This is a genomic window from Citrobacter sp. Cpo126, assembly GCF_030332445.1.
Lineage (GTDB): Bacteria > Pseudomonadota > Gammaproteobacteria > Enterobacterales > Enterobacteriaceae > Citrobacter > Citrobacter portucalensis.
Window position 1 is genome coordinate 1 of the sequence record NZ_JAOWHT010000014.1, and the last position, 57,671, is coordinate 57,671.

General features: G+C 51.9%; 53 protein-coding genes and 1 rRNA gene (1 of these 54 running past the window's edge). 25 read left to right on the forward strand and 29 right to left on the reverse strand.

Features of this window, described 5'->3' with window-relative positions; all coding sequences use genetic code 11:
• A 5S ribosomal RNA gene (rrf, locus tag OGY17_RS23300) occupies positions 1 to 82 on the forward strand; the annotation flags it as partial.
• Between the two features lie 118 nt (positions 83 to 200).
• On the opposite strand, the gene OGY17_RS00085 is transcribed toward rrf, so the two are convergent.
• The 7 genes from OGY17_RS00085 to OGY17_RS00115 form a co-directional block, all read right to left on the reverse strand.
• The gene (locus OGY17_RS00085) at positions 201 to 959 is read right to left on the reverse strand and encodes an amino acid ABC transporter ATP-binding protein (protein ID WP_286606208.1); all 759 of its coding nucleotides are present in this window, start codon (positions 957 to 959) and stop codon (positions 201 to 203) included.
• A gap of 7 nt (positions 960 to 966) precedes the next feature.
• A complete protein-coding gene (locus OGY17_RS00090; protein WP_020996364.1) occupies positions 967 to 2,070 on the reverse strand; it encodes an amino acid ABC transporter permease in 1,104 nt (367 codons plus the stop codon).
• Positions 2,071 to 2,079: 9 nt separating this feature from the next.
• Complete coding sequence (locus OGY17_RS00095; RefSeq protein WP_008785977.1) at positions 2,080 to 3,261, reverse strand: amino acid ABC transporter permease; 1,182 nt, start codon at positions 3,259 to 3,261, stop codon at positions 2,080 to 2,082.
• 69 nt (positions 3,262 to 3,330) lie between these two features.
• Positions 3,331 to 4,356 carry an amino acid ABC transporter substrate-binding protein gene (locus OGY17_RS00100; protein WP_008785976.1) on the reverse strand — a complete coding sequence of 342 codons (1,026 nt, stop codon included), beginning with the start codon at positions 4,354 to 4,356 and terminating at the stop codon, positions 3,331 to 3,333.
• A 460-nt stretch (positions 4,357 to 4,816) separates the two neighbouring features.
• On the reverse strand, positions 4,817 to 5,038 hold the full coding sequence (locus OGY17_RS00105; RefSeq protein ID WP_003025292.1) for a lipoprotein: 222 nt from the start codon (positions 5,036 to 5,038) through the stop codon (positions 4,817 to 4,819).
• Positions 5,039 to 5,308: 270 nt separating this feature from the next.
• Complete coding sequence (locus tag OGY17_RS00110) at positions 5,309 to 8,422, reverse strand: efflux RND transporter permease subunit (RefSeq protein ID WP_008785975.1); 3,114 nt, start codon at positions 8,420 to 8,422, stop codon at positions 5,309 to 5,311.
• An 11-nt stretch (positions 8,423 to 8,433) separates the two neighbouring features.
• Positions 8,434 to 9,594 carry an efflux RND transporter periplasmic adaptor subunit gene (locus OGY17_RS00115; RefSeq protein ID WP_008785974.1) on the reverse strand — a complete coding sequence of 387 codons (1,161 nt, stop codon included), beginning with the start codon at positions 9,592 to 9,594 and terminating at the stop codon, positions 8,434 to 8,436.
• A gap of 413 nt (positions 9,595 to 10,007) precedes the next feature.
• On the opposite strand from OGY17_RS00115, the gene envR reads away from it, so the two are divergent.
• Positions 10,008 to 10,664 carry an acrEF/envCD operon transcriptional regulator gene (envR, locus tag OGY17_RS00120; RefSeq protein ID WP_008785973.1) on the forward strand — a complete coding sequence of 219 codons (657 nt, stop codon included), beginning with the start codon at positions 10,008 to 10,010 and terminating at the stop codon, positions 10,662 to 10,664.
• A 46-nt stretch (positions 10,665 to 10,710) separates the two neighbouring features.
• On the opposite strand, the gene OGY17_RS00125 is transcribed toward envR, so the two are convergent.
• The 13 genes from OGY17_RS00125 to acuI form a co-directional block, all read right to left on the reverse strand.
• The gene (locus OGY17_RS00125; RefSeq protein ID WP_003025279.1) at positions 10,711 to 10,875 is read right to left on the reverse strand and encodes a DUF2556 family protein; all 165 of its coding nucleotides are present in this window, start codon (positions 10,873 to 10,875) and stop codon (positions 10,711 to 10,713) included.
• An 82-nt stretch (positions 10,876 to 10,957) separates the two neighbouring features.
• A complete protein-coding gene (yhdJ, locus tag OGY17_RS00130; protein WP_008785971.1) occupies positions 10,958 to 11,842 on the reverse strand; it encodes an adenine-specific DNA-methyltransferase in 885 nt (294 codons plus the stop codon).
• 88 nt (positions 11,843 to 11,930) lie between these two features.
• Positions 11,931 to 12,227, reverse strand: coding sequence for a DNA-binding transcriptional regulator Fis (gene fis / locus OGY17_RS00135; protein ID WP_000462905.1), 297 nt, complete (start codon positions 12,225 to 12,227; stop codon positions 11,931 to 11,933).
• Between the two features lie 25 nt (positions 12,228 to 12,252).
• Positions 12,253 to 13,218: a tRNA dihydrouridine synthase DusB gene (gene dusB / locus OGY17_RS00140; RefSeq protein WP_008785970.1), complete on the reverse strand. Its 966-nt coding sequence runs from the start codon at positions 13,216 to 13,218 to the stop codon at positions 12,253 to 12,255.
• A 298-nt stretch (positions 13,219 to 13,516) separates the two neighbouring features.
• A complete protein-coding gene (locus OGY17_RS00145; protein WP_234412026.1) occupies positions 13,517 to 14,251 on the reverse strand; it encodes a carbonic anhydrase in 735 nt (244 codons plus the stop codon).
• 170 nt (positions 14,252 to 14,421) lie between these two features.
• Positions 14,422 to 15,303: a 50S ribosomal protein L11 methyltransferase gene (gene prmA, locus OGY17_RS00150; protein WP_008785968.1), complete on the reverse strand. Its 882-nt coding sequence runs from the start codon at positions 15,301 to 15,303 to the stop codon at positions 14,422 to 14,424.
• A gap of 11 nt (positions 15,304 to 15,314) precedes the next feature.
• A complete protein-coding gene (gene panF / locus OGY17_RS00155; RefSeq protein WP_020996361.1) occupies positions 15,315 to 16,766 on the reverse strand; it encodes a sodium/pantothenate symporter in 1,452 nt (483 codons plus the stop codon).
• Complete coding sequence (locus OGY17_RS00160) at positions 16,756 to 16,998, reverse strand: YhdT family protein (RefSeq protein WP_003828839.1); 243 nt, start codon at positions 16,996 to 16,998, stop codon at positions 16,756 to 16,758. Before OGY17_RS00160 ends, panF begins: the two co-directional genes overlap by 11 nt.
• A 107-nt stretch (positions 16,999 to 17,105) precedes the next feature.
• Positions 17,106 to 18,455 carry an acetyl-CoA carboxylase biotin carboxylase subunit gene (accC, locus tag OGY17_RS00165; RefSeq protein WP_003828838.1) on the reverse strand — a complete coding sequence of 450 codons (1,350 nt, stop codon included), beginning with the start codon at positions 18,453 to 18,455 and terminating at the stop codon, positions 17,106 to 17,108.
• A gap of 10 nt (positions 18,456 to 18,465) precedes the next feature.
• Positions 18,466 to 18,936, reverse strand: a complete 471-nt coding sequence (gene accB, locus OGY17_RS00170) for an acetyl-CoA carboxylase biotin carboxyl carrier protein (protein WP_003025210.1) — start codon at positions 18,934 to 18,936, stop codon at positions 18,466 to 18,468.
• 392 nt (positions 18,937 to 19,328) lie between these two features.
• Positions 19,329 to 19,928: a protein-methionine-sulfoxide reductase heme-binding subunit MsrQ gene (gene msrQ, locus OGY17_RS00175; protein WP_008785965.1), complete on the reverse strand. Its 600-nt coding sequence runs from the start codon at positions 19,926 to 19,928 to the stop codon at positions 19,329 to 19,331.
• Positions 19,929 to 20,933: a protein-methionine-sulfoxide reductase catalytic subunit MsrP gene (gene msrP, locus OGY17_RS00180; protein WP_008785964.1), complete on the reverse strand. Its 1,005-nt coding sequence runs from the start codon at positions 20,931 to 20,933 to the stop codon at positions 19,929 to 19,931. It lies immediately after the preceding gene.
• 119 nt (positions 20,934 to 21,052) lie between these two features.
• Positions 21,053 to 22,027: an acrylyl-CoA reductase (NADPH) gene (acuI, locus tag OGY17_RS00185; RefSeq protein ID WP_008785963.1), complete on the reverse strand. Its 975-nt coding sequence runs from the start codon at positions 22,025 to 22,027 to the stop codon at positions 21,053 to 21,055.
• A gap of 225 nt (positions 22,028 to 22,252) precedes the next feature.
• Here acuI and csrD point away from each other — a divergent pair, with 225 nt between their 5' ends.
• The 8 genes from csrD to tldD all read left to right on the forward strand — a co-directional run bounded on the left by csrD (position 22,253) and on the right by tldD (position 34,702).
• A complete protein-coding gene (csrD, locus tag OGY17_RS00190) occupies positions 22,253 to 24,193 on the forward strand; it encodes an RNase E specificity factor CsrD (RefSeq protein ID WP_008785962.1) in 1,941 nt (646 codons plus the stop codon).
• A gap of 306 nt (positions 24,194 to 24,499) precedes the next feature.
• Positions 24,500 to 25,543 carry a rod shape-determining protein MreB gene (gene mreB, locus OGY17_RS00195; protein ID WP_000913396.1) on the forward strand — a complete coding sequence of 348 codons (1,044 nt, stop codon included), beginning with the start codon at positions 24,500 to 24,502 and terminating at the stop codon, positions 25,541 to 25,543.
• 66 nt (positions 25,544 to 25,609) lie between these two features.
• Positions 25,610 to 26,632: a rod shape-determining protein MreC gene (gene mreC / locus OGY17_RS00200; RefSeq protein ID WP_008785960.1), complete on the forward strand. Its 1,023-nt coding sequence runs from the start codon at positions 25,610 to 25,612 to the stop codon at positions 26,630 to 26,632.
• Positions 26,633 to 27,121: a rod shape-determining protein MreD gene (gene mreD / locus OGY17_RS00205; RefSeq protein WP_003025196.1), complete on the forward strand. Its 489-nt coding sequence runs from the start codon at positions 26,633 to 26,635 to the stop codon at positions 27,119 to 27,121.
• Positions 27,122 to 27,128: 7 nt separating this feature from the next.
• A complete protein-coding gene (locus OGY17_RS00210) occupies positions 27,129 to 27,722 on the forward strand; it encodes a Maf family protein (protein WP_008785959.1) in 594 nt (197 codons plus the stop codon).
• The gene (gene rng, locus OGY17_RS00215) at positions 27,712 to 29,181 is read left to right on the forward strand and encodes a ribonuclease G (protein ID WP_003025190.1); all 1,470 of its coding nucleotides are present in this window, start codon (positions 27,712 to 27,714) and stop codon (positions 29,179 to 29,181) included. Before OGY17_RS00210 ends, rng begins: the two co-directional genes overlap by 11 nt.
• A gap of 111 nt (positions 29,182 to 29,292) precedes the next feature.
• Positions 29,293 to 33,093: an AsmA2 domain-containing protein YhdP gene (yhdP, locus tag OGY17_RS00220; protein WP_020996360.1), complete on the forward strand. Its 3,801-nt coding sequence runs from the start codon at positions 29,293 to 29,295 to the stop codon at positions 33,091 to 33,093.
• 163 nt (positions 33,094 to 33,256) lie between these two features.
• Complete coding sequence (gene tldD, locus OGY17_RS00225; protein WP_003025183.1) at positions 33,257 to 34,702, forward strand: metalloprotease TldD; 1,446 nt, start codon at positions 33,257 to 33,259, stop codon at positions 34,700 to 34,702.
• An 86-nt stretch (positions 34,703 to 34,788) separates the two neighbouring features.
• Here tldD and aaeR read toward each other — a convergent pair whose 3' ends face one another.
• Entirely contained in the window at positions 34,789 to 35,718 is a 930-nt protein-coding gene (gene aaeR / locus OGY17_RS00230; RefSeq protein WP_008785957.1) for an HTH-type transcriptional activator AaeR, read from the reverse strand.
• Positions 35,719 to 35,902: 184 nt separating this feature from the next.
• On the opposite strand from aaeR, the gene aaeX reads away from it, so the two are divergent.
• The 4 genes from aaeX (at position 35,903) to OGY17_RS00250 (ending at position 39,417) form a co-directional block, all read left to right on the forward strand.
• The gene (aaeX, locus tag OGY17_RS00235; RefSeq protein WP_003828816.1) at positions 35,903 to 36,106 is read left to right on the forward strand and encodes a p-hydroxybenzoic acid efflux pump operon protein AaeX; all 204 of its coding nucleotides are present in this window, start codon (positions 35,903 to 35,905) and stop codon (positions 36,104 to 36,106) included.
• A 7-nt stretch (positions 36,107 to 36,113) separates the two neighbouring features.
• Positions 36,114 to 37,046 (forward strand): p-hydroxybenzoic acid efflux pump subunit AaeA, encoded by a 933-nt coding sequence (gene aaeA, locus OGY17_RS00240; RefSeq protein WP_057067981.1) that lies wholly within the window; start codon positions 36,114 to 36,116, stop codon positions 37,044 to 37,046.
• Between the two features lie 5 nt (positions 37,047 to 37,051).
• Complete coding sequence (gene aaeB / locus OGY17_RS00245) at positions 37,052 to 39,019, forward strand: p-hydroxybenzoic acid efflux pump subunit AaeB (protein WP_008785956.1); 1,968 nt, start codon at positions 37,052 to 37,054, stop codon at positions 39,017 to 39,019.
• A 119-nt stretch (positions 39,020 to 39,138) separates the two neighbouring features.
• Complete coding sequence (locus OGY17_RS00250; protein WP_008785955.1) at positions 39,139 to 39,417, forward strand: barstar family protein; 279 nt, start codon at positions 39,139 to 39,141, stop codon at positions 39,415 to 39,417.
• Positions 39,418 to 39,474: 57 nt separating this feature from the next.
• Here the strand turns inward: OGY17_RS00250 and yhcN are convergent, their stop codons facing one another.
• Together yhcN and argR are read right to left on the reverse strand one after the other, a co-directional pair.
• Complete coding sequence (gene yhcN, locus OGY17_RS00255) at positions 39,475 to 39,741, reverse strand: peroxide/acid stress response protein YhcN (RefSeq protein WP_003828812.1); 267 nt, start codon at positions 39,739 to 39,741, stop codon at positions 39,475 to 39,477.
• Positions 39,742 to 40,118: 377 nt separating this feature from the next.
• Positions 40,119 to 40,589, reverse strand: a complete 471-nt coding sequence (gene argR, locus OGY17_RS00260) for a transcriptional regulator ArgR (protein WP_003025162.1) — start codon at positions 40,587 to 40,589, stop codon at positions 40,119 to 40,121.
• Positions 40,590 to 41,025: 436 nt separating this feature from the next.
• Here argR and mdh point away from each other — a divergent pair, with 436 nt between their 5' ends.
• Positions 41,026 to 41,961 (forward strand): malate dehydrogenase, encoded by a 936-nt coding sequence (mdh, locus tag OGY17_RS00265; RefSeq protein WP_008785953.1) that lies wholly within the window; start codon positions 41,026 to 41,028, stop codon positions 41,959 to 41,961.
• 147 nt (positions 41,962 to 42,108) lie between these two features.
• Here mdh and degS read toward each other — a convergent pair whose 3' ends face one another.
• From degS to zapG, 3 genes are all read right to left on the reverse strand, one after another.
• Positions 42,109 to 43,176 carry an outer membrane-stress sensor serine endopeptidase DegS gene (gene degS, locus OGY17_RS00270; RefSeq protein WP_032945146.1) on the reverse strand — a complete coding sequence of 356 codons (1,068 nt, stop codon included), beginning with the start codon at positions 43,174 to 43,176 and terminating at the stop codon, positions 42,109 to 42,111.
• Positions 43,177 to 43,265: 89 nt separating this feature from the next.
• Positions 43,266 to 44,633: a serine endoprotease DegQ gene (gene degQ / locus OGY17_RS00275; protein ID WP_008785951.1), complete on the reverse strand. Its 1,368-nt coding sequence runs from the start codon at positions 44,631 to 44,633 to the stop codon at positions 43,266 to 43,268.
• 168 nt (positions 44,634 to 44,801) lie between these two features.
• A complete protein-coding gene (gene zapG / locus OGY17_RS00280; RefSeq protein WP_003025147.1) occupies positions 44,802 to 45,200 on the reverse strand; it encodes a Z-ring associated protein ZapG in 399 nt (132 codons plus the stop codon).
• A 192-nt stretch (positions 45,201 to 45,392) separates the two neighbouring features.
• On the opposite strand from zapG, the gene zapE reads away from it, so the two are divergent.
• The 5 genes from zapE to sspB all read left to right on the forward strand — a co-directional run bounded on the left by zapE (position 45,393) and on the right by sspB (position 49,039).
• Positions 45,393 to 46,520 carry a cell division protein ZapE gene (zapE, locus tag OGY17_RS00285; RefSeq protein ID WP_032945144.1) on the forward strand — a complete coding sequence of 376 codons (1,128 nt, stop codon included), beginning with the start codon at positions 45,393 to 45,395 and terminating at the stop codon, positions 46,518 to 46,520.
• A gap of 218 nt (positions 46,521 to 46,738) precedes the next feature.
• Positions 46,739 to 47,167 carry a 50S ribosomal protein L13 gene (rplM, locus tag OGY17_RS00290; RefSeq protein WP_003025141.1) on the forward strand — a complete coding sequence of 143 codons (429 nt, stop codon included), beginning with the start codon at positions 46,739 to 46,741 and terminating at the stop codon, positions 47,165 to 47,167.
• 15 nt (positions 47,168 to 47,182) lie between these two features.
• A complete protein-coding gene (gene rpsI, locus OGY17_RS00295) occupies positions 47,183 to 47,575 on the forward strand; it encodes a 30S ribosomal protein S9 (protein ID WP_003025138.1) in 393 nt (130 codons plus the stop codon).
• A gap of 316 nt (positions 47,576 to 47,891) precedes the next feature.
• Positions 47,892 to 48,530, forward strand: coding sequence for a stringent starvation protein SspA (sspA, locus tag OGY17_RS00300; protein ID WP_003025132.1), 639 nt, complete (start codon positions 47,892 to 47,894; stop codon positions 48,528 to 48,530).
• A 5-nt stretch (positions 48,531 to 48,535) separates the two neighbouring features.
• The gene (gene sspB, locus OGY17_RS00305; RefSeq protein ID WP_032945142.1) at positions 48,536 to 49,039 is read left to right on the forward strand and encodes a ClpXP protease specificity-enhancing factor; all 504 of its coding nucleotides are present in this window, start codon (positions 48,536 to 48,538) and stop codon (positions 49,037 to 49,039) included.
• A 55-nt stretch (positions 49,040 to 49,094) separates the two neighbouring features.
• On the opposite strand, the gene dcuC is transcribed toward sspB, so the two are convergent.
• On the reverse strand, positions 49,095 to 50,462 hold the full coding sequence (gene dcuC / locus OGY17_RS00310; protein WP_032945140.1) for an anaerobic C4-dicarboxylate transporter DcuC: 1,368 nt from the start codon (positions 50,460 to 50,462) through the stop codon (positions 49,095 to 49,097).
• 359 nt (positions 50,463 to 50,821) lie between these two features.
• Between dcuC and nanR the strand changes: the two genes are divergently transcribed.
• The 5 genes from nanR to nanQ all read left to right on the forward strand — a co-directional run bounded on the left by nanR (position 50,822) and on the right by nanQ (position 55,678).
• Positions 50,822 to 51,613, forward strand: a complete 792-nt coding sequence (gene nanR / locus OGY17_RS00315; protein ID WP_032945138.1) for a transcriptional regulator NanR — start codon at positions 50,822 to 50,824, stop codon at positions 51,611 to 51,613.
• Positions 51,614 to 51,747: 134 nt separating this feature from the next.
• Complete coding sequence (gene nanA / locus OGY17_RS00320; protein ID WP_032945137.1) at positions 51,748 to 52,641, forward strand: N-acetylneuraminate lyase; 894 nt, start codon at positions 51,748 to 51,750, stop codon at positions 52,639 to 52,641.
• A gap of 109 nt (positions 52,642 to 52,750) precedes the next feature.
• On the forward strand, positions 52,751 to 54,241 hold the full coding sequence (locus tag OGY17_RS00325) for an MFS transporter (protein WP_032945135.1): 1,491 nt from the start codon (positions 52,751 to 52,753) through the stop codon (positions 54,239 to 54,241).
• Between the two features lie 97 nt (positions 54,242 to 54,338).
• Entirely contained in the window at positions 54,339 to 55,208 is an 870-nt protein-coding gene (gene nanK / locus OGY17_RS00330) for an N-acetylmannosamine kinase (RefSeq protein WP_032945133.1), read from the forward strand.
• 2 nt (positions 55,209 to 55,210) lie between these two features.
• The gene (gene nanQ / locus OGY17_RS00335; RefSeq protein ID WP_032945519.1) at positions 55,211 to 55,678 is read left to right on the forward strand and encodes an N-acetylneuraminate anomerase; all 468 of its coding nucleotides are present in this window, start codon (positions 55,211 to 55,213) and stop codon (positions 55,676 to 55,678) included.
• A 58-nt stretch (positions 55,679 to 55,736) separates the two neighbouring features.
• Here nanQ and OGY17_RS00340 read toward each other — a convergent pair whose 3' ends face one another.
• Complete coding sequence (locus OGY17_RS00340; protein WP_032945132.1) at positions 55,737 to 57,017, reverse strand: cytosine deaminase; 1,281 nt, start codon at positions 57,015 to 57,017, stop codon at positions 55,737 to 55,739.
• Positions 57,007 to 57,671, reverse strand: the 3' portion of a protein-coding gene (codB, locus tag OGY17_RS00345) for a cytosine permease (protein ID WP_032945130.1). 586 nt of this gene lie beyond the right edge of the window; the window shows 665 of its 1,251 coding nt (coding positions 587-1,251); its start codon lies off the right edge, out of view; its stop codon occupies positions 57,007 to 57,009. Before codB ends, OGY17_RS00340 begins: the two co-directional genes overlap by 11 nt.

Genomic DNA, 57,671 nt, shown 5'->3' on the forward strand with positions numbered 1-57,671 from the left:
CCATGCCGAACTCAGAAGTGAAACGCCGTAGCGCCGATGGTAGTGTGGGGTCTCCCCATGCGAGAGTAGGGAACTGCCAGACATCAAATAAAAGCGAAAGGCTCAGTCGAAAGACTGGGCCTTTTGTTTTATCTGTTGTTTGTCGGCGAGCGCTCTCCTGAGGAGGACAAATCCACCGGAACTTTATCCGGCATATATATTTAATGAATAACCTGCGATAAAAACGCGCGAGTGCGTTCCGATTTGGGGTGAGCAAAAAACTCATCCGGTGGTGCCTGTTCCACAATCTCGCCAAGATCCATAAAGATCACCCGGTCAGCGACTGTGCGGGCAAAGCCCATTTCATGGGTTACACATAGCATGGTCATGCCCGATTGCGCCAGACCTATCATGGTATCCAGCACTTCTTTTACCATTTCAGGATCCAACGCTGATGTGGGTTCATCAAATAACATGATTTTGGGTTTCATACACAGTGAGCGTGCAATGGCTACGCGCTGTTGTTGTCCACCAGAAATTTGCCCGGGATATTTATGTGCATGTTCGGCAATGCGGACCCGCTCAAGGTAGTGCATTGCCAGTAATCCAGCCTCTTTTTTCGGCATCTTTTGCACCCAGATAGGTGCCAGCGTGCAGTTTTGCAAAACAGTTAAATGAGGAAAGAGATTAAAGTGCTGAAAGACCATGCCAACTTCTTGTCGGACGCGCTCAATATTGCGGATGTCTTCATTGAGCTCAATCCCATCCACTACAATGCGTCCTTGCTGATGTTCTTCCAGATGGTTAATACAGCGGATAGTTGTCGATTTACCCGAACCGGAAGGCCCGCATAATACGATGCGCTCTCCCTGTTTTACCTTCAGGTTGATGTTTTTCAGGACATGAAACTGTCCGTACCATTTGTTGACGTTTTCCAGCGTAATCATCGCGTCGGTAGACGGCATTAATAATTGGCTCATAAATTCCTCAGTGCGGTGTACGCCCGGTGTTAAAACGTTTTTCCAGATGTTGGCTGTAACGCGACATACTGAAACAGAAGATCCAGTAAATCAGTGCAGCGAAAACATATCCTTCTGTCGACATACCCAGCCACGCAGGGTCCACAGTTGCCTGCTGTACGCTACTGAAGAGATCAAACAGACCGATGATGATGACCAGGCTGGTATCCTTGAACAGGGCGATAATCGTGTTAACCAGACCAGGGATAACCAGCTTGAGGGCTTGCGGAAGAATGACCAGCCCCTGGGTTTTCCAGTAACCTAGCGCCAGTGATTCCGCGGCCTCATACTGACCTTTCGGTAGGGCCTGTAACCCTCCGCGAACCACTTCTGCGACATAGGCCGACTGGAAAAGAATAACGCCGACCAGCGCCCGGATAAGCTTGTCGATACTGGTTCCTTCGGACATAAACAGAGGAAGCATGACCGAGGACATAAACAGAACGGTAATCAACGGTACACCGCGCCAGAACTCAATGAAAATGACGGATAAAACCCGCACGACTGGCATATGGGAACGACGTCCCAACGCCAGTAAAATACCCCATGGAAGCGCGCCTGCAATCCCCACGGATGCAATAATAAGCGTCAGTGTTAATCCGCCCCACTGCCGGGTTTCTACGCGTTCAAGTCCGAAAAAACCACCGTACATCAGCCACCAGACGACAATCGGATATATGACTGCCCAGATAGCGATATAACGGCCACGGTGGGGAATGGTTTTCCAGAACATCGGAACAATAGAAGCCAGACCAATTATCAGGGCCAGATTTACGCGCCAACGCTGATCGTGTGGATAAAGCCCATACATGAATTGCCCGAAGCGTTCATGGATGAACACCCAGCAGGCTCCCGCTTTGGTACAGTCTGCCCGGGTAGAACCGACCCAGTTGGCCTGAAAGAATACCCAGTTCAACAGTGGTGGAAGAAATGACCAAATCAGCCATACGCATAGCAGGGTGAGCAGGCTATTTGACCAACTGGAGAACAGGTTTTTACGCACCCAGAGTAGACTGCGGCTTGCCGGATTGCTGTGCTGGCGCGAGGGGTGAGACAGCAGTGCTTTTGTCATCATGGCTCCTTAGCGCTCAATCAGTGCGATACGGCGGTTATAAATATTCATCAGCAAAGAAATACTTAGACTGATGATCAGGTATACCGACATGGTGATGGCGATCGTTTCAATGGCTTGCCCTGTTTGATTGAGTACCGTGCCGGCAAACAGTGAAACCATGTCCGGGTAGCCAATTGCGGCTGCAAGAGAAGAGTTCTTGACGATATTCAGGTACTGGCTGGTCAGTGGGGGAATGATGACGCGTAGCGCCTGTGGGATGATTACCTGGCGTAGCGTCACCGGATTTGGCAGACCCAGCGAGCGTGCGGCTTCATGTTGGCCGTAAGGAACGGCCTGAATGCCCGCCCGAATAATTTCTGCAATAAATGCCGAGGTATATACCGAAAGCGCCAGAGTCAGTGCCGCCAGTTCAGGAATAAGCACCATACCGCCACGGAAGTTAAAACCACGGAGCGCGGGAATATCCCAGTGAAGCGCAGCGCCAAACATCCACTGTGAAATCACCGGTAAAAGTACGATCAACGCCAGAGCTGTGGGCCAGGTCCGACGTAGCTGACCGGTTTTGGTCTGATGCATTCTGTTGAAGCGAAATAATCCGATGGTGACGACGAGAGCGATAACGACAGCGGTACAAAAGGCAAAAAAACCTTCTCCCATTTGCGGGGCCGGAATATAGAGCCCCCGGTTACTCAGGAACATCAAATCCAGCGCGTTAACGGCCTGGCGTGGGCCGGGCAGATTACGTAATACGGCGAAATACCAGAAGAAGATCTGCAGCAGCGGCGGTATATTGCGGAACGTTTCGATGTAGATCGTCGAGAGCTTTCGCAATAACCAGTTATCTGACAGGCGTGCCAACCCGAGAAAGAAACCGAGAATTGATGCGAAAACAATGCACAGTGCTGAAACTAACAGAGTATTGAGCAGGCCGACCACAAAGACACGACCATACGTATCGCCTTGCTCGTAATCGATCAGATGCTGGACAATGCCAAATCCGGCGCTGCGATCGAGAAAAGAAAACCCCGAGGTAATACCGCTATTGTTCAGGTTATTTATCGTGTTATGAATGAGATAGACCGCAATGCTGATAACCGCAATGACGGCGAGTATTTGAAATAACCAGGCGCGGACCGCAGGGTTAGAAAAGGATAACGATCCTTTTACGGTTGAGCGGCGATGGAACATAAGAAAACCTCAGTAACTATGACTCTGGGCTGAGCGCCGCAGTTGCGGCGCCCGTTACATCACTACGCATTAGCGCACCGGTGGCGCATACTGAATACCACCGTTATTCCAGAGGTTGTTCTGTCCACGTTTGATCTTCAGCGGACTTTCCGATCCAACGTTACGTTCAAAGATCTCCGAATAGTTACCAACCTGCTTGATAATGTTGTAGGCCCATTTGTTATCAAGCTTCAGATCCTTGCCATAATCCCCTTCTTTACCCAACAGGTGTGCCATATCCGGTGTTGCTGGATTAGCCGCTTTTTCATCGACGTTTTTCGAGTTAACACCCATTTCTTCCGCATTTAGCATGGCGAACAGCGTCCAGCGAACAATGGAGAACCACTCATCGTCCCCACGACGTACGACAGGTCCCAGAGGTTCTTTAGAAATAACTTCTGGCAGGACGATCCATTCCGCAGGATTGCTCAGCTTGATGCGTAGGGCATACAGCTGAGACTGGTCGGAAGCCAGCGTATCGCAACGTCCAGATTCCAGAGCTTTGGCTGATTCATCCGAACGGTCAAAGGTGACAGGGGTGTACTTCATCTTGTTGGCTTTAAAGTAGTCGGCCACGTTTAGTTCGGTATCGGTTCCCGCCTGAATACAGACCGTTGCACCATCCAGCTCTTTAGCGCTCTTCAGGCCTGCTTTATTGTGGGTAAGAAAGCCAATGCCGTCGTAATACGTTACACCAGTGAAGGACATGCCCATACCGGCATCACGAGAAGAGGTCCACGTGGTATTACGAGAGAGCATGTCGACTTCACCAGACTGTAATGCGGTAAAGCGTTCCTTGGCGGTGAGCGGGGTATATTTTACTTTGCTATCATCGCCAAATACGGCGGAGGCAACGCCACGACATACATCAACATCAATACCCGAGAACTTGCCGCTTGCATCGGCGTAAGAAAAGCCAGGCAAGCCGTCGCTGATCCCACATTGCACAAACCCTTTTTTCTTTACGGCATCAAGTGTTGCGCCGGCATGTGCCTGATTTGCAACAGCAAGCAGCACACCGGCCGCAGCCAGGCTGGCGATTATCATCTTTTTCATAGAGCATCCTGTGTGGAGGAATTATTGTTATGGAAACGTTCTGAAAACGTCTTTTACCTGTCTGTGGCTTTGGCCATACTCTTTTAAGCAAAGGTAGTGCCAGTTTTTTGCGCCTGATTATTCGACGCAATATGCAGAGTGTAGACAGGAAAAAATAAATGCAGCGCCCTGAAGTGGTGCAAAATTGAAACGTAAGCCACATTTCGGCGCAAAAAATTTAAAAATCAGACAGGACGCGTGATAACGATTTCTGGCGTTAATATTAATGACGTGAGAATAATGAAAAGAAAATGTGGTGTTACGAAAAACAGAAAAAATGCTAATTTCAAATCGCGGATGTGTGAGTGAAATCTATAATAATTTTATTACATGTCAGGTTCTATTAAGCAACGTTTTGTCTTATATGTAGATTTTATGCTTATTGCTAAAAGCGCGGTAATAACCGCGCTTTTAATATGATTTATTTGGTCAGGGCGACAATCCCAAGCGTCAGTCCGGCAACGGCTGCAGCACCACCGGCGATGGCTCCGGCTGTTTCCCAGTTATCCTGGGTGGTGCCTTTCATACAGGTATTGGTATGAACCAGGCGTCCCTGATCGTCGTATACAGGTACGCAAGGAGAATCGTGTGCACAGCCAGCCAGGAATGCGGTAAGCAGTGCAACGGATATTAATCTTTTCATGGTGTTACCTCAAAATAAGCGTTTCGCTAATTAAGCAAAGACAAACGCTAAGCCATCTGCGAACTCGGCGATTATTTTACCACTTCTTAAAAAAGGACTGACATGAGGAATAATCTCAATTCATGTGGATTGTAAAAATAATGGATAAAAAGAAAGGCTGCAGGCGAGTTTAGAGGGATAGTTTAAATGAAATAAATGGCTATCTTACTAATAAATAAAGAGGAGCATCGTAGGTGAAAAAGGCGTCCGTAGACGCCTTTATTTTACAAATTAATCGTTGTGCCGACTAAAACGCCGTCTTACGACAACAAAGAAGACGGGGACGAAGAAGATAGCCAACAATGTTGCGGTCAGCATTCCTCCCATAACACCGGTACCGACCGCATTCTGCGCACCACTACCTGCACCGTGACTGATAACCAGAGGCATAACCCCCAGAATAAAGGCCAGGGATGTCATCAGGATAGGACGAAGACGCATGCGCGATGCCTCCAGCGTCGCTTCAATCAACCCCTTGCCTTCTTTATCCATCAGGTCTTTGGCAAACTCGACGATCAGGATGGCGTTCTTAGCCGAGAGGCCGATTGTGGTTAGTAAGCCAACCTGGAAATACACATCGTTATTCATCCCACGCAGTGATGCTGCTAACAATGCGCCCACAACACCGAGCGGTACAACCAGCATCACCGAGAAAGGAATAGACCAGCTTTCATACAATGCGGCAAGGCAAAGGAAGACAACGATTAGCGAGATGGCATACAGCGCAGGAGCCTGGTTACCCGACAGTCGTTCCTGATAGGACATCCCCGTCCAGTCATGACCAATACCGTTTGGCAGTTTTTCCGCCAGGCTTTCCATTAGCGCCATTGCTTCACCGGTACTTCTGCCAGGCGCTGCTTCTCCCAGCAGTTCCATAGAAGGCATACCGTTATAGCGCTCCAGGCGCGGTGAGCCGTAGATCCAGTGTGCGGAACTGAACGTGGAGAACGGAACCATTTCGCCATTGGCGCTACGGACATACAGATTATTGATGTCCTCCGGTAACATACGGAACTTGGCATCGGCTTGTACGTACACTTTTTTCACGCGTCCACGGTCAATGAAGTCATTGACGTAATAGCCGCCCAGCGCAGCTGAGATAGTTTCGTTGATATCAGACAGTGAGACACCAAGCGCTTGCGCTTTCTCCTGATCGACATCCAGCTTGAACTGTGCGGTATCCTCGAGCCCGTTTGGACGCACACGAACCAGCAGGTCAGGGTGTTTGGCAACCATGCCCAGCAGTTGGTTACGTGCCTGGGTTAGCGCAGCATGCCCCAACCCGCCCTGATCAATCAGCTCGAAGTCGAAGCCCGTCGCGGTACCCAGTTCAACGATGGCTGGCATGTTGAAAGGGAACACCAGACCATCACGAATCTGACTAAACGCTCGGGTAGCGCGGGCGATAATTGATTCAACGTTATTTTCGTTACCGCTACGTTCTTCCCAGGGCTTGAGGCTGACGAACGCCATCCCTGAGTTTTGCCCCTGGCCGCTGAAGCTAAAGCCGTTAACCGTAAAGACGCTTTCAACGTTGGCTTTTTCATTGTTCAGGTAGTAGTGGGTGACCTGATCCAGCACCTTCTGGGTGCGTTCTTGCGTGGCGCCTGCAGGAAGTTGAATCATCGTCAGGAAGACGCCCTGATCTTCCTCTGGCAGGAAGGAGGTTGGCAGGCGCATAAACAGCACCGCCATCCCGATGACGATTATCAGGTAGACGACCAGGTAACGCCCAGTTTTACGCACAATACCGCTGACGCTATTGGTGTAATGATTGACGCTGTGATCGAATTTGGCGTTGAACCAGCCAAAGAAACCGCTTCTTTTCTCGTGATGTTCAGCTGATACCGGCTTCAGCAACGTTGCACAAAGTGCGGGAGTCAGGATCAGCGCGACCAGTACTGAAAGCGCCATGGCGGAAACGATGGTGATGGAAAACTGCCGATAGATAGCCCCGGTTGAACCGCCAAAGAAGGCCATCGGGATAAATACCGCAGACAGCACCATGGCGATACCAACCAGTGCTCCCTGTATTTGTGACATGGATTTTTCCGTCGCCTCTTTGGGCGGCAGATGATCCTCCATCATCACGCGTTCCACGTTTTCCACCACCACTATCGCATCATCGACCAATAGACCGATGGCGAGCACCATGCCGAACATCGTCAGGGTGTTTATTGAGTAGCCAAACGCAGCAAGCACGGCAAATGTGCCCAACAATACGACAGGTACGGCGATGGTAGGAATGAGCGTTGCCCGGATGTTTTGCAGGAACAAATACATGACCAGGAACACCAGTACGATCGCTTCAAACAACGTTTTTACTACTTCATGAATGGAGATGGTCACAAACGGCGTCGTGTCGTACGGGTAGACCACCTTCATTCCCTGCGGGAAGAAAGGTTGCAGTTCAACCAGCTTGGCTTTAATCGCGTTCGCGGTATCCAGCGCGTTTGCCCCGGTTGCCAGCTTGATCCCAAGGCCGGATGCAGGCTTACCGTTAATACGCGCCACGACGTTGTAGTTTTCCCCGCCTAACTCGATACGCGCGACGTCTTTCAGGTGAACAACCGAACCATCGCTGTTCACGCGTAAAGTCACTTTGCCGAACTCTTCAGGGTCTTTCAGTCGCGTTTGCGCAATGATAGAAGCGTTAAGCTGCTGGTTAGGTAATGCAGGCGTCCCCCCTAACTGACCTGCGGCAATCTGATCGTTCTGTACCTTCAACTGATTGATCACATCAACCGGCGTGAGCTGATATTTGTTCAATAAGTTTGCATCCAGCCAGATGCGCATGGCGTACTGTGCACCAAACAGCTGCACGTCACCCACGCCATTCAGACGGCTGATTGAGTCTTTAACGTTCGAGGCGACGTAATCGGAAATGTCATCCTGTGTGGTTTGTGGGTTGTCAGAAACAAAACCCGCAACCATCAAAAAGCTACTGCTGGATTTCTCGACGCTGATCCCTTGCTGCTGAACTTCTTGCGGCAGTAGCGGAGTGGCGAGCTGCAGTTTATTTTGCACCTGCACTTGCGCGATATCGGGATCGGTACCGGACTGGAAAGTCAGTGTAATAGTCACACTCCCGGCCGAGTCGCTGGTGGAGGACATATACATCAGGTTATCGATACCATTCATATTCTGTTCGATAACCTGTGTGACTGTATCCTGAACCGTCTGTGCATCTGCACCAGGGTAGGTGGCAGAAATGGCGACCGCAGGAGGCGCAATGGTTGGGTACTGTGCCACGGGCAGTTGCATGATTGCCAGAGCACCCGCCATCATCAGAATGATAGCCAATACCCAGGCAAAGATAGGACGCCTGATAAAAAAGTTAGCCATGTCCGGTTACCTTATTGGGCTTTCGTGGCAGGGGTTTCGGTATCGGCGGTTGCTTTAACCTGAACGCCTGGACGTGCTTTCTGTAAGCCGCTCACGATAACTTTGTCACCCGGTTGCAGGCCTTCGCTGATGAGCCACTTGTCACCAATAGCTTGTGCGGCAACGACTGCGCGAGACTCAACCTGACTCTTGTCGTTAACGACCATTACGGTGGCATCGCCGCGAGGCGTACGCGTTACCCCCTGCTGCGGAACGAGAATGGCATTTGGCTGGACGCCTTCATCAATGCGTGCGCGCACAAACATGCCCGGCAACAGCGTGTGCTGCGGGTTAGGGAACACGGCTCTGAGGGTGATTGATCCGGTGCTTTCATCAACCGTCACATCAGAAAACTGCAAAGAGCCTTTTAGCGGGTATGACTGACCATTTTCCATCACCAGTTCGACAGTACTGCTGGCGCTGTCTTTATGCAGACTCCCTTGTTCAACGGACTGTTTGAGGCGCATAAAGTCGTTACTGGACTGTGTCACGTCGACATAAATGGGATCGAGCTGTTGAACGGTAGCAAGCTCTGTAGCCTGGCCATTCGTGACTAATGCACCTTCGGTGACGTTAGATTTACCGATGCGTCCGCTAATTGGCGATGTCACTTTGGTGTAGGCTAGATTGATACGCGCGCTTTCGACCGCCGCTTTTGCCGCGATCACGGAGGCATCGGCCTGACGAGCATCAGCAATTGCCTGATCGTACTCTTGCTGGCTGATGTACTTGGTGCCAACCAACGGCACATAGCGTTTCACCGTTAAATGCGCGATTGCAGCCGCCGCTTCACTCTTCGCCAGTTCACCTTTGGCGCTGTCATAGTCAGCCTGATAAGTCGCGGGATCGATCTGATAAAGTGACTGTCCGGCTTCAATATCGCTTCCCTCAGTGAAATTCCGTTTAAGCACTATCCCGCTGACCTGGGGACGAACTTCTGCAATTCGGAATGCCGTTGTGCGCCCGGGTAATTCGGTCGTTACGGCTAAAGGAGCCTTTTCGACGACATGGACAGTCACCTGCGGTTCTGCGGGATGAGCTTGTGTTTCTCCCTGATCGTTACAACCGGCGAGTAATGCAGCGGAGACGATGATGAATGAGGGCAGGAGTGAAAACCTGGCATTTTTCGTCATTTCTATTCCTTAAAAAAGCGAACGCTCGTTATTAACCGGGTAACGCAGGGGGCGATAACGTGCACAAGAAAAATAATAGTTGGCTATCCTACAAATTATTAGCTTGCGATGTAAGTAATACTTATTTATAGGCACGATACACGGCACGTAAAAGCAAAAAAAGATTAATCGACAGCTGTTTCATTGTGGTGTTAATAGCAATACTATGATTCGCATAAACACAAATTGAAATAAGCATTTGGTTTGTGAATATATTGTTTGTTGGTATTCGTTTTGTTTATTCGTGTGCAAAGTCCGTAATAATATTTTTTAGAACTCGTTTAAATAAATGCTAAGTGATACATTTGTTCCGTATCGCAAATATTAGATAAGAAAGTTAATCATTCTCTACTCTACCTCAGACAGTCGGAACCATGGCCAGAAAAACGAAAGCTGATGCCCTCAAAACGCGGCAGCACCTGATAGAAACGGCAATTGTACAGTTTGCCGCACGTGGCGTAAGCAATACGACGCTAAACGACATTGCGGATGCCGCCAGCGTGACGCGTGGCGCGCTCTATTGGCATTTCGAAAATAAAACTCAATTGTTTAATGAGCTATGGTTACAACAACCACCTTTACGCGATCTTATTCAGGACAAGCTAATTGGTCGTTGGGGGGATAACCCTTTACAGCGATTGCGAGAAAAGTTTGTGGTGGGGTTACAATATATTGCAGAGAACCCTCGTCAGCAGGCATTAATGCAGATTTTATATCATAAGTGTGAATTTCATAACGATATGATATCTGAGCAGGATATTCGCGATAAAATAGGTATCAGTCATCAAAGCATTCGTGATTCCCTACAAAAGTGTGTCGATGACAATTTGATTGCCACCACTCTTGATTTAGATGTCATCATCATTATTCTGCACGGTAGTTTTAGCGGAATTATAAAAAACTGGTTAATGAATCCAGTGAGTTATGATCTATATGGGCAAGCTCCAGTATTAGTTGATAATGTACTAAAAATGTTAAGCCCAGACGGTAGCGTCATGCAATTAATGCAGAGTGAAAACCAGGTCGGATAGTTTTTACCGCCAGAGGCTGACGGCTGTCGAAGTGTTATCTGAGGTGCTATTCGAGGTCGACGCAGTTGACCAGCTTAAGGGGATTCACTGAGTTCATATTCCGGCACTTGTCGTGCTCTGTTGTCATCAGCTCTATCCATTGGATGAGCAGCGCATCAAAAAGAAAAACGAAGACCGCAAAAACAACCAGCCACCAATACTTGCGAATCATTCCTAAACCCTGTGTATTCATGCCCAAGTGTGCAGGGAATATACACGAAATTTTTAAGCTGAAAAGCAGACTTACAATGCCTTTACTTTGTTGAAAGATCGCCACTCTTTGCCGTCAATCGACTCTTTTTAGACAGGTTTTTTGTCTTACGTTTTTTCACCTTGGCAAGCTCAATTTCTGAAAAATGAGAACCGATACTCAGTCTTCTGAGTCCCATTTTTACGTATTCAGTATTGATCTCAATCCCGACAAACTTGCGACCCAATTCCACGGCGGTAGCTCCGGTGGTGAAGCTGCCGGCAAACGGATCCAGTACCTTGTCATCTGGGTTCGAGGACGCCAGAATTATACGCTCCAGGAGGGCTTTGGGTTTCTGGGTGGGGTGGTTTTCGTATTCGTCCATCAGATAGCGTACGCGTGGGAACTCCCAGACATTGCCCGGCACTTTTTTCTGATTGTAGGGCTGCGGCGGGTTTTTTCTGTAGTCTATTAGCGCGCGTTTAGCGCCAGTTTTGGCTTCAACCAGAATATCGTCACGATTAAATGTGTAGTTTTTCTGATCTTTTACCATCATCAGGATCGGTTCATACATCGAGCCAAAGTAATTTTTGGCCTGTACCCCTGAGCTATCGTATGACCACACGATACGACTCTTGATGGTAAAAAGCGGGCGGCATTTGAGGTCGATGTACGGCATGTTCTCCGTACTGTTCATGATGTACATGGTGCCGTGTGGTTTGAGGATGCGATGGCACTCGTCGATGCACTCAAACAACCACGCCAGAAAGGCCTCTTCGTCCCAGGATTCCACCATCCCGTCAAAGTCTTTCCCGATGTTATAAGGAGGGTCAGCAAAAATGAGTTCAACGCTTTCAGACGGCAGTTTTTTCAGTTCAGTTAGCGCGTCACCCAGGATTATCTTTTTAGATTCATCGCCAAAATAGACAGGTTCACATCTCGCGTTCATCGCCAAAGCCTCCCGTGTGACGTCAATAAAAAAGGCGCTTCCCCATGCCGAGTAGCGCCTTTTAAAACAAACATTTAACTGATTAGTATCAGTTCATGCCGTATTTTTTCAGTTTTTTACGCAGCGTACCACGGTTGATGCCCATCATCAGGGCAGCACGGGTCTGGTTACCGCGGGTGTATTGCATCACCATGTCCAACAGGGGCTGTTCTACTTCAGCCAGTACCAGCTCATAGAGATCATTCACATCCTGACCATTCAATTGAGCAAAATAGTTCTTCAGTGCCTGTTTAACCGAGTCACGCAGGGGCTTTTGAGTTACCTGGTCCTGAGAGTTAACGGTAGAAACGGTCAGTACGTCAGAATTTACGCGTTGTTCGAACATAGTTCTGTCAGCTCTTTATTTCTGTTTACGCAAAATTTTCGAAGTATGCCTCCAACGCCGCCAGCTGTTCGCTGGAATCTTCAATGGCGTTGAATGTGCGCCGAAACTGGTCATCCGGAGCGTGTTCCTGGAGATACCAGGATACGTGTTTACGCGCAATTCGGTACCCTTTTGCCTGACCATAAAAGTCGTGCAGTTCCCGAATGTGCGCACAAAGCAAGCGCTTCACCTCTGCCAGAGGCAGCGGGGGCAGCAGCTCCCCAGTGTCCAGATAATGCTGGATTTCCCGAAAGATCCAGGGTCTTCCCTGAGCTGCACGTCCTATCATCAGGGCATCCGCCCCCGTATAGTCGAGTACAGCTCTGGCTTTATGCGGGTCAGTAATGTCGCCATTCGCGATAATCGGAATGGAAACTTTCTGCTTAACTGCCCGAATACTGTCGTACTCAGCATCTCCATTGAACAAACAGGCGCGGGTGCGTCCATGAATGGTCAGAGCCTGAATGCCACAGTCTTCAGCCAGTTGGGCAATCTCTACGCAGTTACGGTGTTCCGGAGCCCAGCCGGTGCGAATCTTGAGTGTGACAGGAACGTCCACTGCATTGACGACCTCGGTTAGTATCGATTTCACTAAATCCGGGTACTGCAAGAGGGCTGAACCTGCGAGCTTGCGATTCACTTTTTTAGCCGGACACCCCATATTGATATCAATAATCTGGGCGCCGCTTTCCACGTTAATACGTGCGGCATCGGCCATCTCAACAGGGTCGCTACCGGCAATTTGCACCGTGCGAATTCCTGGCTCATCAACGTGCACCATCCGTAAACGAGACTTGTCACTTTCCCAAACCTGCGGGTTAGAAGACATCATCTCGGATACTGTCAATCCTGCTCCCATCTCATAGCACAGCGTCCTGAATGGTCTGTCAGTGATGCCAGCCATAGGTGCTGCGATCAGGCGATTTCTGAGCTGGTATTGTCCGATGCGCATGAGTTAAGAAATGACCATACTGTGACTGCAAGGCGGCGTATATTACGCATTTTTCGCACGAGATGAAAGGCCAAACTTTGACCAATCCACTGAGGTGGATCAATGAATTGCCGTAAATGTGAACGCATGAAAATATTTAATCATATAAATCATCGCATTATAAAAATGTGTCGATTTTATATACACATATAATTTTGCGTAACTTCTCATTTTTTCTTCAGCTGCAGACGGTACTGACAAGATATTCTGCTGAATTAATCAGCAAATTACCTCGTCATTATGTGATCGCTACCTCATTTTAGTACAGGATCTCGGTATCCCCAGAATAGCTGTCCGTAATCTTGCGTTCATTCAACGGCTGCAGTGGGCGATTGTTTGCCGGCCCAACAATGTAGTGGAATTTATCCATCTGTTCGGCAGAAAGAGAAACAGGCGTTTTCAGGATAGTCCAGGTGACGCCTTCGGTGCAGGGAGGCGTTGTTAACGAACCACGGTAGCGCCAGTAGGTTTTATTGTCGGGTAAAAGCTGGTGGATATCGACCGGCGAGAAGATGGCCATGCTGCTGTCCTCCATGGTTGGAAAGGACTCCCACAAATTTTGAATCGCCTGGTTTGGTTCGCCGATATCAAACATAACCGCCACGATAGCGATGTCTCCGGATTGATTTTTGTGGACCAGCTGCAGCTCCAGCGGATAGGTTTTACCGTTGAGGGTATGTTCGCTCGGGGCATGAAAATCAAATTGTTTTAAATAATAAAGCGTTTCATCAATTTCAATAGAATTAGATGCGTAGCTACTCATCGTTGCCTGCAACGTATGGTTAATGCTCCGAAATCTGGTTGGGCCATCGACGTACTGCATGTTCAGCGCGGGGAGACCGAGTTTACTGGTTGTGGTGGTCTGGATGTCTATGGGGGATTGGTTTATGCCTGTCTGGCACGTTGCATACGCTTTGCTGATTTCTCCCCACCGTGCGGGGCCGTTTTCTTCGGTATATCCCCATGGTACGGCCAGCGTGGTCAGTGGCATCATGCATGCTGCCAGCAAAGTTGTTGTAAAACAGTTGAAACGCATACGTTTACTCAACGAGAATCAATATAAAAAATAACAAAATCAATTGATTATTATATCGCTGAGGAAAGTGTCGGTATGCTGGTCAATTGTCTGAAAATGGCGTGGTCAGATAACCACGCCGGAAGGGATTATTTTTTCTGGCCGGTAATGCGACACCACTCTTCTTTCTCGATAACCGGATCGAGCGTAAAGAGATCGGCATAGGCTTCACAGACGCTTTCCGCCTGGCTGGCAAGAATACCAGAAAGCCCCAGCAAACCGCCCTCAACGGGCAGTACGCTGATTAACGGAGCCAGTTCACGTAATGGGCCAGCAAGGATGTTGGCGACCACCACGTCGGCTTTCATCGCCTCTGGCTGGTCTTTCGGTAGATAAAGCTCCAGACGCTCAGAAACACCATTACGCTGGGCGTTATCACGGCTGGCCTGAATCGCTTGCGGGTCGATATCCACGCCAATGGCTTTCGCCGCACCCAGCTTCAGTGCCGCAATGGCAAGAATGCCGGAGCCGCAGCCAAAGTCGATAACCGTTTTACCGTTAAGATCAAGACCGTCCAGCCATTGCAGGCACAGAGAGGTAGTGGGGTGCGTGCCTGTACCAAACGCCAGACCCGGGTCCAGCATCACGTTGACAGCATTCTCATCCGGGACATCGCGCCAGCTTGGGCAAATCCACAGACGTTCACCAAAGCGCATCGGGTGGAAGTTATCCATCCATTCGCGTTCCCAGTCTTTGTCTTCGAGCTGTTCGATTTTATGCGCGAAGCCTTCACCCAGCAGCGGATGCTGTTCCAGGATAGCAACTATTTCTTTCATGTCGGTTTCTGCATCGAACAAGCCGATAACGTCGGTATCACCCCACAGGCGAGTCTCGCCCGGCAGAGGTTCAAATACCGGCGTATCATGCGTATCCTGGAAAGTAATGGAAACGGAGCCCGCTTCCATCAGCGCATCGCTCAACTCTTCAGCGTTGGCACCGGTCGTGTTCAGTTTCAGTTGGATCCATGGCATGGCAAAACTCTTTATTTATCAGTAGTCAATATGGCGGCTTGCGGGACGGCGGAACCGAAACGGTTGCCTATCAGGAAAGCCAGCAAGCTTATCAGTAACGAGGGCACGATTGGGTGGAAGCCCAGGAACTGAACGTTAAAGGTGGCGAGTAGAGCATAAAGCACGCCGCCGACAATCATCGCGCTCAATGCGCCTGACGCGTTTGCCCGCTCCCAATAGAGGCCCAGCACCAGCGGCCACAGGAAGACGGCTTCCAGCCCGCCAAACGCCAGCAGATTCAGCCAGATAATCATCTCTGGCGGTTTCCAGGCGGCCAGCAACAGTAACGCGCCCAGCAGCAGGGTAATCACTGCCGACATGCGTTTCAGCCGGGTTTCGTTTTCCAGCTGTTCCGGGCGAAGGTTCAGGTACAGATCCTTAATGATCGTAGCGGAACTTTGCAGCAATTGGGCATTGATCGTCGACATGATCGCGGCCATGGGCGCGGCGAGAAAAATCCCGGCAGCGACCGGCGGCAGGACTTTGACCATCAGCGTAGGGATTACCAGATCCGGTACCGTCAGGTCAGGGATTACCGCCCGTCCCAGGGCGCCCGCCAGATGCATACCAAACATCAGGATCGCCACCACGATGGTGCCGATGATAATGCCGCGGTGTACCGCTTTACTGTCTTTATAAGAGATACAGCGGACCGCCGTATGTGGCAGGCCAATCACGCCAAAGCATACCAGCACCCAGAATGAGGTCATAAACGTGGGTGACAAAATGTCATCAGCGCCCTGCGGCGAAACCAGTTTAGGATCGATAGTCTGCAGGGTTACCACCGCATTGCTGAGGCCACCGGCAGCATGAACAACGCCGACCAGCAAAACGATAGTACCAATCAGCATCACCATGCCCTGCATGGTGTCGTTCAACACGCTGGCGCGAAAGCCGCCGAACGCCGTGTATAACGCGATGCTGACGCCAAAAATCAGCAGACCGGTTTCGTAGGGGATACCCGCTGCGGTTTCCAGCAAACGTGCGCCGCCAATAAACTGTACGGTCATTGCCCCGACAAACGCGACCAACAGGCTGAGGCTTGCCAGCCATACCAGCAGGCGGCTCTGGTAGCGTGCAAATAGCATATCGTTGAGGGTAACAGCATTATAACGGCGTGCCAGAATGGCGAATTTCTTACCAAGAATCCCCAATGAGAGCCATACGGCGGGCAACTGGATCATCGCTAACAGCACCCATCCCAGTCCGTATTTGTAAGCGGCGCCAGGACCGCCAATAAACGAGCTGGCGCTAATGTAGGTTGCCGTTAGCGTCATCGCTAACACGACGCCGCCCATGGAGCGGCTGCCGAGGAAATATTCATTCAGGAAGGTACCGGTCGATCTCTTGCGCATGGCATAAACTGAGAGACCGAAGACCACCAGAAGATAGGCGACCAGCGGAAAAATAACTTCAAGCTGCATCGTCATCCTCCAACGGAATGTCGCGATAGATAAACTTCACCATCGCCCAGCACAGCACGATAAAAACCAGCGGCGTTAGCAGGCAGGCCATTTCGAACCAGTGCGGTAAGCCGGTAAAACCCAGCGTTGAATCTGGTAAGTAAGCGGCCACTAACCATGTGACCAGATATAAAAGGGTTAGCCACAGCGCCCAGCGCGCCTCTTTATGGGCCTGAACAAAACGAGCGTCCATTTTTTGTCCCTTGTGGATAAAGAAAGCGGGGATTGTACCTTATGGCACGTGCGGGAGGGGAGAAAAACAAAAGGCCGGAATTTCCGGCCTTTTCGGTTAACGCACGCTTACTTTTCCTGAAGTCCGAGTTTTTTCTCCAGGTAGTGGATATTGGTTCCACCGTGCTGGAAGTGCTCGTCATTCATGATACGGATCTGCAGGTCAACGTTGGTTTTGATACCGTCGATGATCAGTTCCTGCAATGCGTTTTTCATACGGGCGATAGCGACGTCGCGGTTTTCGCCATAGCAGATCAGCTTACCGATCATTGAGTCATAGTACGGAGGTACGGTGTAGCCTGCGTAAATATGAGACTCCCAACGCACACCAAAGCCACCCGGCGCGTGGAAACGCGTGATTTTACCCGGGCTTGGCAGGAAGGTGTTCGGGTCTTCGGCGTTGATACGGCATTCTACCGCATGGCCTTTAACCACAACTTCGTCCTGCTTGATGGACAGGGGTTGACCCGCTGCGATGCGCAGCTGCTCTTTGATCAGATCAACGCCGGTGATCATTTCGGTTACCGGGTGTTCAACCTGAATACGGGTGTTCATCTCAATGAAGTAGAACTCGCCGTTTTCGAACAGGAACTCGAAAGTACCCGCCCCGCGATAGCCGATATCAACACACGCTTTGGCACAACGCTCGCCGATGTAGCGACGCAGTTCCGGGGTAATGCCCGGCGCTGGTGCTTCTTCGACAACTTTCTGGTGACGACGCTGCATGGAGCAGTCACGTTCTGCCAGATAAATCGCGTTACCCTGACCGTCAGCCAGCACCTGAATTTCAATGTGGCGTGGGTTTTCCAGGTATTTCTCCATGTAGACCATGTCGTTATTGAAAGCAGCTTTTGCTTCCGCTTTGGTCATGGAGATGGATTGTGCCAGTTCGGCATCGCTGCGCACGACGCGCATACCGCGACCGCCGCCGCCGCCGGAGGCTTTGATGATAACCGGGTAGCCGATGCGTTTAGCATGAGCGCGGTTAGCGTCCATGTCATCGCCCAGCGGGCCGTCAGAGCCTGGGACTGTCGGTACGCCCGCTTTCTTCATCGCGGTGATTGCAGACACTTTGTCGCCCATCAGGCGGATGGTGTCAGCTTTCGGGCCGATGAAGATAAAGCCAGAACGCTCTACCTGCTCAGCAAAGTTGGCGTTCTCAGAGAGGAAGCCATAGCCCGGGTGAATTGCCACCGCGCCGGTGATTTCAGCGGCGCTGATGATAGCCGGGATGTTCAGATAGCTTTTTACGGACGGAGCCGGGCCGATACAGACCGTCTCATCCGCCAGCAATACGTGTTTTAAATCGCGATCCGCACTTGAATGCACAGCGACAGTCTTGATGCCCAGTTCTTTACAGGCACGAAGAATACGCAGGGCAATCTCGCCGCGGTTGGCGATAACAATTTTATCCAACATGTTCGCCTCGTTATTCGATGACGACCAGCGGCTCGTCAAATTCTACCGGTTGACCACTTTCTACCAGGATCGCTTTAACTACGCCGGATTTGTCGGCTTCGATCTGGTTCATCATTTTCATGGCTTCAACGATGCACAGGGTATCGCCCGCATTCACTTTCTGTCCGATTTCGATGAACGCTTTAGCATCCGGGCTCGGGGTGCGGTAGAACGTACCAACCATTGGGGAGCGTACGATGTGACCACTGATTTCCGCTGCTGCCGGAGCTTCCATACTTGGAGAGGCAGTTTGTGCGACAGCGTTAGACAGAGCTGGTTGCTGCATCACTGGTGCAGCATAAGCCTGTTGCATCATCGGAAAACTTGCAGCTGGCGCTGCACGGCTGATGCGTACAGATTCTTCGCCTTCAGAAATTTCCAGTTCGGAGATGCCTGATTCTTCAACCAGCTCGATCAGTTTTTTAATCTTACGAATATCCATGAGTGGGTTCCGTACTCTTTGTTTAGTGAGATTGTGACAGGCGTTTTACCGCCGTCTGTATAGCATTTTTATAACAGTGAGTGACAAGATGCCACGCATCTCAGGCGCTGCACTGGGTGCTGCTGCCATTAAGTGAGATTGCCAGACTTGTTAGTCATTGTGCGGCTATCTTCTGCCATTTTCGGGTAAAAGACAAAATATACCTTCAATATGCGATTGTCACCCTTTCAGCGCCTTAAAAACGCTACCGGGGATAGCAAAGTCGCACATTATAACTATTTCGTAGCAATTGGCAGCTAAATACTGGTCTTATCAGGGAAGATAATCAACCGTTAACATGTAAAGAAAATCGGATCGTCCGTGTTTTGCAACGCACTGCACATATCGTGAAACTACCGCCACCACTGGCGAAACTTCTTGTAACGGCACGCTAACAGCACCGCAGCGAGCGCTGCATAAATAATCGGTTGAGGGGAGATAATTTTTACCGACCACAGATAATGTATGGGTGCCAGGATCGCCACAAGATAGACGAAGTTGTGCAAATACTGCCAGTTTTTACCCAGCTTTCGCTGTGCAGTCTGCGTGGACGTTAAGGTGAGGGCGAATAATATGACCCAACTGACAATGCCCAAGGTTAAATAAGGTCGCGTAATTAATTCCCGCCCTAACAACGCCAGATTATTAATGCCCAGTTCCAGTAACGCGTAGCTGGTTAAATGCAGTGTTGCCCAGGCGAAACACCATAGCCCTAACAGACGACGTGTGCGTATCAATAATGGCTGTTTAGCGTAGCGCGCGAGTGGAGAGACCAGCAAGGTCGCCAGCAAGAATTTCAGAGCTGTCCTACCGGTAAAGTGCTGGATATCTTTGACCGGATCGGCGCTCAGGCCGCCGTGATTTATCGCCCAAAATAGCCAGATAAACGGCAAAAAACCGGCAAGATGCAGGCAAACTTTCAGCCCGGTAATGTGCTTTGCGGTCAGTCGCACTTAAAAATTCTCCTGCAAATTGAGTCCGCGATACAGTGACGCAACCTCTTCGGCATAGCCGTTAAACATCAGCGTGGGCTGACGCTGTACGTCCAGAATACCGCCAGCGCCAATAAAACGCTCTGTGGCCTGGGACCAGCGGGGATGATCGACATGCGGATTCACGTTGGCATAAAACCCGTATTCATTGGGCGCGGCCAGATTCCAGGTTGTCGGAGGGCGTTCGCGCGTGAGTTTGATACTCACAATCGACTTAATGCCTTTAAATCCATATTTCCACGGCACAATTAAGCGAATGGGCGCGCCATTTTGTGGCGGAAGGGCCTTACCATAAACCCCCACGGTAAGCAGTGTGAGTGGGTGCATCGCTTCATCCAGGCGCAACCCTTCAACATAGGGATACTTCAGCCCGCCGCCAATAAAGCGATCTTTTTGTCCTGGCATTTCCTCCGGAGCGTACAGCGTTTCGAACGCGACATACTTCGCATTGCTGGTGGGTTCTACCTGCGTCAACAGTTTATGTAACGGAAAACCAATCCACGGCACGACCATTGACCAGGCTTCCACGCAGCGCATGCGGTAAATCCGTTGCTCCAGCGGGAAACGGGTGGTCAAGGTATCGTGATCGAGAGTGAGTGGTTTGGCGACCTCACCACTGATTTTTAATATCCACGGATCGGTTTTCAGGCTACCCGCGTTGGCTGCCGGATCCGCTTTGTCGAGACCGAATTCATAGAAGTTGTTGTAGCCAGAAACTTTATCCGCTGGCGTTAAAGGAAGCGAATTTTGCCAGGCGGCGGGCTTGCTGAAATCAAGCGGCTTTCCCGCGGGCGCGGGCGGGCGGTCATTACCCTTAAACCAACTCAGAAGGTCAGCCTGCGCAGAGTGGGGTAAAGACAACGCGGCTGCGCTGATCCCTAATGCTTTCAGCACCTGGCGACGCTGCATAAAAAAAGCCGACTCGTCAGTGACGTCGGCTTCTGTAAATGGACGTAATTTCTTCATAACAGACTCCCGGCTTACGCGTCATAACTGACAGGGGACGCGTAGTTAATATGGCAGGGAGTCTGTAGATGTGCCGCGAAATTTCGTTAATTAAGTGTAAATTTCTGCGCCAGGGTCTGTTACTTCACCTTCACCAGCGTACGGCCTTGCACCTGGTTATTGATGATGGCATCGGCGAACTTCGGCGCATCCGCCAGCGTAATTTCCGTTGCCGCCTGAGCATAGAAAGATTCCGGCAGATCCTTAACCAGACGCGCCCAGGCTTCTGCACGGCGTGTCGGCGGGGTCATCACCGAGTCCACTCCTTGCAAACGAACGTTACGCAGAATGAATGGCATTACCGTGGTTGGCAGAGCGAAACCGCCCGCCAGGCCACAGGCGGCAACACAGCCGCCGTAGTTCATCTGCGCGAGGACTTTCGCCAGAACTTTGTCGCCAACGGTATCCACCGCGCCAGCCCACAGCTGTTTTTCCAGCGGGCGAGATTCAGCAAATTCATCGCGGCCAAGAATACGATTAGCGCCCAGGCTTTTCAGGTAGTCGTGGGTGCTTTCACGACCCGAAACCGCCGCAACCTGATAACCCAGCTTATGCAGTAACGCAACGGCCGTGCTGCCCACGCCTCCGCTGGCACCAGTGACGACAATCTCACCGTCTTGCGGACGAATTCCTGCATCTTCAAGCGCCATGACGCAAAGCATGGCGGTAAAGCCAGCGGTACCGATGACCATGGCTTTACGTCCATCCAGCCCTTTTGGCAGCGCAACCAGCCAGTCGCCTTTCACGCGTGCGCGTTCTGCCAGTCCACCCCAATGATTTTCACCTACGCCCCAACCGGTCAGTAAAACCTCCTGACCCGCATGAAAACGGGGATCTTCGCTTGCTCGCACGGTACCAGCGAAATCGATACCAGGAATCATCGGAAAATTACGAATGATTTTTCCCTTGCCGGTGATAGCCAGGGCGTCTTTATAGTTCAGGCTTGACCAGTGGACATCCACCGTTACATCGCCTTCCGGTAGCTGATTTTCGTCGAGGGGTTGAACGGATGCGAGGGTTTTTCCGTCCTGCTGTTCTAAGATCAAAGCCTGCATAACCTGTCCTCAATTCGTATAGTGGATTGGAAAATTAATAATGAAGACTATACTCGCTAATCAAAACATGATGCCGATTCTGCGCAATAAATTGCCAGATATACCTGATTTGGTAGTATGCCCTCACAGTTTGTATAAATTGGCGGATTTTGCGGTCAGTTTTGCATTTTAGAGTCGATTTATCACTTTCAGGCCTGTTTCATAACTGTCGGAGTTAACACAAGGATGCGATTAACGACGAAATTTTCAGCTTTTGTCACGCTGCTTACTGGGTTAACGATCTTCGTGACTCTGATCGGCTGTTCGCTGAGTTTCTACAACGCTATTCAATATAAGTTCACTACGCGCGTTCATGCGGTCGCGACGGCGATTGATACGCATCTGGTCTCCAGAGATGTCGTTGCGTTAACCCCGCAAATAGATGAACTGATGGTTTCTGTTGATATCGTGCGCATCGAACTGTTGCAGGGCGAAAACGTGGTGTATGACCACTCACGCACCAGCAGCTACCGACCGGCAGGGACAAACAATCTCTACCGCGAGATTACCGTACCGTTGGTCAAGCATCCGGGTATGTCATTGCGTCTGGTTTATCAGGATCCGATGGGTAACTATTTCCATTCGCTACTGACCACCGCGCCGCTCACGATAGCCATTGCTTTCATTATTCTGATGCTCTTTTTGTCTGTGCGCTGGCTTCAGCGTCAGCTTTCGGGTCAGGAGCTGCTGGAGATTCGTTCCACACGTATTCTGAACGGCGAACGTGGACCGAACGTGCGGGGAACGGTCTATGAATGGCCTGCGCGTACCAGTAGTGCGCTCGATATGCTGCTGACTGAAATTCAAAATGCCCGCGAGCAACGCAGCCGCCTGGATACGCTGATTCGTTCCTATGTCGCGCAGGATACAAAAACCGGGCTAAGCAACCGCTTGTTCTTTGATAACCAACTGGCCACGCTGCTGGAAGATCAGGAAAAAGTAGGCTCGCATGGCGTTGTGATGATGGTGCGCCTGCCGGACTTTACGCTGCTGCGTGATAGCTGGGGAATCACCCTCGCGGAAGAACAAATCTCGATGCTGATCAATTTGTTGTCGACTTTTATGACGCGCTATCCGGGCGCGTTGCTGGCGCGCTACCACCGTAGCGATTTTGCTATCCTGCTGCCGCACCGTACGCTGAAAGAGGCGGAAAGTATCGCCGGGCAATTATTAAAAGCGGTAGATGCACTTCCGGCTAATAAAATGATCGATCGTGCCGATATGGTTCATATTGGCATTTGCGTTTGCCGCAGCGGTCAGTCGCCGGAGCAAGTGATGGATCATGCTGAAGCCGCCACCCGGAATTCGGTATTGCAGGGAGGAAATAGCTGGTCGGTCTATGATGACTCGCTGCCGGAAAAAGGTCGGGGCAACGTACGCTGGCGAACGCTGATCGAACAGATGCTCAGCCGGGGCGGGCCGAGAATTTATCAAAAGCCTGCAGTAACGCGTGAAGGCCGGGTGCACCATCGGGAGTTGATGTGCCGTATTTTTGATGGCAACGAAGAGGTCATTTCGGCGGAATATATGCCGATGGTCCTGCAATTTGGTCTGGCAGAAGAATATGACCGTTTGCAGATAAGCCGTCTGATCCTGCTTTTGGGCTACTGGCCGCAGGAAAATCTGGCGATGCAGACAACGGTTGAATCGCTTATTCGTCCACGTTTTCAGCGCTGGCTGCGTGATACGCTGATGCAGTGCGAAAAATCATTACGCAAACGCATAATTATTGAACTTGCTGAGGCAGATGTCTGTCAACATATCAGCCGGTTACAGCCCGTCATCAGATTGATGAATGCGCTGGGCGTGCGTATTGCCGTGACGCAGGCGGGGTTAACGCTGGTGAGCACCAGTTGGATCAAAGAGCTTAACGTTGAGTTATTGAAGCTTCATCCAAGTCTGGTGAGGAACATTGATAAGCGAACGGAAAATCAGCTTCTGGTTCAAAGCCTGGTGGAGGCCTGTTCGGAAACACCCACGCAGGTTTACGCCACGGGCGTACGTTCGCGTAGTGAGTGGCATACGCTGACAGAACGCGGAGTTGCGGGTGGGCAAGGAGATTTTTTTGCCGCATCACAACCACTTGACACTAACGTGAAAAAATATTCGCAAAGATACTCGGTTTAACCTGCCGTTTAATTTGTTTTCACGTAGAATAACGCGCGCTGTGCCTTCTGGGGGTGTGCTTGCCTGCTCGCCAGGTTGTAACAGCAAACATGCAGGTGAATGACCTTTGACAGGTTGCAAACAAAAGCGAGGAGTGCTGCTGATTTATTCAGCCCTGATGGACTCAGGCCGGTTTTGTAACAAAGGAAACGAACTGCACTAATTTTCACCGTAGCAGATGATTTTTGCGCCTTGTCGCTGCTGCGTGTGGTTGGTAAAGTAAGCGGATTTTGTTTTCCGCCCCAGCTTTCAGGATTATCCCTTAGTATGTTGAAAAAATTTCGTGGCATGTTTTCCAATGACCTGTCCATTGACCTGGGTACCGCGAATACCCTTATTTATGTAAAAGGACAAGGCATCGTATTGAATGAGCCTTCTGTTGTGGCCATTCGTCAGGATCGTGCCGGTTCGCCGAAAAGCGTGGCTGCAGTAGGTCATGATGCGAAGCAGATGCTGGGTCGTACGCCGGGCAATATCGCTGCAATTCGCCCAATGAAAGACGGCGTTATCGCTGACTTCTTCGTGACTGAAAAAATGCTCCAGCACTTTATCAAGCAAGTGCACAGCAATAGCTTCATGCGCCCAAGCCCGCGCGTACTGGTGTGTGTACCGGTTGGAGCAACTCAGGTTGAACGCCGTGCGATCCGTGAATCCGCTCAGGGCGCAGGTGCTCGTGAAGTCTTCCTGATCGAAGAGCCGATGGCGGCCGCGATCGGTGCGGGTCTGCCAGTCTCTGAAGCAACCGGTTCAATGGTTGTGGATATCGGTGGTGGTACCACTGAAGTTGCCGTTATCTCCCTGAACGGCGTGGTTTACTCCTCTTCTGTCCGTATTGGCGGCGACCGCTTCGATGAAGCCATCATTAATTATGTTCGTCGTAACTACGGTTCACTGATCGGTGAAGCGACCGCAGAACGTATTAAACACGAGATCGGTTCCGCTTATCCGGGTGACGAAGTGCGCGAAATCGAAGTTCGCGGTCGTAACCTGGCTGAAGGCGTTCCGCGCGGCTTTACCCTGAACTCTAACGAGATTCTGGAAGCCCTGCAGGAACCACTGACCGGTATCGTGAGCGCAGTAATGGTTGCACTGGAACAGTGCCCGCCGGAACTGGCGTCTGACATCTCCGAACGCGGTATGGTGCTGACCGGTGGCGGTGCGCTGCTGCGTAACCTTGACCGTCTGTTAATGGAAGAAACCGGTATTCCAGTTGTTGTTGCTGAAGATCCGCTGACCTGCGTGGCGCGCGGCGGCGGCAAGGCGCTGGAAATGATCGACATGCACGGCGGCGACCTGTTCAGCGAAGAGTAATCGGATGCAGGTTGGGTAGCCCCCGCGGGTTGCCCTTCCGCTCTGATACGAGAATACGCATAGACTATGAAGCCAATTTTTAGCCGTGGCCCGTCGCTACAGATTCGCCTTATTCTGGCGGTGCTGGTGGCGCTCGGCGTTATTATTGCCGACAGCCGCCTGGGTACGTTTAGTCAAATCCGAACGTACATGGATACCGCCGTCAGTCCTTTCTACTTTATCTCAAATGGTCCTCGTGAATTACTCGACGGCGTGTCGCAAACGCTGGCTTCGCGTGACCAACTCGAACTTGAAAACCGGGCGTTGCGTCAGGAACTGCTGCTGAAAAACAGCGAACTGCTGATGCTGGGGCAATACAAACAGGAGAACGCGCGTTTGCGTGAGCTGCTGGGATCGCCATTGCGTCAGGACGAACAAAAGATGGTGACGCAGGTCATCTCAACGGTTAATGACCCTTACAGCGATCAGGTCGTGATCGACAAAGGGAGCGTTAACGGCGTCTACGAAGGCCAGCCGGTTATTAGCGACAAAGGCGTAGTAGGTCAGGTCGTGGCGGTGGCTAAATTGACCAGCCGCGTGCTGCTGATTTGCGATGCGACGCATGCGCTGCCCATTCAGGTACTGCGTAATGATATCCGCGTGATCGCTGCGGGTAACGGCTGCACCGACGATCTTCAACTCGAACACCTGCCAGCCAACACCGACATTCGCGTTGGCGATGTGCTGGTCACCTCGGGTCTGGGTGGACGTTTCCCTGAAGGTTATCCGGTTGCTGTTGTTTCTTCCGTTAAGTTGGACACTCAGCGCGCTTATACCGTGATTCAGGCTCGCCCGACCGCGGGTCTGCAGCGTCTGCGCTATCTGCTGCTGTTGTGGGGTGCCGATCGTAATGGCGCAAACCCGATGACGCCGGAAGAAGTACACCGCGTTGCTAATGAACGTCTGATGCAAATGATGCCGCAAGTTCTGCCTGCACCAGATACCATGGGACCGCCTGCGCCAATACCAGCACCTGCAACAGGCGTGGCTCCAGCGCCCGCAGATACCACGCCGCCACAACCTGCTCCGCGTAAGCCGGGAGGACAGTAAGTGGCAAGCTATCGTAGCCAGGGACGTTGGGTGATTTGGCTCTCGTTCCTTATTGCACTGTTGCTGCAAGTCATGCCCTGGCCGGATGACATTCTGGTTTTCCGGCCAAACTGGGTGCTGCTCATCTTGTTGTATTGGATCCTGGCACTGCCGCATCGCGTAAATGTGGGCACGGGATTTGTGGTGGGTGCCATACTGGATCTCATCAGCGGCTCCACGCTTGGCGTGCGCGCATTGTCGATGAGTATCATTGCTTATCTGGTCGCGTTGAAATTCCAGCTATTCCGAAACCTCGCGCTCTGGCAACAGGCGCTGGTGGTCATGTTGTTATCACTGGTCGTGGATATTATTGTTTTCTGGGCCGAGTTTTTAGTGATCAACGTCTCTTTCAGACCTGAAGTGTTCTGGAGTAGTGTAGTGAATGGTGTGCTTTGGCCATGGCTATTCTTACTGATGCGTAAAGTCCGTCAGCAGTTTGCGGTGCAATAAGGTTGATATGAATACTCTGTATCTTGCTTCAGGTTCTCCACGTCGTCAGGAGTTGCTCGCTCAGCTTGGTGTTACGTTTGAACGACTGGTCCCAGGGATTGAAGAACAGCGGCACCCGCAGGAAAGCGCGCAGCAGTACGTTTCCCGTCTGGCGCGCGAAAAAGCGCAGGCTGGCGTAGCGCTGGCCCAGCGCGATTTGCCGGTATTGGGTGCGGATACCATCGTTATCCTTAATGGCGAAGTGTTGGAAAAACCGCACGACGCCGACCATGCCGCAGCAATGCTGCGCAAACTGTCGGGCAAAACGCATCAAGTTATGACGGCCGTGGCACTGGCCGATCGCCAGCACAGTCTGGACTGCCTGGTAGTGACGGAAGTGACATTCAGAGCACTAACCGATGAGGACATCGCGGGCTATGTTGCCAGCGGTGAACCAATGGATAAAGCAGGTGCATACGGTATTCAAGGGTTGGGTGGCTGTTTTGTCAGGAAGATAAATGGTAGCTATCACGCCGTAGTCGGCTTACCGCTGGTAGAAACGTATGAGTTGCTGACCAATTTTAACGCACTGCGTGAGAAAAGGGATAAACATGACGGCTGAATTGTTGGTAAACGTAACGCCATCGGAAACTCGGGTGGCTTACATTGATGGTGGTATTCTGCAGGAAATTCATATTGAACGTGAGGCGCGACGCGGAATCGTAGGCAATATCTACAAAGGTCGTGTAAGTCGTGTACTTCCGGGTATGCAGGCGGCTTTTGTAGATATTGGACTGGATAAAGCCGCATTTCTTCACGCTTCTGACATCATGCCGCACACCGAATGCGTGGCGGGTGAAGAACAAAAACAGTTCACCGTACGCGACATCTCTGAACTGGTGCGCCAGGGTCAGGATCTGATGGTGCAGGTGGTAAAAGATCCGTTGGGAACTAAAGGCGCACGCCTGACGACGGACATCACGCTTCCTTCCCGTTATCTCGTCTTTATGCCGGGGGCTTCGCACGTTGGCGTATCCCAACGTATCGAAAGCGAAACCGAACGCGAACGCCTGAAAAAAGTGGTGGCGGATTACTGCGATGAGCAGGGTGGCTTCATCATTCGCACGGCGGCGGAAGGCGTATGTGAAGAGGATCTGGCCTCGGATGCTGCCTACCTGAAGCGCGTCTGGACGAAAGTCATGGAGCGTAAAAAGCGCCCGCAAACGCGCTACCAGATGTACGGTGAATTGGCCCTGGCACAGCGCGTGTTGCGTGACTTTGCCGATGCGCAGCTTGACCGCATCCGCGTCGACTCCCGTCTGACCTATGAGGCGTTACTGGAATTTACTGCGGAATATATCCCCGAGATGACCAGCAAGCTGGAACATTACAGCGGGCGCCAGCCTATTTTTGATCTCTTTGACGTTGAGAATGAAATCCAGCGCGCGCTGGAACGCAAAGTTGAGCTGAAGTCCGGCGGCTATCTGATCATCGATCAAACCGAAGCGATGACCACCGTCGATATCAATACCGGCGCGTTTGTTGGGCATCGTAATCTCGACGACACTATCTTTAATACTAATATTGAAGCAACGCAGGCCATTGCTCGTCAGCTGCGTCTGCGTAACCTCGGCGGTATTATCATTATCGATTTTATCGACATGAATAATGAAGATCACCGTCGCCGGGTGCTGCACTCCCTGGAGCAGGCTCTGAGCAAGGATCGCGTAAAAACCAGCATTAACGGTTTTTCACAGCTGGGCCTGGTGGAGATGACGCGCAAACGCACACGTGAAAGCGTGGAACATGTACTGTGCAACGAGTGTCCGACCTGCCATGGGCGTGGTACGGTGAAAACGGTGGAAACCGTATGCTATGAAATCATGCGCGAAATCGTGCGCGTACACCATGCATATGACTCTGACCGTTTCCTGGTTTATGCCTCTCCGGCAGTGGCTGAAACCCTGAAAGGTGAAGAGTCACATGCGCTGGCGGAAGTTGAGATCTTTGTCGGCAAACAGGTCAAAGTACAAATCGAACCGCTGTATAACCAGGAGCAGTTCGACGTCGTCATGATGTAAATCGTGTAGTGGCACCCGCGCATGTAAGCCGGATAAGGCGCAAGCGCCGTTATCCGGCAATATTCACTCAAGGGGTGTGAGTCATATTTTTTGGTAGACAAGGAGAGGCGCGTGAGGCGATTGCCGGGGATTTTACTGCTCACTGGAGCCGCATTCGTTGTCATCGCAGCGCTGCTGGTCAGTGGACTGCGCCTTGCGTTACCTCATCTTGATAGCTGGCGTCCGGCCATTCTTGGCAAGATTGAATCCGCCACAGGTCTGCCTGTTTCCGCTAGCCAGCTTTCTGCCAGCTGGCAAAATTTCGGTCCTACGCTTGAAGCGCGCAATATCCATGCGCAGCTGAAAGATGGGGGAGAATTTTCGGTAAAACGCGTCACGCTGGCGCTGGATGTCTGGCAAAGTTTGCTGCACATGCGCTGGCAGTTTCGCGATCTCACCTTCTGGCAACTGCAGTTGCGCACCAATACGCCTATCCAGCGCAGCGAAGGCGGAGATGGGATTGAAACCGGCCATCTCAGCGATCTCTTCCTGCGTCAGTTTGATCATTTCGATCTACGCGACAGCCATATCAGCTTTATAACCCTCTCAGGTCAACGTGCTGAACTGGCGATCCCCCAGCTTACCTGGTTGAATGGTAAAAATCGGCATCGCGCCGAGGGTCAGGTCAGCCTCTCCAGCCTGACTGGACAGCACGGCATTATGCAGGTGCGTATGGATCTGCGTGATGACGAAGGGCTGTTGAATAACGGTCGAGTTTGGCTGCAGGCAGACGACATCGACGTCAAACCATGGCTGGGCAAATGGATGCAGGATAATGTCGCGCTACAAACCGCGCGTTTTAGCCTGGAAGCATGGATGACGATCAGCAAAGGCGTCGTTTCTGGTGGCGATGTCTGGCTGAAAAAAGGCGGAGCTAGTTGGCTGGGTGAAAATCGTACGCACACGCTCTCCGTCGATAATCTGACGGCGCACATCAGCCGTGAAGAGCCGGGCTGGCAATTCTCTATTCCCGATACGCGTATCACCATGGATGATAAGCCCTGGCCGAGCGGGGCATTAACGCTGGCCTGGATCCCTGAGCAGGAAGTCGGTGGTGAGAATAACAAACGCAGTGATGAGCTACGCATTCGCGCCAGTAATCTGGAACTGGCCGGGTTAGAAGGGCTGCGTCCGATGGCGTCCAGGTTATCACCTGCGCTGGGTGATATCTGGCGGGCCACGCAACCCAGCGGCAAAATAGACGTGCTTGCGCTGGATATCCCGTTACAGGCGACAGAAAAAACCCGCTTCCTGTCCTCGTGGACCGATTTGGCCTGGAAACAGTGGAAGCTGCTGCCGGGGGCAGAACATTTCTCCGGTACGCTTGCGGGCAGCGTTGAAAATGGGGCGCTCACCGCCTCCATGAAACAAGCAAAAATGCCGTATGAAACCGTCTTCCGCGCGCCGCTGGAAATAGAGAACGGCGTGGCGACGCTAAGCTGGCTGAAGAATGATAAAGGCTTCCAGTTAGACGGGCGCAACATTGATGTTAAAGCGAAAGCGGTACATGCGCGCGGTGGTTTTCGCTATCTGCAACCGGCTGATGATGAGCCATGGTTGGGCATTCTGGCCGGTATCAGTACCGACGATGGCTCCCAGGCCTGGCGTTATTTCCCGGAAAACCTGATGGGTAAGGATCTGGTTGACTACCTCAGCGGCGCTATTCAGGGCGGCGAGGCGGATAACGCCACGCTGGTGTATGGCGGTAACCCGAATCTGTTCCCGTATCTGCACAATGAAGGGCAGTTTCAGGTCCTGGTGCCGCTACGCAATGCGAAGTTTGCTTTCCAACCTGACTGGCCTGCGCTAACCGATCTCAATATCGAACTGAACTTCATTAACGATGGCCTCTGGATGAAGACGGATAGCGTCAATCTAGGCGGCGTGAAGGCCAGTAACCTGACGGCTAATATTCCCGACTATGCAAAAGAAAAGCTGCTGATTGATGCCGATATCAACGGGCCAGGCAAGGCGGTTGGACCTTATTTTGATGAGACTCCGTTGAAGGATTCTCTCGGCGCCACGCTGGAACAGTTGCAAATTGACGGTGATGTGAATGCTCGCTTACATCTTGATATTCCTCTAGACGGCTCGCTGGTTACCGCCAAAGGCGACGTCAACCTGCGTAATAACAGCCTGTTTATTAAACCACTCGACAGCACGCTGAAGAATTTGAATGGTAAATTCAGCTTTATCAACGGCGATCTGAAGAGCGAGCCGATGACGGCGAACTGGTTTAATCAGCCGCTGAACGTCGACTTCTCTACCACCGAAGGGGCGAAAGCCTATCAGGTAGCCGTGAACCTGCAAGGCGACTGGCAGCCAACCCGCATGGGGATTTTACCGGCGCAGGTCAACGATGCGTTAAGTGGCAGCATGGCGTGGAATGGCAAAGTGGGTATCGATCTTCCATATCATGCCGGGCCGACCTACGACATTGAGCTAAAGGGTGACCTGAAGAATGTAAGTAGTCACTTACCTGCTCCGCTGAATAAGGCGCCCGGTGAAGCGTTGCCGGTGAATGTTAAGGCCAACGGTAATCTGCGCAGCTTTGAACTGACCGGTAATGCTGGCAGTAAGAACCACTTTAACAGCCGCTGGCTGCTGAATCAGAAACTGACGCTTGACCGCGCTATCTGGACGTCGGAAAGCCGTACTGTGCCCGCGTTACCCGATCAGCAAGGCATTGAGCTTAATCTTCCCCCTATGGATGGCGCGCAATGGTTGGCGTTGTTCCAAAAAGGCGCAGCGGATAACGTTGGCACTAATGCCAACTTCCCACAACGCATCACCGTGCGTACGCCATCGTTATCCCTGGGCGGTCAGCAGTGGAATAATTTGAGTATTGTGTCTGAGCCTGCGAGCAATGGCTCCATCGTACAGGCGCAGGGTCGTGAAATTAACGCCACGCTGGCGATGCGCAATAATGCGCCATGGCTGGCCAATATTAAGTATCTTTATTACAACCCTAGCGCGGCGAAAGCGTCACCGGGGAACACATCAGCCTCGCCGTTTTCCGCCGTGGACAACTTCAGCTTCCGCGGCTGGCCGGACCTTCAGTTACGCTGTGCCGAGTGCTGGATGTGGGGACAGAAATATGGGCGCATTGATGCCGATGTAGCAATTAAAGGCGACACGCTAACGTTGAGCAACGGTCTGTTGGATACGGGCTTTGCCAGACTGACCACCGATGGCGTGTGGGTGAATGCGCCGGGCAAAGAACGAACGTCACTGAAGGGTAAACTGAGCGGCAGTAAAATTGACTCCGCTGCCAGTTTCTTTGGCGTATCGACCCCGATTCGTAACTCTTCGTTCAACGTGGAGTATGACCTGCACTGGCGTAACCCGCCGTGGGATCCGGACGAAGCTTCGCTGAATGGGATTTTGCGTACCCGGTTGGGTAAAGGTGAGCTTACCGAACTCAGTACCGGGCATGCGGGGCAACTGTTGCGACTGCTGAGCTTTGATGCGTTGCTACGTAAACTGCGTTTTGATTTTAGCGATACCTTCAGTGAAGGTTTCTATTTCGACTCGATTCGCAGTACGGCGTGGATCAAAGATGGTGTGATGCATACCGACGACACGCTGGTGGATGGTCTGGAGGCAGACATTGCGATGAAAGGCTCAGTGAACCTGGTCCGTCGGGAGCTGGATATGGAAGCCATTGTCGCGCCTGAAATTTCTGCCACCGTAGGGGTTGCCGCTGCGTTTGCTGTCAACCCGATTGTCGGTGCGGCGGTGTTTGCTGCCAGTAAGGTTCTGGGACCATTGTGGAGCAAAGTTTCGATTTTGCGTTATCGCATCACCGGTCCGGTCGATAAACCGCAGATTAACGAAGTTCTGCGTCAGCCGCGCAAAGAAAGCCAGCAATGATTTGACGGGGGCGAGTAATTGCCCCAATCTCAGTACAGTGATCTTCTACCGCAGTCCGTAGGCCGGAAAAGGCGTTCACGCCGCCATCCGGCATTGAAGTGCCTGATGGCGACGCTGGCGCGTTTTATCAGGCCTACAACAGAAACTAATGAGTACCAAAACGATGAGTCTGAACCTGGTAAGTGAACAATTGCTAGCGGCGAATGGCCTGAAACATCAGGATCTGTTCGCCATTCTGGGCCAACTGGCCGAACGCCGTCTTGACTACGGCGATCTCTACTTTCAGTCGAGCTATCACGAATCCTGGGTTTTAGAAGACCGCATCATTAAAGACGGCTCTTACAATATCGATCAGGGTGTTGGCGTGCGCGCCATCAGCGGCGAAAAAACAGGGTTTGCCTATGCAGACCAGATCAGCCTGCTGGCGCTGGAGCAAAGTGCTCATGCTGCCCGTACTATCGTGCGTGACAGCGGTGACGGCAAAGTAAAAACGCTGGGAGCGGTTGAGCATCAGGCGCTTTACACTTCGGTTGATCCGTTACAGAGCATGAGCCGCGAAGAGAAACTGGATATTCTGCGTCGCGTTGATAGCGTGGCCCGTGCCGCCGACAAACGCGTCCAGGAAGTAACCGCCAGCCTGACCGGTGTTTATGAACTGATCCTGGTAGCAGCGACCGACGGTACGTTGGCCGCTGACGTTCGTCCGCTGGTACGCCTTTCCGTAAGCGTACAGGTCGAAGAGGACGGTAAGCGCGAGCGCGGTGCCAGCGGTGGTGGCGGTCGTTTTGGCTATGACTATTTCCTTGGCGACCTTGATGGTGAAGTCCGTGCTGACGCGTGGGCGAAAGAAGCCGTACGCATGGCGTTAGTTAATTTGTCCGCGGTAGCAGCGCCTGCTGGTACGCTGCCGGTAGTACTCGGCGCTGGCTGGCCTGGCGTTCTGCTGCATGAAGCGGTCGGTCATGGTCTGGAAGGTGACTTTAACCGCCGTGGTACCTCGGTATTCAGCGGTCACATGGGTGAACTGGTGGCGTCGGAACTGTGTACCGTTGTGGATGATGGCACAATGGCGGACCGTCGTGGCTCTGTGGCTATTGATGATGAAGGCACACCGGGTCAGTACAACGTGCTGATCGAAAACGGTATTCTGAAAGGCTACATGCAGGACAAACTGAACGCGCGCCTGATGGGCGTCGCGCCAACGGGTAACGGTCGCCGTGAATCTTACGCGCACCTGCCGATGCCACGTATGACCAACACCTACATGCTGCCGGGGAAATCCACGCCGCAGGAAATCATCGAATCCGTTGAATACGGTATTTATGCACCTAACTTCGGCGGCGGCCAGGTGGATATCACCTCCGGGAAATTTGTGTTCTCGACGTCTGAAGCGTATCTGATTGAAAACGGTAAAGTAACCAAACCGGTGAAAGGCGCGACGCTGATTGGGTCTGGTATCGAAGCGATGCAGCAGATTTCAATGGTAGGTAACGACCTGAAGCTGGATAACGGGGTTGGTGTGTGCGGTAAAGAAGGGCAGAGCCTGCCGGTGGGCGTGGGCCAGCCGACGCTGAAGGTGGATAACCTGACGGTAGGTGGTACTGCATAACATCATGATGTATGCCCGATAAGCACCAGCGCTATCGGGCATCTTTCCGGACGCGGCGTCAACGCCTTATCCGGCCAATACTCTTTTTATTTCTCTTTTCCCCGGCCGTACATCCCCTGAAAAAGCTGCGCTACATCAACAAAATACTCCGTCAGATAGTTAATCACCACCTGGACCTTGAGCGGCAGTTTGTCTTTTTCGGTATACAGCGCATAGACCGGACGCGGATCCGACTGGTAGCGGGGAAGGAGGATCTCCACTTCGCCACGATTGATCTCATTGATCACCCACATCAGCGGCACATAGGCAATGCCCGCACCCGCAGCCAGCCAGCGCACCAATGTCATCGGATCGTTAGTCACAAAACGACCCTCTGGGATCAGGCGGGTGGAAATTCCTTCCGGAGCGATAAGCTCGAATTCATTATCCGGGCGCACGCTGTATTCCAGCCACGAGTGGTTGCTGAGATCGGCGGGTTTCTCCGGGGCACCAAACTGTGCGAGATAGCTTTTAGCCGCGCAGACTACCATCGGCATGGCACCCAGGCGACGCGAGAACAGACTGGAGTCCTGCAACGCACCGACGCGGATAACCACGTCCAGACCATCGGCGATTAAATCCGGGGCCGGGATGCCTGTTACCAGATTTACCGTCAGACCGGGGTATTCCTTCAGCATGGTCGCGGTCAATCCGGCGAGGACATTTTGTGCCATGGTTGAAGAACAACCAATGCGCAGTGTGCCGATGGGCGTGTTGTTAAAGGCATAAAGCTGCTCGTGAACATCCTGCGCTTCGTGCAACATTCTCCGGCAGCCCTGGTAGTAAATTTTACCGGCTTCGGTCAGCCCAATGCTGCGTGTACTGCGGTTTAGCAGCTTAACCTGTAGCTCATCTTCCAGTTTGGAGACCGTCTGGCTTATCGATGAAACGCTCATTTGTAGCTGTCTTGCGGCGGCGGTGAAGGAGCCCAGTTCGACGACTTTGGCGAACACCGACATACGTTTTAATCGTTCCATTGTTCACTCTGGCTTAAAAGTGATTTAGATCACATAATATAGATAACAGCATAACAGTTACGTTAATATATTATTATTCAAATAACAGCTATGTCGCTCTCGCCTGGCTCATCCTTGCCCTTCTCTGCGGTGACATACGCTAGAAAATCTATCACCTGCACTCTCTTAAGTTACCAAGGTCAACATGAGTCTGTTTCCCGTTATCGTGGTGTTTGGTTTGTCCTTCCCACCGATTTTTTTCGAATTACTTTTGTCACTGGCGATTTTCTGGCTGGTGCGCCGGATGCTGGTTCCAACCGGCATCTATGATTTTGTCTGGCATCCGGCTCTGTTTAACACCGCGCTGTATTGCTGCCTGTTCTATTTAATAACGCGCCTGTTCGTTTGAGGTTGAAGTGAAAACACTAACAAAAAAACTCTCCCGTACGGCCACGACTCTCGTACTGGTCATTCTGGCCTTCATCGCTATTTTTCGCGCATGGGTGTATTACACCGAGTCGCCATGGACACGTGATGCGCGTTTCAGCGCAGATGTCGTCGCTATTGCGCCGGATGTTGCGGGTCTTATTTCCAACGTTAACGTCCATGATAACCAACTGGTGAAAAAGGATCAGATTCTGTTCACCATCGATCAGCCACGCTATAAGAAAGCCCTTGAGCAGGCCGAAGCTGATGTTTCTTATTATCAGGTTCTGGCCCAGGAAAAACGCCAGGAGGCCGGACGTCGTAACCGCCTTGGCGTGCAGGCCATGTCTCGTGAAGAGATTGACCAGTCAAACAACGTCCTGCAAACCGTATTACACCAGCTTGCGAAAGCACAAGCGACCCGCGACCTGGCAAAATTAGATCTGGAACGTACCGTCATTCGCGCACCAGCAGACGGTTGGGTCACTAACCTGAACGTCTATAGCGGCGAATTTATTACGCGTGGTTCCACAGCGGTGGCACTGGTCAAACAGCATTCTTTCTATGTGCTGGCCTATATGGAAGAAACCAAACTGGAAGGCGTTCGCCCTGGATATCGCGCTGAGATCACCCCGTTGGGCAGTAATAATGTCTTAAAAGGCACCGTTGATAGCGTGGCGGCGGGGGTAACAAATGCCAGCAGTACGCAGGATGCAAAAGGTATGGCGACCATTGATTCAAATCTGGAATGGGTGCGCCTGGCGCAGCGTGTACCGGTGCGAATCCGTCTTGATGAGCAGCAAGGAACTCTGTGGCCTGCCGGGACAACGGCTACCGTTGTCATTACCGGTAAACAGGACCGTGATGCCAGCCAGGAGTCCTTCTTCCGTAAAATGGCGCACCGCCTGCGCGAATTTGGTTAATTGCGATGGGTATTTTCTCCATTGCCAACCAGCATATCCGCTTTGCGGTAAAACTGGCGTGCGCAATTGTACTGGCGCTGTTCGTTGGTTTTCACTTTCAACTTGAGACTCCGCGTTGGGCGGTACTGACTGCGGCCATTGTGGCGGCAGGCCCGGCCTTTGCTGCCGGTGGGGAACCCTATTCAGGGGCTATCCGTTATCGCGGCATGCTGCGTATTGTCGGGACATTTATCGGTTGTATTGCCGGACTGATCATTATCATCAGTATGATCCGCGCTCCGTTATTGATGATCCTGGTGTGCTGTATCTGGGCCGGTTTTTGTACCTGGATCTCGTCACTGGTGAAGATCGAAAACTCCTATGCCTGGGGGCTTTCGGGCTATACGGCGCTGATCATCGTCATTACCATTCAGGCCGAACCGCTGCTGACGCCGCAATTTGCGCTCGAACGTTGCAGTGAAATTGTGATGGGGATTGTCTGTGCCATTGTGGCCGATCTACTTTTCTCTCCCCGTTCGATAAAACAAGAGATTGATGTTGAGCTGGACAGCCTGCTGGTGGCGCAATATCAACTGATGCAGTTGTGCATTAAGCACGTCGACAGCGAGGTCGTGGATAAAGCCTGGGGCGATTTAGTCCGTCGAACGGCGGCGCTGGAGGGCATGCGCAGCAACCTCAATATGGAGTCTTCACGTTGGGTGCGTGCTAATCGCAGACTCAAAGCATTAAACACGCTGTCGCTCACGCTCATTACTCAGTCCTGTGAAACTTACCTTATTCAAAATACCCGCCCGGAACTTATCACCGACACCTTCCGCGAGTTGTTCGATACGCCGGTTGAAACGGTGCAGGATGTCCATAAACAGTTGAAGCGGATGCGTCGGGTTATTGTCTGGACTGGCGAACGTGAAACACCGGTAACGATTTATAGCTGGGCAGGTGCGGCGACGCGCTACCTGCTGCTCAAACGTGGTGTGGTGAGTAATACCAAGATTAGCGCTACGGAAGAAGAGATCCTGCAAGGTGAGCCGGTGGTGAAAGTGGAGTCTGCCGAGCGTCATCATGCGATGGTTAACTTCTGGCGTACCACGCTTTCTTGTGTGCTGGGGACCTTATTCTGGCTATGGACCGGATGGACTTCCGGCAGCGGTGCAATGGTGATGATTGCGGTCGTCACCTCGCTGGCAATGCGTTTGCCAAATCCTCGCATGGTGGCGATAGACTTTATCTATGGGACGTTGGCAGCGTTACCGCTCGGAGCGCTCTATTTCCTGGTGATTATCCCTAATACGCAACAAAGCATGCTGTTACTGTGTCTGAGCCTGGCGGTGCTGGGATTCTTTCTGGGGATTGAGGTACAGAAACGACGGTTGGGATCGATGGGGGCGCTGGCCAGCACCATTAATATCATTGTGCTGGATAACCCGATGACCTTCCACTTTAGCCAGTTCCTTGATAGTGCGCTGGGGCAGATTGTTGGCTGCGTGTTGGCGTTTATCGTCATTCTGCTGGTGCGTGATAACTCCCGTGACAGAACAGGCCGCGTATTGCTCAACCAGTTCGTGTCGGCGGCGGTTTCAGCAATGACCACCAATGTAGTCCGTCGTAAAGAAAATCATCTTCCGGCACTTTATCAGCAGCTGTTTTTGCTGATGAACAAGTTTCCCGGCGATCTGGCGAAGTTTCGCCTGGCGCTGACGATGATCATCGCGCACCAGCGCCTGCGTGATGCACCGGTACCGGTAAACGAGGATCTATCTGCGTTCCATCGTCAGCTTCGGCGTACTGCCGATCACGTAATTTCAGCAGGAAATGACGACAAGCGCCGACGCTACTTTAGCCAGTTACTGGAGGAGCTCGAGGTCTACCAGGAGAAATTAATTATCTGGCAAGCACCGCCGCAGGTGACCGAGCCGGTAAAACGACTCAGTGGGATGCTGCACAAATACCAGCATGCGCTGGTCAGTAATTAAGAGTTGTAAACCGACGCTAAAAGCGTCGGTTTTTTTATGGCTATACTTACCTGAAAATGCGAGAGACCCCTGGATATTGGCGGTCTGTAGAGTAGCTGGCGTCGGGATGGTGGCTATAGATGAACATCTATACATTTGATTTTGACGAGATAGAAGATCAGGGCGATTTCTACCGCGAGTTCACGCGCACATTCGGTCTGGCCCGGGAAAAGGTGGTTGATTTGGATTCTCTGTGGGAGGTGGTGATCGGGGAAGTCTTGCCGCTGCCGCTGGAGATTGAATTTGTCCATTTACCGGAGAAGCTGCGCAGGCGATACGGCGCGTTGATTTTACTGTTCGATGAAGCGGAAGAAGAGCTGGAAGGGCAGTTGCGTTTTAACGTTCGTCACTCAATGTAAGACATAAAAAAGCCCCCGGCAGGCGGGGGCAAGTCGTCGGACTTAGACGACGAGGGTTTATTTGTAGAGTTCTGCAGTAGCGTGCCAGTGAGCACCTTCACGGAGTTCGGTGACGCGATAGCTGCTGGCGCCTGCTTTTTCAGCTTTAGCGGCGATGGCCTGACGCATGTCCATTGGTGAACTACCGATCTGAGAGACGGAGACGCTACCGATGGATTGCAGATTCTGTGCTTCTTGTGAGTTCACCTGAGTAACCGCGGCGCTTGCACCGAAGGAGAGAACAGAAAGAAGGCTTAAGGTTGCAATAGTAGTTTTGATTTTCATGATATTTACCTCGTCGAATTCTTTTATTGGGGGTCTGTGTTTCGTGACCCTCATCACAAAATCAAGTATACACTAATCACCCAATAAATTAATACCACGCTAATTGTTTCACTGGGTTTTGAGTGTTAAGAAAATGATTTTTTATAACTCAATGGAATTAAAAAGAGCATTTCAAACAGCTTATACAAAATAAATTTAATTAAATCATGTAGATGCTTGATTTTGCAAAATGTGCGTTTTTAAGGCTGCACATTCACCATGTGAATGTATTTTGATGGTTAAACGCACCATTTGTTAAATCAATAGCAGTGGAAAAGAGAAGGAGGGGGATGAAAAGAGAGTGTTTTCCCCCGCCGCGAGGCGACGGGGAGGCGGTATTACAGTTCTTGTTCGAACAGTTCCAGAATGGCTTCGTACAGATCTTTTACCGTAAAACCCTTAGCTGGGGTGGTGAAGATGGTATCGTCACCGGCAATCGTACCCAGGATACCTTCCGCTTTCCCCAATGAGTCAAGCAGACGTGCAATCAACTGAGCAGCGCCAGGGCTGGTATGAATAACCACGACCGCATCGTTATAGTCGATATCCAACACCAGATTTTTCAGCGGGCTGGAGGTCGTGGGTACGCCCAGTTCCGCCGGAAGGCAGTACACCATTTCCATTTTCGCATTGCGGGTACGCACGGCGCCAAATTTGGTCAGCATGCGTGAAACCTTGGACTGATTGATATTATCAAAGCCCTGATCCTGCAACGCGAGGACGATTTCGCCTTGAGAGCTGAACTTTTCTTCTTTAAGCAGCGCTTTAAACGCCTTTACTAATTCTTCTTGTTTTGCCGAGCTTCGCATAAGTCACCCGTAATATGGCGGTAGAAACAACATTATTGTGCATACAGATGAATTTTTATGCAAACAGTCTGCCTTGTTCAAGGCTGAAATAATGTTATGAAAGAGCGGAATTTTATCAAATTTCGTTATCAAGAAACATGCCTGTGTCACGGCTCGCAAATAAGGTTAAAAGTAAATTAAATGTTATCAAATTGATGTTGTTTTGAGAGGCGGGTAGGGTATATTGTCAGCACCTGTTGGAAAGTTGCTCTACTGTGTGGGTGGTTTTGAATTACGTAACTTAGGTTTTATTTTACGTAAGTTAAATGCATAAAAGCCAAATTTGCGTGACTACGCATTCTTGACGCGTGGTTGTTGTATTCATTGGATTTGTGAATTAAGGTCGCCGCCGCGGAGCAATAGACATTTTGCTTATCAATATAATAAGGAGTTTAGGATGAAAGTTGCAGTCCTCGGCGCTGCTGGTGGTATCGGTCAGGCGCTAGCATTACTGTTAAAAACCCAACTGCCTTCAGGTTCAGAACTCTCCCTGTACGACATCGCTCCAGTAACACCTGGTGTGGCCGTTGATTTGAGCCATATCCCTACTGCTGTGAAAATCAAAGGCTTCAGCGGCGAAGATGCTACCCCTGCACTGGAAGGTGCTGATGTGGTACTGATCTCTGCGGGCGTCGCACGTAAACCGGGTATGGATCGTTCCGACCTGTTCAACGTCAACGCCGGTATCGTGAAGAACCTGGTGCAGCAAGTTGCTAAAACCTGCCCGAAAGCGTGTATCGGTATCATCACCAACCCGGTGAATACTACCGTTGCTATCGCTGCAGAAGTGCTGAAAAAAGCAGGCGTATACGATAAGAACAAACTGTTTGGCGTGACCACGCTGGACATCATCCGCTCCAACACCTTTGTGGCGGAACTGAAAGGCAAACAACCAGGCGACGTTGAAGTTCCGGTTATTGGCGGCCATTCTGGCGTGACCATCCTGCCACTGCTGTCACAAATTCCTGGCGTAAGCTTCACCGAACAAGAAGCAGCTGACCTGACTAAACGTATCCAGAATGCGGGTACTGAAGTTGTGGAAGCCAAAGCCGGTGGCGGTTCTGCAACCCTGTCTATGGGTCAGGCTGCTGCACGTTTCGGCCTGTCCCTGGTTCGCGCATTGAGCGGCGAAAAAGGTGTGGTTGAATGTGCTTACGTTGAAGGCGACGGCCAGTATGCTCGTTTCTTCTCTCAGCCGCTGCTGCTGGGTAAAAACGGCGTAGAAGAGCGTCAGTCTATCGGCAAGCTGAGCGCGTTTGAACAAAGCTCGCTGGAAGGCATGCTGGATACGCTGAAAAAAGATATTACTCTGGGCGAAGAGTTCGTTAAGTAACACGAAGAAAGGCCTGCGTGTATTTGTAGGCCTGATAAGCGTAGCGCCATCAGGCATTACGTACTAACTCTCTACGATACCGCCTAATAAAAACCGGAGCCAACATGCTCCGGTTTTTTTATGGTCAGTAGGCCGCCAGACGTGACGTTAATTGGTGGCTGGGTATTCCTGGATCGTTACCTGCAGCGTCAACTGTTTGTCATCACGCATCACGACAACGGAGATAACTGAACCTGGTCGAATCTCTGCCACCTGGTCCATCGTTTCCAGCGCAGACACCGCCGGTTTGTTATTGACCGAGATAATCAGATCGTTAACCTGAATGCCCGCCTGCGCTGCCGGACCATCCGGGGAAACTTCGTTAACCACAATCCCCTGAATTTGATCCATCCCGCCGCCCTGAGCGTGCAGTGGTGCAATTTCGCGACCGCTGATGCCGATGTAGCCACGAATCACGCGCCCGTCACGAATCAGCTTATCCATGATTTTGGTCGCCAACTGAAACGGAATGGCAAAGCCGATCCCTTCCGGGGTTTCGCCATCGTTGCTCTTATCAAATGACAGCGTGTTAATCCCCATCAATTCACCCAGTGAGTTGACCAGCGCACCGCCGGAGTTTCCGTGGTTGATGGAAGCATCTGTTTGCAGGAAGTTTTGCCGTCCTGTCGGGTTCAGGCCAATTCGACCGGTGGCGCTGATGATCCCCTGAGTGATGGTTTGCCCAAGGTTGTACGGGTTACCGATGGCGAGTACTACGTCACCAATGTGCGGCACGCGTTTGTTATTAATTGGGATTGTTGGCAGCCCGCCAGTGGCGTTGATTTTCAGCACCGCAAGGTCGGTTAACGTATCAGACCCCACAAGCAGCGCTTCAAATACGCGGCCGTCCTGCAATGCGACGATGATTTGGTCGGCATCGTTAATGACGTGCTTATTGGTAATGATATAGCCGCGCTGATCCATGATAACGCCTGAGCCGAGCGTGCGGATCTCAAGCTGGTTATGTGCTGTGCTGTTCATACTGCGGTTATAAACGTTAACGACGGCTGGAGCAGCACGGCGAACCGCCGAGTTATAGCTGGCAGGCGTTTCATCTGCACTGTCGAACTGCGGTGCGGTAAGCGTATTAATTTTTCGCAGAGAGGGCATCGCCGCCAGCAGAATGGCGCCGACGATTAAACCAATCGCGACCGAACGTAAAAGCTTCACAAACATGATGGCGGCGTCATTAAAAAAGGGAACGGCAGCAGCATATCACGAGTTAACCGGACATCACACGAGGGGCTGATGTCCGGTTGCATGCGTTAACGCAGGAGCAGGTAAATACTCTCGTTACCGCGCACCACCTGCAGAGCAATGATCGACGGTTTCGCTTCCAGCACTTTTCGCATTTCGGCGATTGAGTTTACGCGATCGCGGTTAACGCCAATGATAACGTCATCTTTATGCAGACCGGCCTGTGCTGCAGGGCTGCTTTTTTCTACGTTATCAATTCTGATGCCTTTGGTGCCGTCTTTTAACTGACCATCGCTGAGCGTGGCCCCTTGCAATGCAGGCGCAATCATCTCTGCGCTGGCGGACGATGATGTGCTGGTATCGAGGGTGACTTCAACCTCCAGCGGTTTACCGTTACGCAGCAGGCCCAGTTTGACCTTGGTCCCAGGTTCAGTTGTCGCAATGCGTGAACGCAGTTCGGCGAAGCTGTTGAGCGGTTTACCGTTGAGGCTGGTAATGACGTCACCAGATTTCACTCCCGCTTTTGCGGAGCCGGAGTTAGGCAGAACCTCACTGACAAACGCGCCACGCTGTACGTCCAGTTTGAACGCTTTGGCGATATCCGAGGTCATTTCGGTGCCTTTGATACCCAACAGACCGCGTTTGATTTCACCAAACTGCATCAGCTGCTGTGCCAGCGTGCGCGCCATGTTGCTCGGGATTGCAAAACCAATCCCGATGCTGCCGCCGCCGGGGGCCAGAATCGCGGTGTTAATACCGATCAGCTCACCGTTCAGGTTGAGCAATGCGCCGCCGGAGTTACCGCGGTTGATAGAGGCGTCAGTCTGAATAAAGTTTTCCAGACCTTCCAGGTTCAACCCACTGCGACCCAAGGCAGATACAATGCCGGAGGTGGCTGTTTGACCCAAACCGAACGGGTTACCCACAGCCACCGCGAAATCACCCACGCGGAGTTTGTCGGAGTCGGCAATGGCAATTTGCGTCAGGTTGCTGGGGTGCTGAATTTGTAGCAGTGCGATATCGCTCTGATCGTCGCTGCCGATAAGCTTAGCGTCGAACTCACGGCCATCATTAAGCTGAACGCTGATTTTTTGCGCCTGATTAATAACGTGGTTATTGGTCAGAACGTAGCCTTTGGCTGCGTCAATGATGACCCCTGAGCCCAGCCCTTCAAAGGGTTGTGACGGTTGATCGGGAAGTTCGTCACCAAAAAACTTTTTGAACTCTTCCGGGACTTTCTGCCCCTGAGTGGCGGTGCCTTCAACCCTTACGCTCACCACGGCAGGTAACACTTTCTCCAGCATCGGAGCGAGGCTGGGAAGCGCAGCCTGACCGGGAACCTGGCCGGGGATAGACGCTGCGGCCGGGAATGGCGCCGAGAGAGTTAACCCGACACTTAACGCTAATGCACTCAACAGCTGGGTTTGTTTTTTCATGGATCCTGCTCTCGTACCTTGAGTAAACGGAAGATGATTCAAAACAGGTTGATGTTATTGAATTTTCGGTTTGGTCACAATGCGGCTAACGACTAAATAATAGCTGGGACAGGAAGAGAAGCGGAGGGCGCAATTGCTGCGCCCAATAAATTTCTTAACGATGTGCGGTTAGTCGCGCTTTGCGCCGCTACGCAGCAGGCCGGATGCCCCTTCAGAATAGTCGCGTGGCATCTGAACCGGCGCCTGATCGTTGCCTGCTTCAGACTCTGCCAGACGGTTACGGAACGGGTTGTTTTCCGGCGACATACCCGGCAGCAGGTTGCTGGAGCTTTTCGCCATGTGCTGGTAAATCTGACGATAATCATCCGCCATGTTATCCAGCAATTCAGCGCTGCGGGCAAAGTGGCTCACCAGCTCTTCGCGGTACTCTTCCAGCTCAGCTTTATTTTTTTCCAGTTCGTACTGCAATGCCTGCTGTTGACGTAATTTACGATTACCAAAACGCATGGCTACAGCACCAATAATGATACCGACGACTAACCCAATTAGCGCATATTCCCAGGTCATGAACATCTCCCGTTGTCTTGTGTTTCCGTAGGGTGTTGGCTTTAGGCTCCATGCCTGCGCCTGATTATGCCACTATAACCGCTAATCCCGTAGAAGTGGAATCCCGTGTTTATATCACGTAATGTAGAACGGCCTTTTTTTCGTCAACCGTGAGCGACGGCACATCGATTCTCAAGGAATAACAATAAGATCATGCAAAGCTTTTCCCCTACATCGCGTTACCAGCAAGCCCTCAACGACGGCAGTCATCAACCCGACAACGTACAACTCGAAGCCGTGAATCGACTGGAAACCATTTTCCAGGCGCTTACAACGCCAGCACGTCCTGCGCCGCAGGAGAGTGGACTGATGGCGCGTTTTGGTAAGTTGCTGGGCAAGCGTGAGTCACCGATCAACGCGCCGGTGCGTGGTTTATATATGTGGGGCGGAGTTGGGCGCGGAAAAACCTGGCTGATGGATCTGTTCTACCATAGCCTGCCGGGCGAACGTAAACAGCGTTTGCACTTTCACCGTTTTATGCTGCGCGTGCATGAAGAGCTTACTGCCTTACAGGGGCAGAGCGATCCGCTGGAAATCATCGCCGACCGCTTTAAGGCCGAAACCGACGTGCTGTGCTTTGACGAATTTTTTGTTTCCGATATCACCGATGCCATGCTGCTCGGCGGCTTGATGAAAGCGCTGTTTGCCCGTGGCATTACGCTGGTGGCAACCTCCAATATTCCGCCTGATGAGCTATATCGCAACGGTTTGCAACGCACGCGTTTTCTTCCTGCCATTGATGCCATCAAACAGCATTGCGACATCATGAATGTTGATGCCGGCGTCGATTATCGTCTGCGTACCTTAACGCAGGCGCATTTGTGGTTGTCGCCATTGAATGAGGAAACCCGCCAGCAGATGGATAAGCTCTGGCTGGCATTAGCGGGAACCAAAGGTGAACATGCGCCAACGCTGGAGATCAATCATCGACCTATGCAAACCCTGGCTGTAGAAAATCAGACGCTGGCGGTATCGTTCACTACGCTCTGCGTCGATGCCCGGAGTCAGCATGACTACATTGCGCTGTCGCGTCTGTTTCACACGGTGCTGCTGTCTGATGTGCCGGTCATGACCCCGCTGATGGAGAGTGAAGCGCGACGCTTTATCGCATTGGTGGATGAGTTCTACGAACGCCACGTCAAGCTGGTGGTCAGTGCGGCATCACCCCTCTATGAAATTTATCAGGGTGAGCGTCTGAAGTTTGAATTTCAGCGTTGTTTGTCGCGTTTGCAGGAGATGCAAAGCGAAGAGTATCTGAAGCGGGAACATTTAGCCGGTTAAACCTGCCGCAAATCACATAAAGGGGTCGATCTTTGACCCTGACTTCTCTATAATCTTGCGACCCCACGTTACGAGAGAGTTTTTTTCCCAAAACTTTCTATGCGCCGGCATAGGCTATTCGAAGGGGTAGGTTTGCTGGACAATGTCGTGTGAACCTCAACTGACAAAACGTTTGGGTGTTCACCAACGTGTAACTTATTTATTTGGGTAAGCTTTTAATGAAAACTTTTACAGCTAAACCAGAAACCGTAAAACGCGACTGGTATGTTGTTGACGCGACCGGTAAAACTCTGGGCCGTCTGGCTTCCGAACTGGCTCTGCGCCTGCGCGGTAAGCACAAAGCGGAATACACTCCGCACGTAGATACCGGTGATTACATCATCGTTCTGAACGCTGACAAAGTTGCTGTAACCGGCAACAAGCGTACTGACAAAGTGTACTATCACCACACCGGCCACATCGGTGGTATCAAACAAGCGACCTTTGAAGAGATGATTGCTCGCCGTCCTGAGCGTGTGCTTGAAATCGCGGTTAAAGGCATGCTGCCAAAAGGCCCGCTGGGTCGTGCTATGTTCCGTAAACTGAAAGTTTACGCTGGCAACGAGCACAACCACGCGGCACAGCAACCGCAAGTTCTTGACATCTAATCGGGATTATAGGCAATGGCTGAAAATCAATACTACGGCACTGGTCGCCGCAAAAGTTCCGCAGCTCGCGTTTTCATCAAACCGGGCAGTGGTAAAATCGTAATCAACCAACGTTCTCTGGAACAGTACTTCGGTCGTGAAACTGCCCGCATGGTAGTTCGTCAGCCGCTGGAACTGGTCGACATGGTTGAGAAACTGGATCTGTACATCACTGTTAAAGGTGGTGGTATCTCTGGTCAGGCTGGTGCGATCCGTCACGGTATCACCCGCGCTCTGATGGAGTACGACGAATCCCTGCGTGGCGAACTGCGTAAAGCTGGCTTCGTTACCCGTGATGCTCGTCAGGTTGAACGTAAGAAAGTCGGTCTGCGTAAAGCACGTCGTCGTCCTCAGTTCTCCAAACGTTAATTGTACTCTGCTTCGGCAGACGACAATTTGCGAAAAAACCCGCTTCGGCGGGTTTTTTTATCGTTATTTCTCGCCTCAGAACCACGGTAATCCGCTGATTGCCACCTCTTTTTCCCCATTTCAAGAATCGACTCACCACAAAGGTCACAAAATCTGGTAAACTATCATCCAATTTTCTGCCCAAATGTCCGGTATCGTTCATTTTTTGTTTGCATTTTGAGCAGTAATGACTTTCCCGAGTTTGGGTGACATCACTTCTGGCTGGCCACTGAGTGGCTGGTAGCAGTAAAAATTCTGAATATACCTGGAGGTTTTCATGGCTGTCGCTGCCAACAAACGTTCGGTAATGACGCTGTTTTCTGGTCCTACTGACATCTATAGCCATCAGGTCCGCATTGTGCTGGCTGAGAAAGGTGTTAGTTTCGAGATTGAGCATGTGGAGAAGGACAATCCACCTCAGGATCTGATCGACCTCAACCCGAATCAGAGCGTACCGACACTGGTGGATCGTGAGCTGACCCTGTGGGAATCTCGCATCATTATGGAATACCTGGATGAGCGCTTCCCGCATCCGCCGCTGATGCCGGTTTACCCGGTTGCGCGTGGTGAAAGCCGCCTGTACATGCAGCGTATTGAAAAAGACTGGTACACGCTGATGAACGTCATCGTGAACGGTTCTGCATCTGAAGCCGAAGTCGCGCGTAAGCGTCTGCGCGAAGAACTGCTGGCAATCGCGCCAGTATTTGGCCAGAAACCTTACTTCCTGAGCGATGAGTTCAGCCTGGTAGACTGCTATCTGGCGCCGCTGCTGTGGCGTTTACCGCAGCTGGGTATTGAATTCAACGGTGCAGGTTCGAAAGAACTGAAAGGGTATATGACTCGCGTCTTCGAACGAGACTCTTTCCTGGCTTCTCTGACTGAGCCTGAACGTGAAATGCGTCTGGGCCGGGGTTAACCTGTATGGATTTGCCACAGCTAACACCACGCCGTCCGTATCTGCTGCGCGCGTTCTATGAGTGGTTGCTGGACAACCAGCTCACGCCGCATCTGGTGGTGGATGTGACGCTCCAGGACGTGCAGGTTCCAATGGAATATGCGCGTGACGGGCAAATTGTTCTGAATATTGCACCGCGTGCGGTGGGCAACCTGGAACTGGCTAACGATGAAGTGCGCTTTAACGCGCGTTTCGGTGGCGTGCCGCGTCAGGTGTCTGTGCCGTTGGCTGCCGTTCTGGCAATTTATGCACGTGAAAATGGCGCCGGTACGATGTTTGAACCGGAAGCCGCCTACGACGAAGATGTTGCCAGCTTAAATGATGACGACAACGACACGTCTGGTTTTGAGAGTGAAACGGTCATGTCGGTCATTGATGGCGATAAACCTGATAATGGCGACGACAACGATCCGGATGATACTCCGCCACCGCCTCGCGGTGGGCGTCCAGCGCTGCGCGTAGTGAAATAAGTAGTGAAATAAAAAACAGGCCCTTTGGGGCCTGTTCTGTTTTCTGGCTTTGGTATCAATAAAACAGCGCGATGGTGGCTACCATATTCACCACAAATCCTACTGCCATCGGGATTGCTGTACGTTTTACCACTTCAAAGGGCGATACGCCGGCAATACCCGATGTCACGACAATTACAGCGGTTATGGGTGACACCGCGCGGGCAAGCGTAGTGGCAAAATGCATCGGCATAATCATTACTACCGCAGGAATATGCAGCCCGGCGGCAATATCCGGAATGAGGCTGGCAAAAGACATAAACGGCGCGTTGCCTGACCCCATGACGATTGCGCAGGCGGCGATGACCACCGCCATGATGATCATCACGCCGATACCGCCAAGACCGGAATGCTCTGCGCCTTTTATTACGGCATCGACAGTCCCGATAGTCGTCAACCCTTTCGCAAAGATTTCACCCGCGACCACCAGGGTGACAACGTTGGCAAACTGCGTCCCCATGCCGTCAAAAAAAGCCTGCACATCATCCATCGTTTCGCGCAGATTATGTTTATGCAGGAATTCAACAAACATAGTCAGCGTCATGCTCATTAACATCACCACCACCAGATTCAACTCTGCTTTCATTAGCCCCATTTGTGCAAGGGCAAGCGAGCCCAGCATCAGGATCAGCGGCATCACCGGCAAAATGGCGTAATAGAGCGGGGGTTCGTTTTCCAGCGCCTTTTGTTCCGCAAATCCGTTACTTTCCGGTGCGGCTTTTTTATCAAATTGACGCTGAACGAAAAAATGCGCAATGGCGACGGCGACAATGACACACGACGCGACGGGCAACTGGTATTGAAAGAAATAGGTGGCGATTTTCATGCCCGCGACCTGCGCGGCAAAAATAGAGTTGGTTTCCAGAATGCCCCATTCAATCGACATCGAAGTGGCAATGACCGCAACAGCGGATAAACGGCTCACGCCAAGGCTAACCAGCGTTGGGAACAGCGTCACCATCAGCAACATACCTAACCCGGATGCGCTGGTAATGAACTGCGCCATGATCTGACCAATCACATAGGTGGCGGCAAGCACTACATAGGGGGAGCGGATTAGCTTGAGCGGGCGGCTTAACAGGCTAACCATCGCTCTGCTGGCCCCCATTCTGTCCATATAACGGGCATAACCGCCCACCGCCATGATTGATAACCCCAGTCCGGCCGCGCGGTTGGAGAGCATACGCAAAATTTCATTGTAAATATCGACCAGTAGATAGCCACTGCTTTTGTCGTTAGCGACCAACGCGCCGTAGCCCAGCCAGACGCCGCAGATCATCAGGAAGATCCCGGCGGCGGCCAGCACGACCTGCGGTTTGTAGTTTTTGAGGATCAGGTAACCCATCGTAAATAAAACGATGACAGAGATAATGATGCCGAACATTGTTTCACTCCATGCCAGAGAAGAAGATAAATCCGGTAATAACGCTGTTGTCAAAACGGATGTTATATTTTTCTGGGCATTTTTTATGGAGTGAATATCTTATTTTTAATTCGATGGTGTAATTATTTATCGTTATAAAATAGACGGTTATGATAAATTATCACGTTCATATTCATAATTTTCATGAAGGTATTTAACTCCATTCAATTAAAATGAGGCAGAAGATACTCGCTTAAAATAATATTGCTGTTACGTATATTATCAATAGGCCAGCCGGATCAGATCGTCCATCATTTCACCCTGCTTTCGATCCTGTGTTAGGATAAACCCGCTGTTGTTTGTCACCACGACTTAGCTGAATGGACCCTATGAACGCATTTGATTCGCAAGCTGAAGACTCTCCATCCACCATTGGCCGTAGCTTACGCAATCGCCCGTTGGCGCGTAAAAAACTGTCTGAAATGGTTGAAGAAGAACTGGAGCAGATGATTCGTCGTCGGGAATTTGGCGAGGGCGAACAGTTGCCGTCTGAGCGGGAGCTGATGGCCTTCTTTAACGTGGGCCGTCCTTCTGTACGAGAAGCGCTGGCCGCGTTAAAACGCAAAGGTCTGGTACAAATCAACAACGGCGAGCGCGCCCGCGTTTCGCGTCCTTCAGCTGATACCATCATTAGCGAGCTGTCAGGTATGGCGAAAGATTTCCTCGCACATCCCGGCGGCATTGCCCACTTCGAGCAGTTGCGACTGTTCTTTGAATCCAGCCTGGTACGATACGCCGCCGAACATGCGACAGATGAGCAAATCGACAGACTGGCTAAAGCACTGGAGATCAACAGCCAGTCGCTCGATGACAATACGTTGTTCATCCGCTCGGACGTTGATTTTCACCGTGTACTGGCTGAGATCCCGGGCAATCCTATCTTTATGGCTATCCATGTTGCGCTGTTAGATTGGCTGATTGCCGCCCGTCCGACCGTCGCCGATCAAGAGTTGTATGAGCACAACAACGTGAGTTATCAGCAGCATATCGCGATTGTAGAAGCTATTCGCCAGCGCGATCCTGAAGAAGCTGACCGCGCACTGCAAGAACATCTCAATAGCGTTTCCGCGACCTGGCACGCCTTCAGCAAAAGTAAAAAATCGCGTAAGTGATCGCGATCCTGACGATCGTTTAGTGAAGTAGATCGCACTATAAGCGTTCTCTATTGTATTGCTGCTTATTTGATCTGGTATAACAGGTATAAAGGTATGCAGTCAGATAACACTAATCATCATCAGAGGTCGTTATGGCAAGAGATTTAAAAGGCGTAATGCCAGCGTTGTTAACCCCATTCGATAACCAACAGCGACTGGACATCGAGAGTTTGCGCCGCCTGGTGCGTTTCAACATTGGTCAGGGTGTAGACGGGCTCTATGTCGGTGGCTCAACGGGTGAGGCCTTTGTCCAAAACCGCGTTGAAAGAGAGCAGGTACTGGAAATTGTTGCCGAAGAGGCAAAGGGCAAGGTGACGCTGATCGCCCACGTTGGCACGGTGAGCACCGAAGAGAGCCAACAGCTGGCGAGCGCCGCGCATCGCTACGGCTTTGATGCGGTTTCGGCCGTCACACCGTTTTACTATCCGTTTAGCTTTGAAGAGCACTGCGATCACTACCGCGCAATTATTGATTCTGCTGATGGTTTACCGATGGTGGTCTATAACATTCCGGCGCTGAGCGGCGTAAAACTGACGCTGGATCAGATCAACACGCTGGTGACGCTGCCAGGCGTTGGCGCACTGAAGCAAACTTCGGGCGATCTCTATCAGATGGAACAGATCCGCCGCGCTCATCCCGATCTGGTGCTTTATAACGGCTATGACGAAATCTTCGCTTCTGGGCTGCTCGCGGGCGCAGATGGCGGTATCGGTAGCACTTACAACATCATGGGATGGCGCTATCAGGGAATTGTGAAAGCGCTCAAAGAAGGTGACATCCGGACGGCGCAAAAGCTGCAAACCGAGTGCAATAAGGTTATCGATCTGCTTATTAAGGTTGGCGTGTTCCGCGGTCTGAAAACAGTACTGCACTATATGGATGTGGTTTCTGTTCCACTGTGCCGTAAACCCTTTGCTCCGGTAGATGAACGCTTTCTGCCGGAACTGAAAGCGCTGGCAAACCAACTGCTGGCGGAAAAGGCGTAATCACGGGTCGCCGGGGGCGCTTCGCTTGCCCGGCCTGGATTTTTCGACCGTAGGCCGGGTAAGGCAAAGCCACCACCCGGCACAACAACAAAATCATCGGGAGAGTAAAATGAGTACTTCTACCCAGAGCATCCCGTGGTATCGCCATCTCAATCGGGCACAATGGCGGGCATTTTCCGCCGCCTGGCTGGGATATTTGCTTGATGGTTTCGATTTTGTGTTAATCGCCCTGGTGCTGACAGAAGTGCAGGGCGAATTCGGATTGACGACGGTGCAGGCCGCCAGCCTGATCTCGGCCGCCTTTATCTCCCGTTGGTTTGGCGGGTTAATGCTGGGGGCAATGGGCGACCGCTACGGACGCCGCCTGGCAATGGTCACCAGCATCATTCTGTTCTCGGTGGGAACGCTGGCCTGCGGTTTCGCGCCGGGCTACACCACCATGTTTATCGCCCGCCTGGTTATCGGTATGGGAATGGCGGGTGAGTACGGCTCCAGTGCAACCTATGTTATTGAAAGTTGGCCTAAACACCTGCGAAACAAAGCCAGTGGTTTCCTGATTTCAGGCTTTTCCGTTGGTGCCGTGATCGCCGCCCAGGTCTACAGCCTGGTGGTTCCGGTCTGGGGGTGGCGTGCGCTGTTCTTCATCGGCATCCTGCCAATTATCTTCGCCCTCTGGCTGCGTAAAAATATTCCGGAAGCGGAAGACTGGAAAGAGAAACACGAAGGCAAAGCGCCAGTGCGCACGATGGTGGACATTCTCTACCGGGGCGAGCATCGGGTAATTAATATTCTGATGACGCTCGCTGCTGCCACCGCGCTGTGGTTCTGCTTTGCGGGCGACCTGCAAAATGCGGCTATTGTGGCGGTCCTGGGGCTGATATGCGCGTTTATCTTCATTAGCTTTATGGTGCAAAGCAGCGGGAAACGCTGGCCGACGGGCGTCATGCTGATGGTGGTTGTGCTGTTTGCCTTCCTGTACTCGTGGCCGATTCAGGCGCTGTTGCCAACCTATCTGAAAACCGAACTGCTGTACGATCCTTCCACGGTGGCCAGGGTGCTCTTCTTTAGCGGCTTTGGTGCGGCGGTCGGTTGTTGCGTCGGCGGTTTTCTTGGCGACTGGCTGGGCACGCGTAAAGCCTATGTCTGCAGTCTGCTGGCCTCGCAGTTGCTGATTATACCGGTATTTGCGATAGGCGGTTCAAACGTCTGGGTACTGGGTTTACTGCTGTTTTTCCAGCAAATGCTCGGCCAGGGGATCTCCGGGATCTTACCAAAACTGATTGGCGGCTATTTCGATACCGATCAGCGTGCGGCGGGACTGGGCTTCACCTATAACGTGGGCGCACTGGGCGGGGCGCTGGCACCGATCATCGGTGCGCTGATTGCCCAACGTCTGGATCTGGGTACCGCGCTGGGATCCCTCTCTTTCGGTCTGACATTTGTAGTGATCCTGCTGATTGGTCTTGATATGCCGTCCCGTGTACAGCGCTGGCTGCGTCCTGAAGCGTTGCGTACGCATGATGCCATTGATGGTCGACCGTTTAGCGGTGCCGTGCCGTTCGGTGGTGACAAAAGCACTATGGTGAAATCCAAAAGTTAATCCAATTGCCCGGTGCTGAACCGGGCAATAGCAGTAAGGGAAGAAATATGTCGTTCTTAGAGCTACAGAGCGCCACCGCGATGCATGAGGCGGCGTCATGACCACACTGGCGATTGATATTGGCGGCACCAAATTGGCTGCCGCGCTGATAGACAACAATCTGCAAGTCCGCGAGCGGCGTGAACTGCCGACGCCTGTCAGTAAAACGCCGCAAGCGCTGCGCGCCGCGTTACAAACACTGGTTGCCCCGCTACAGGGGCGTGCTAATCGGGTGGCGATCGCCTCGACGGGGATTATCCGTGAGGGGGCTTTACTGGCGCTGAATCCGCATAACCTCGGCGGATTGATGCATTTTCCGCTGACACAAACGCTGGAACAAATCACCGGCCTGCCGACGCTGGCCGTCAATGACGCACAGGCAGCGGCGTGGGCTGAGTACCATGCGCTTGGTGGTGAGTACCGCGATCTGGTGTTTATTACCGTCTCCACAGGCGTTGGCGGGGGAGTCGTCAGCGGTGGGAAACTGCTGACTGGAGTCGGCGGTCTGGCTGGGCATCTGGGACATACGCTGGCCGATCCCCATGGACCCATGTGCGGCTGCGGGCGTGTGGGCTGCGTTGAGGCGATCGCATCCGGTCGTGGAATAGCGGCGGCTGCCGAAGGCGCGCTAGCCGGATGCGACGCCAAAACTATTTTTAGCTGTGCCGGGCAGGGGGATGAGCAGGCAAGCCGGTTGATCCATCGCTCGGCGCGTACTTTGGCAAGGCTTGTTGCCGATGTGAAGGCCACGACCGATTGCCAGATTGTGGTGATTGGCGGCAGCGTTGGGCTGGCTGAAGGGTATCTGGCGCTGGTGGAACATTATCTGGCACAAGAGCCTTGGGCCTATCACGTGGAATTGCTGGCGGCGCATTACCGTCATGACGCTGGATTACTGGGGGCCGCGCTGTTGGCCCAGGGAGAATGATGATGATATCAGATGCGTTGAATTCACTGCCTTCTGCCGGATTACATCCGGTCTTGCAGCAGGCGTTAACGCTTGCCATTGCGGCGAATCCGCAGGAGAAGACGCCTGGGCGCTACACGTTGCAGGGCGAGAATATTTTTATGAATGTCATGCAATTTACAACGCAGAGCCCAGAGCATAAGAAAGCGGAGCTGCATCAGCAGTACATTGATATTCAGATGCTGTTGTCCGGCGAAGAACGGATTCTGTTCGGGATGACCGATTCTGCTCGTCACTGTGAAGAGATGCACATCGAGGATGATTATCAGCTGTGCAGCCAGATTGCCGATGAACAGGCTATGGTACTGAAGCCGGGAAAATTTGTGATTTTTATGCCGGGCGAGCCGCATAAACCGGGTTGTGTGGTGCAGACCCCGATGGACATCAAAAAGGTGGTGATCAAAGTCCGCGCCAACTTATTACAAGCTTGAGAATGAGAGACTGTGTCGGATGGCAAAGCTTACGCCATCCGACATGGAATGTAACGTCCTAGCGCTTAAACGTCACCGTTTCTGGCTGCGTCAGATGCAGTGTGGTTTGGCTTGGGACCGTCTCGGCAATGACTCGACCATGACGAATGGAATAACGGGCAGGCGTCTGGCGACGAACCGCGTCAAACCCATTTTCTGCAGGCAAAATCACCAGATTCGCAGAATTCCCCACGTTCAGACCATAGTCCTGCAGATGCAGGGTTTTCGCGCTGTGGGTGGTGACCAGGTTCAACCCATCGTTAATTTGTCCGTATCCCATCAGCTGGCACACGTGTAATCCCATATGCAGCACCTGCAGCATATTCGCAGTGCCCAGCGGGTACCACGGATCGAAGACGTCATCATGACCGAAGCAGACGTTGATCTCCGCTTCCAGCATCTCTTTGACGCGCGTAACACCACGACGCTTAGGATAAGTGTCAAAGCGCCCTTGCAGGTGAATATTCACCAGTGGATTTGCGACAAAGTTAATGCCGGACATTTTCAACAGGCGGAAAAGACGGGAAGCATACGCGCCGTTGTAGGAATGCATCGCCGTGGTATGGCTGGCGGTCACGCGCTCGCCCATATTGTAGCGATGCGCCAGCGCCGCAACGGTTTCAACAAAGCGGGATTGCTCATCATCGATTTCGTCACAGTGCACGTCGATAAGTTTGTCGTATTTTTGCGCCAGAGCGAAAATCTTATGCAGCGACTCTACGCCATATTCACGCGTGAATTCAAAGTGCGGGATCGCGCCAATGACGTCGGCGCCCAGACGCACGGCTTCCTCCAGGAGCGCTTCACCGTTGGGATAAGAAAGAATGCCTTCTTGCGGGAACGCGACAATCTGTAGCTCTACCCACGGAGCGACTTCTTGCTTCACCTCCAGCATGGCTTTTAGCGCCGTCAACGTAGGGTCGGAAACGTCAACGTGAGTACGGACATACTGGATGCCGTTGGCCATCTGCCACTTCAGGGTCTGCATGGCGCGCGCTTTGACGTCTTCGTGAGTGAGCATTGCCTTACGTTCAGCCCAGCGTTCAATCCCCTCAAACAGCGTACCAGACTGATTCCAGCTCGGCTCGCCCGCGGTTTGCGTAGTGTCCAGATGGATATGTGGCTCAACGAACGGTGGGATAGCCAGACCACCTTCAGCATCAAGCACTTCACCCTGTGGTAACGTCGCTGCGTCTTGAGGCTCAATACGGCTAAAGCGCCCGTTTTCAATCGTGATTTGCCATAACCCTTCACGTCCCTGTAAACGCGCCTGATGAATGGTGATGTTATTATTCTGCATGGCTGACCTCCGGGGATTTAGCAAGGCTGCGATTGAAAAGTGGATTCAGCAGGATATAGCTGAATACGCCGCCAAGTACGGCATTGACGGGCACGATGCCGGGAATATAGTGACCTGCGGCAATGCCCAGTGCAACGGACAGGATCGCTATCCAGTTTACGGAAATAAATTGCGCTTTGCTGAAGTCGGCATAGCGGCGATGGTTCAGCAGATAGTCGGCGATGATCACCCCGCCAATCGGGGGAATCGCTGCCGACAGAAATGTCAGCCAGCCGACAAAGTTATTGTAAAGCCACAGTGCGCACAGTGTGCCAATAATACCGTTAGCCACTGACAGCGTACGGCTGGAAAGGCCGGTAATATTGGCAAATCCCAGGCCCGATGCGTACAGCGCATTATCGTTGGTGGTCCAGATATTCAGGCCGAGAACGATGATCGCGGGCAGCAGCAGTCCCTGGGCAATCATCACGTCAGAGATATCCGCCTGTCCAACCGCAGCCGCGCCCGCAGCGCCGAAGATGAACATAAGCGAATTGCCAAGGAAAAACGCCACCATGGCGATCAGCACCGCGCCTTTGGCGTTGCGGCCAAAACGGACGAAGTCAGCGGTTAACGTCCCTGCGCTGACAAACGAGCCGACTACCAGCGCCAGTG

Coding starts and splice junctions, on each gene's coding strand:
- aaeR (WP_008785957.1), bottom strand. CDS start 35,718: ATGGAACGATTAAAACGTATGTCGGTGTTCGCCAAAGTCGTCGAACTG.
- OGY17_RS00090 (WP_020996364.1), bottom strand. CDS start 2,070: ATGACAAAAGCACTGCTGTCTCACCCCTCGCGCCAGCACAGCAATCCG.
- OGY17_RS00110 (WP_008785975.1), bottom strand. CDS start 8,422: ATGGCTAACTTTTTTATCAGGCGTCCTATCTTTGCCTGGGTATTGGCT.
- OGY17_RS00125 (WP_003025279.1), bottom strand. CDS start 10,875: ATGATTCGCAAGTATTGGTGGCTGGTTGTTTTTGCGGTCTTCGTTTTT.
- rpsI (WP_003025138.1), top strand. CDS start 47,183: ATGGCTGAAAATCAATACTACGGCACTGGTCGCCGCAAAAGTTCCGCA.
- nanA (WP_032945137.1), top strand. CDS start 51,748: ATGGCAAGAGATTTAAAAGGCGTAATGCCAGCGTTGTTAACCCCATTC.
- OGY17_RS00340 (WP_032945132.1), bottom strand. CDS start 57,017: ATGCAGAATAATAACATCACCATTCATCAGGCGCGTTTACAGGGACGT.
- rng (WP_003025190.1), top strand. CDS start 27,712: ATGACGGCTGAATTGTTGGTAAACGTAACGCCATCGGAAACTCGGGTG.
- accB (WP_003025210.1), bottom strand. CDS start 18,936: ATGGATATTCGTAAGATTAAAAAACTGATCGAGCTGGTTGAAGAATCA.
- mreB (WP_000913396.1), top strand. CDS start 24,500: ATGTTGAAAAAATTTCGTGGCATGTTTTCCAATGACCTGTCCATTGAC.
- mreC (WP_008785960.1), top strand. CDS start 25,610: ATGAAGCCAATTTTTAGCCGTGGCCCGTCGCTACAGATTCGCCTTATT.
- OGY17_RS00145 (WP_234412026.1), bottom strand. CDS start 14,251: ATGATGCCACTGACCACGCTGGCCGTACCATGGGGATATACCGAAGAA.
- degS (WP_032945146.1), bottom strand. CDS start 43,176: ATGTTTGTGAAGCTTTTACGTTCGGTCGCGATTGGTTTAATCGTCGGC.
- sspA (WP_003025132.1), top strand. CDS start 47,892: ATGGCTGTCGCTGCCAACAAACGTTCGGTAATGACGCTGTTTTCTGGT.
- OGY17_RS00095 (WP_008785977.1), bottom strand. CDS start 3,261: ATGTTCCATCGCCGCTCAACCGTAAAAGGATCGTTATCCTTTTCTAAC.
- nanR (WP_032945138.1), top strand. CDS start 50,822: ATGGACCCTATGAACGCATTTGATTCGCAAGCTGAAGACTCTCCATCC.
- csrD (WP_008785962.1), top strand. CDS start 22,253: ATGCGATTAACGACGAAATTTTCAGCTTTTGTCACGCTGCTTACTGGG.
- accC (WP_003828838.1), bottom strand. CDS start 18,455: ATGTTGGATAAAATTGTTATCGCCAACCGCGGCGAGATTGCCCTGCGT.
- yhcN (WP_003828812.1), bottom strand. CDS start 39,741: ATGAAAATCAAAACTACTATTGCAACCTTAAGCCTTCTTTCTGTTCTC.
- dusB (WP_008785970.1), bottom strand. CDS start 13,218: ATGCGCATCGGACAATACCAGCTCAGAAATCGCCTGATCGCAGCACCT.
- acuI (WP_008785963.1), bottom strand. CDS start 22,027: ATGCAGGCTTTGATCTTAGAACAGCAGGACGGAAAAACCCTCGCATCC.
- zapE (WP_032945144.1), top strand. CDS start 45,393: ATGCAAAGCTTTTCCCCTACATCGCGTTACCAGCAAGCCCTCAACGAC.
- msrP (WP_008785964.1), bottom strand. CDS start 20,933: ATGAAGAAATTACGTCCATTTACAGAAGCCGACGTCACTGACGAGTCG.
- degQ (WP_008785951.1), bottom strand. CDS start 44,633: ATGAAAAAACAAACCCAGCTGTTGAGTGCATTAGCGTTAAGTGTCGGG.
- rplM (WP_003025141.1), top strand. CDS start 46,739: ATGAAAACTTTTACAGCTAAACCAGAAACCGTAAAACGCGACTGGTAT.
- dcuC (WP_032945140.1), bottom strand. CDS start 50,462: ATGTTCGGCATCATTATCTCTGTCATCGTTTTATTTACGATGGGTTAC.
- aaeB (WP_008785956.1), top strand. CDS start 37,052: ATGGGTATTTTCTCCATTGCCAACCAGCATATCCGCTTTGCGGTAAAA.
- aaeX (WP_003828816.1), top strand. CDS start 35,903: ATGAGTCTGTTTCCCGTTATCGTGGTGTTTGGTTTGTCCTTCCCACCG.
- OGY17_RS00210 (WP_008785959.1), top strand. CDS start 27,129: ATGAATACTCTGTATCTTGCTTCAGGTTCTCCACGTCGTCAGGAGTTG.
- nanQ (WP_032945519.1), top strand. CDS start 55,211: ATGATATCAGATGCGTTGAATTCACTGCCTTCTGCCGGATTACATCCG.
- tldD (WP_003025183.1), top strand. CDS start 33,257: ATGAGTCTGAACCTGGTAAGTGAACAATTGCTAGCGGCGAATGGCCTG.
- OGY17_RS00085 (WP_286606208.1), bottom strand. CDS start 959: ATGAGCCAATTATTAATGCCGTCTACCGACGCGATGATTACGCTGGAA.
- fis (WP_000462905.1), bottom strand. CDS start 12,227: ATGTTCGAACAACGCGTAAATTCTGACGTACTGACCGTTTCTACCGTT.
- OGY17_RS00250 (WP_008785955.1), top strand. CDS start 39,139: ATGAACATCTATACATTTGATTTTGACGAGATAGAAGATCAGGGCGAT.
- zapG (WP_003025147.1), bottom strand. CDS start 45,200: ATGACCTGGGAATATGCGCTAATTGGGTTAGTCGTCGGTATCATTATT.
- yhdJ (WP_008785971.1), bottom strand. CDS start 11,842: ATGAACGCGAGATGTGAACCTGTCTATTTTGGCGATGAATCTAAAAAG.
- mdh (WP_008785953.1), top strand. CDS start 41,026: ATGAAAGTTGCAGTCCTCGGCGCTGCTGGTGGTATCGGTCAGGCGCTA.
- nanK (WP_032945133.1), top strand. CDS start 54,339: ATGACCACACTGGCGATTGATATTGGCGGCACCAAATTGGCTGCCGCG.
- OGY17_RS00160 (WP_003828839.1), bottom strand. CDS start 16,998: ATGGACGCTCGTTTTGTTCAGGCCCATAAAGAGGCGCGCTGGGCGCTG.
- OGY17_RS00325 (WP_032945135.1), top strand. CDS start 52,751: ATGAGTACTTCTACCCAGAGCATCCCGTGGTATCGCCATCTCAATCGG.
- OGY17_RS00115 (WP_008785974.1), bottom strand. CDS start 9,594: ATGACGAAAAATGCCAGGTTTTCACTCCTGCCCTCATTCATCATCGTC.
- OGY17_RS00100 (WP_008785976.1), bottom strand. CDS start 4,356: ATGAAAAAGATGATAATCGCCAGCCTGGCTGCGGCCGGTGTGCTGCTT.
- panF (WP_020996361.1), bottom strand. CDS start 16,766: ATGCAGCTTGAAGTTATTTTTCCGCTGGTCGCCTATCTTCTGGTGGTC.
- envR (WP_008785973.1), top strand. CDS start 10,008: ATGGCCAGAAAAACGAAAGCTGATGCCCTCAAAACGCGGCAGCACCTG.
- OGY17_RS00105 (WP_003025292.1), bottom strand. CDS start 5,038: ATGAAAAGATTAATATCCGTTGCACTGCTTACCGCATTCCTGGCTGGC.
- prmA (WP_008785968.1), bottom strand. CDS start 15,303: ATGCCATGGATCCAACTGAAACTGAACACGACCGGTGCCAACGCTGAA.
- argR (WP_003025162.1), bottom strand. CDS start 40,589: ATGCGAAGCTCGGCAAAACAAGAAGAATTAGTAAAGGCGTTTAAAGCG.
- sspB (WP_032945142.1), top strand. CDS start 48,536: ATGGATTTGCCACAGCTAACACCACGCCGTCCGTATCTGCTGCGCGCG.